This is a genomic window from Falsochrobactrum tianjinense, assembly GCF_019100495.1.
GTDB lineage: Bacteria > Pseudomonadota > Alphaproteobacteria > Rhizobiales > Rhizobiaceae > Brucella > Brucella tianjinense.
Genome location: NZ_JAHRVA010000002.1, coordinates 230,687 through 288,357 on the forward strand (window position 1 = coordinate 230,687; position 57,671 = coordinate 288,357).

Here is a 57,671-nt window from a genome sequence, read left to right on the forward strand (position 1 = left end):
GTCTATCTGCGTCCGCGCGATATATCCGTCATGCCTGACGAGAGCGCCACCCGGCATTGCCTGTGCGGGCGTATCGAAAGCCGCACTTATCTGGGAGAAGCTGAAGAACTGGCGCTGCGCGTGGAAAATATGCCTTTCTGCTTGCGGGTGCGGACGGAGCAATATTTTCCGCAGGCGATAAACCGCGTTGCGGTAGAGATCGACTGGAGCAAAGCCTTGATTTTTACTAAATAATGAGTAATGTACTCATGTTTTATGAGGTGCAAGATTGTACAGTGAAGAATCGCTTTTCAATGTCTGCTTGCGCTGCCTGTCGTTTCAAACAAACCTGATTCCGCTGGAGGTACAATGCCCAAGCTCGCGCGTGTCGCACTTGCTCTTATGGCCGCTTCTTTTCTTTCAGGCACAGCCAATGCCAATGAGGTGAATATTTATACGACGCGTGAACCCGGCCTGATCCAACCTTTGCTGGATGCCTACAAGGAAAAAACGGGTACCACCGTCAATACCGTTTTCCTCAAGGATGGGCTAGCTGAACGCGTCGCATCTGAAGACGAAAAATCCCCTGCCGACATTCTGATGGCCGTCGATGTAGGCAATCTCGTCGATCTCGTTGAGAAAGGCGTGACCCAGCCTATCGATTCTCCGGTATTGAAGGATGCCGTGCCAGAACAGCTTCGCGACGCCGATGGTCACTGGTATGCCCTCTCGATGCGTGCACGCGTCGTCTATGCCGCTAAGGATCTTGATCTCAACCAGATCACCTACGAAGATCTGTCCGATCCGAAATGGAAGGGCAAGATCTGCATTCGCGCAGGCCAGCATCCCTATAATACCGCTCTTTTTGCCGATTATATCGCTCATTATGGCGTGGAGAAAACCGAAGAGTGGCTGACTGGCCTCAAGGCCAACCTGGCCCGGAAGGCCGCCGGTGGCGACCGCGACGGAGCCAAGGACATTGTCGGCGGCATTTGTGATATTGCGATTGCAAATTCCTACTATATCGGTCTGATGCGTTCGGGCGATAGCGGAGACGAGCAGAAGAGCTGGGGCGACGGCATCAAGGTCATTCTGCCGACCTTCAAGGATGGCGGAACGCAGGTGAATATCAGCGGTGCAGCCGTTGCCAAGAATGCGCCGAACAAGGCAGAAGCGGTCAAGCTTCTTGAATATCTCGTTTCGGATGAAGCCCAGAAGCTCTATGCCAAGGCCAATTACGAATATCCGGTAAAGCCGGGCGCACCGCTTGATCCGATTGTCGAATCCTTTGGCGAGTTGAAGATTGATCCCGTTCCATTGTCGGAAATCGTCCGCCATCGCAAACAGGCGAGCGAACTGGTCGACAAGGTCGGTTTCGACAACTAAACTTGAAATAATACGTCTTATAACGCCGGTGCAAAATCTTTGCGCCGGCGTTGCGATATGAGGGAAGCATGCCCGCAACTCTTCCAGTTTCGTCCAGAACAAAACCGTACCGTATTCGGGCGGGCTTGAACTGGTTATGGCTGTCCGGACTTGTGGCGCTACTTGTCTCTTTGCCGGTGCTTGCTCTCTGTCTTGAAGCGTTGCAAGGCTCATCTGGCCTCTGGAACCATCTTTTTTCTACTATTCTGACCACGGCGTTTATAGATACGATCATTCTGCTTGCAGGCGTCGGAATCATCACGGGACTGGTTGGCACGTCGACCGCATGGCTGGTGACGGCTTACGATTTCCGTGGGCGCGCGGCGCTGGAATGGGCGCTGCTTTTGCCGCTTGCCGTACCCACCTATATCGTCGCCTATGCGTACCTCGATATTCTGCATCCGATTGGTCCGGTGCAAGGCGCGGTTCGCTTTTTGCTAGGCTATGACAGTCCTCGTCAGTTCCGCTTGCCGGACATAAGATCAATGACGGGCTGCATCATATTGCTTGGCTTTGTTCTTTATCCCTATGTCTATATTCCGACACGAGCCATGTTCCTCACCCAGTCAGCCAGCCTGATCGAGGCAGCACGCACGCTTGGCGTTAGCCGCAGGGGTGTTTTCTGGCGCGTGGCATTGCCTCTGGCACGCCCCGCCGTCGCGGTAGGCATCAGTCTTGCCCTGATGGAAACGCTCAATGATATAGGTGCTGCGGAATTTCTCGGTGTACGGACACTAACTGTATCGATTTATACAACATGGATCACGCGATCCGATTTGCCGGGCGCCGCACAACTGGCTCTGGCTCTCCTTCTGCTCGTTGTCGCTCTCATCTCAATCGAGCGCTGGGCACGCCGCAAGCAGCGTTTTTCCTCCAACATTCGCCGGTCGCGCGGTTTTGACCCGCTCAAGGTTCGCGGTCTTAAAGGCATATGGTTGTTTATGCTCTGCACCGTGCCGATTATCATCGGTTTTATAATGCCGGCAGCCTACCTGGTGACTGAAGCGGTCAAGCGCATGCGCTTTGCCGGCATATCGCCGCGCCTTGCCGGCGAAGCATTCAACACAATCGTGCTTTCGTCTGTCGCCACGGCGCTGGTTCTTCTCTGCGGAATTTTGGTTGCCTATGCGGTACGGCTCTTTCCGGGCGCTGCATCCCGCTGGTTCTACCGCATCTCCACCATGGGCTATGCAGCGCCCGGAACAGTGATCGCCATCGGCATCATGGTGGTCGCGGGCGGGTTTGATCGCTTGTTTGGTCAGGCCATGTCCTATCTGTTTGGCTGGTCTACCGGTCTCGTACTGATCGGCTCAGGTGCTGCCCTTGTCTATGCTTATGTGGTGCGTTTTCTGGCTATCTCGGCAGGTGGGATTGATGCCGGGCTCGAGCGTATTCCCCAATCGCTGGATCATGCCTCGCGCACATTGGGCCGGGGGGTCACGGCCACATTCCGTTCGGTGCATTTGCCACTCTCCAGAACCGCGATTATTGCGGCGGGCCTGCTCGTATTCGTGGATTGCGTGAAGGAACTGCCAGCGACGCTTTTGCTGCGCCCACTCAATGTCGAGACATTTGCAACGCATCTTTATGGCGAGGCGGCGCGCGGCACCTATGAAGAGGCGTCAGTTGCGGCCCTTGCAATTGTAATTGTCGGTATTCTGCCTGTCATTCTGCTAGCGCGGGTAGGACGCCGTTTGCATGCAAGACACCCGTCGGCGTAAGAACTATTCAATATCAAATTGTTACAACCACGTTACCGAGCGCGATCCAAGCAAGATGGTCATACGCGCCCACAATGCCCCATAGAGTTGAAAAGCCTAAGCCTATCAAGGGATTTGATGGTTAAGGCAGTGCAGATAAATCAATGATTTCAACACGATATTTCGCGTGATCGCAATAATATGTGACTGTATTATGAAGCTTTTTCCATGCTTCTAACACGTTGCAGCCATAAAGCGAAAGCTCAATAGGCGCAATCGAAACAACGTCGCGAGTTTGGATACCATATGGCCTGAGGGTGATCCTGAGGGCCGGCCTCACAAATCGCGGAATGGTCTGGATGATGGAAACAATGCTGAACACGCAACAATGGCTCCCGGTCGAGTTGCTCAATATTGGCCTGGCGGCGGCGGTTTTCTTTGCCTGCCTGGTGCTTTCCTTATGGAAGGCGGTCTTCGATGAACTAAACCCGGTGTTCTGGCGGCGCACGGCGGCACTTCTTTGGGCCGGTGTTCTGGTCGTCGCCTTGAGCAGCGGTATCGAAACGTTTAATTGGCCGCAAATAGTTGGTTGGCTGATGGTAGGAGGTGGCGTCGCTGCCACCATCATCCGCACGGGCTTGAGCTATTACCGGCAGTATACAGCGCATAATGCCCACTTGCGTCATGTTCCTGCACACCGGACCAAATATTCCGGCCCAAAATTCTCGGGGCGATGACAGCTATGTTTGCAAAGACTATCGATATGCCTTCACGACTTCACCGCCCGCACAGTCTACGCTCGTTCTTCATCCGCGCTTTTGCTGCTGCACGATACCGTAAATATTCGTAGAGCGCGTACCCGAGCGGCAATAAGCCAGAACCGGTCCTTCGGCCTCGGCAAGGGCTGAAGCCATCGCATCTACGTCGTCCTGTGTTAGCTGGCCCCCGACCACTGGAATATAATAGGTCCTGATGCCCGCCTTTTCGGCAACCTTGGTAATTTCCGCAAAATCGGCTTGATCAGCGCCGCCCTCGCCATCGGGGCGGTTGCAAATGATCGTCCCAAATCCTTCCGCCGCAATATCCCGCACATCGTCGGGCGCAATTTGCCCGGTGACGGAGTAATTATCGTCGACCTGACGAATATCCATGTCTTCCTCGCTTGACGCTGACGCGCTTTATTCTATTCACAGGCACCTTACATAAAACAGCTTTTCATGCCACATGAAACTGACCCGATGAATGCTGGAGGCCGTCATGACGGGCAGAGGAAAAGTATGGTGATGCAAAAAACCAGCCGGGTTGCGCCGCATCTGGTACACCGCGGGGCCGGTTTTCAGGATGATCAGCGAAATGTGCCCGAAGAAGTGGCCGTGGCCATGAGTTATAATGGCACCACGCATGCAGTCATGATGGCCACCCCTGCCGATCTGGAAGATTTCGGCGTCGGTTTCAGTCTCACGGAAGGCATTATTACCAATGTTTCCGAAATTGAAGAGCTTAATATCGAGGCTTATGAAAAAGGTATCGACGTGCAGATCCGGCTTGCGGAGCAGCCCAATGAGAGGTTGGCGGCGCGACGCAGGTTCATGGCCGGGCCGGTGGGGTGTGGCTTGTGTGGTATAGATTCGATAGATCAGGCATTGCGCCCCCTTACAGCTTTGGCAATGGATGCTGTCAGCTTCGATGCACGCTCAATTGTTGCGGCTATGGATGCGCTTGGCAAAGCGCAGCAGTTAAACTCGCAGACGCGCGCGGTCCACGGGGCCGGGTTCTATGTATCTGGTGAGGGGCTTTTTGCCGCTCGCGAAGATGTCGGGCGGCACAATGCGCTTGACAAGCTTATCGGAGCGCTCGCGCGCGCCGATATGTCGGCAGAAGACGGCCTGGTTACAATCACCAGCCGCGTATCCGTTGAAATGGTGCAAAAGGCGGTGATTCTGGGGGTGCCGGTATTGGCGGCTATTTCCGCCCCGACCGCGCTCGCCATCCGCACGGCGGAAGAAGCAAATCTGACGCTTGTGGCGCTCGTGCGCGGTGATGAGTTCAATATTTATACGCATCCTGAGCGGATCATGGAAAACGACCGGGCTTCCTGAAAGCAAGCCCGGCTCGTCTGCTTACACCGTCGCTGCGATACGGCTGCGCTCACTGACGATTTGCAGCGCCGCATGGGCCGCTTCCACGCCCTTGACCTTGAAATGAGCGAAAAAGAAGTCGTGATGCTCCTTGCAGTCGTGGAAATGATGCGGGGTCAGCACGACGCTTAGTACCGGAATTTCGGTTTCAAGCTGGACCTGCATCATGCCGCTGATGACGGCCGTCGCTACGAAGTCATGGCGATAAATGCCCCCATCGATCACAAAGCCTGCACCGACGATGACCGCATACTGGCCCGTTTTTGCAAGCGTCTTGGCATGTAGTGGAATTTCATAAGCGCCGGGCACGTCGAAAACCTCGACTTCCACATTGCTGCCTGTCTGCACGTCAAGTTCGGCAATAAAGCTCTTGCGCGCTTCATCGACAATATCCGCATGCCAGCGAGCCTGAATAAATGCAATTTTGAAGGATGTCTTGTTCGGATAGCTCTGGTTCATAGATTCCTCACGAAACTAGAATCAGGGCGCACAAAAGAACGTCAGGCAGTGCTTGATACGCAGCCATATGTTCATTCGCTCTCTTCCATCCGGACTTTAACCGTCGGCCCCGGTATCTCACCGGATCTGCTGACCCTGAAATAAAGAGGCGAATCGACCTCTCTGTTCAGGCGCTCGCGGGCTCGAAGATCACTCTTCATACCGCCGGTGGGGAGTTTCACCCCGCCCCGAGAACAAGCCCGCACACCATTGTGCAAGCTCGTGGAAATTAGGTATTCCCGCGTCATTTGTCCAGTTAAAATAAAGGGATGAAAGCAATCATAACAGGGCGTAATGGAGGTGGCATGCACAATCGAAGCAGCATCAGGCCTTGCCATTTTAAATACAGTATATGCTTTAATATAATGATTTTAAAAGATAATATTTGATTGTTAGTGAGTGTTTTCTGCTGGCCGCGCAAATATCTTCATCTTTCTCGTGCAACCCATATTGACACCTATCCCATATTTAGGCCTATCCTAAGGACACGCCTTGCCTTTGAGGTAGTTTTCACTCTCAAAAGACAACGCTGTCAATTCGGGGTAGAGTTAAGGCGGGATGGAGGTTTTGGACTAAGATCGCTTGGGTGGATTTTCAGGAAAGCGAACAGGATTGCCGCAGGAGCAGAAGCTTTAGCAAGCGAGTGCGGCGAGGAATATAGTGGATTTGGGCGGCGACGCCGTTGCTCCGGTCCGGGCGTGAAAGCGCAGATGAATTTTTTTGGGCAGGCCGGAATTTGCGGCGACCAGCCGCTATCAAGGCACCCAATCATATTTAGTTTTGTTTGGTTCTATGGGAGGTAGACATGCATAAGTTTTTCAAAATGGCGGCAATGGGTACTGCTGCCTGTGCCATGCTTGCCGTAATGGCGCCTGTTGCGAACGCGCAGGAAAACCAGAATGTCGAGGTTCTGCATTGGTGGACTTCCGGCGGCGAGGCTGCGGCACTCGATGTCCTGAAGAAAGACCTCGAATCAAAAGGCATCAGCTGGACCGACATGCCGGTTGCAGGCGGCGGCGGTACGGAAGCCATGACAGTGCTTCGCGCCCGCGTCACTGCTGGCAATGCGCCAACCGCCGTGCAGATGCTCGGTTTCGATATTCGCGATTGGGCGGAGCAGGGTGTGCTCGGCAATCTCGATGAAGTGGCCAACAAGGAAGGCTGGGACAAGGTAATTCCTGGTCCCTTGCAAGAGTTTGCCAAATATGATGGCCACTGGATCGCTGCTCCTGTGAATATTCATACCACCAACTGGATGTGGATCAACAAGGCAGCGCTTGACAAGGCGGGCGGCAAAGAGCCCACCAACTGGGACGAGCTGATCGCCATGCTCGATAATTTCAAAGAGCAGGGCATCACGCCGATCGCGCATGGCGGCCAGCCCTGGCAGGATGCAACGATTTTTGATGCAGTCGTCCTTTCCTTCGGCACGGATTTCTACAAGAAGGCCTTTATCGATCTCGATCCGGAAACTCTGGGTAGCGACACGATGAAGGAGGCTTTTGATCGCATGACCAAGCTGCGCTCCTATGTTGATGACAATTTCTCCGGTCGGGACTGGAATCTGGCGTCGGCCATGGTCATCGAAGACAAGGCTGGCGTTCAGTTCATGGGCGACTGGGCGAAGGGCGAATTCCTGAAGGCTGGCGAGAAGCCGGGCGAGGATTTCGTCTGCATGCGCTATCCCGGCACCCAGGGCGCTGTGACCTTCAACTCGGACGTGTTTGCGATGTTCAAGGTTTCCGAGGACAAGCTTCCCGCACAGCTTGAAATGGCCTCGGCCATTGAAAGCCCGACATTCCAGTCCGCTTTCAACGTAGTCAAGGGATCGGCTCCCGCGCGCACGGACGTGCCGGACACCGATTTCGATGCTTGCGGCAAGAAGGCTATCGCGGACGTCAAGGAAGCGAACGAAAAAGGCACGATGCTCGGCTCCATGGCGCATGGTTATGCCAATCCGGCATCTGTCAAAAATGCGATTTATGACGTCGTGACACGTCAATTCAACGGCCAGCTTTCTTCGGAAGATGCCGTCAAGGAACTGGTTTCCGCTGTCGCAGCTGCACAATAAAGATATTGAGCGTTCGGGATTTCCCGGACGCTCTTCCCTCCATGCATTCAGAATGCGCGGCAGGGAATTGAAAATAAAGGCGAATTATCGCCAACATGTAATATTCATTGCGGTATGCAGCTTGCAACTCATCCATTGGGCAAGCGTCAAAGGCTCATCGGAAACAGGCACCATGTGGCCGAGTCCATTCGGCACGACATGAATACCGCCGAAACAATTGCCAAAATATCCGCCCCGAAAACTCTGGGGGCGCGGAACTGGTGGCGTAAACAGGGTGGCGCAAATTATGCATCGTAACAGCCGACTACAGGAACTGGTGCCCAAGCTGGTTCTGGGGCCGAGTTTTCTGATCGTGCTCGTCTTCGTATATGGGTTTATTATCTATACGGGCGTTCTTTCTCTCACCAATAGTCGCATGTTGCCGTCCTACGGCTTCGTTGGCCTGACGAATTACGAAAAGCTCTGGGCCTTGCCGCATTGGTGGCGCGCGATCACCAATCTTGCCATTTTTGCGTCGCTTTACATCATCGTCTGTTCGGTTATCGGCCTGTTTCTGGCGATCCTGCTTGACCAGAAAATCCGTGGTGAGGGCATATTGCGTCCCATCTATCTCTATCCGATGGCGTTGTCCTTCATCGTTACAGGTACGGCATGGAAGTGGTTTCTTGATCCAGGCATCGGGCTTGAACACACCATGCATGTGTGGGGATGGGAAGGCTTCACTTTCAACTGGATCAAGAGCAACACGATGGCAATCTATTGCCTCGTGATCGCCGCCGTCTGGCAGTCGTCCGGTTTCGTGATGGCCATGTTCCTCGCGGGCCTGCGTGGCGTCGATAACGAGATTATCAAGGCAGCCCAGATTGATGGCGCATCGACCGCGACCATCTATCGCCGCATCGTCATCCCCCTGATGCGCCCGGTTTTCCTGTCGGCCTTCGTGGTGCTCGCGCATCTTGCGATCAAGGCTTACGATCTTGTCATCGCCCTGACCGGCGGCGGGCCGGGACAGGCGACGGAATTGCCTGCGACCTTCATGTATTCCTATACATTCACCCGTAACCAGATGGGCATTGGTGCATCATCGGCCATAATCATGCTGGCGATGATTTTCTCGATCATCGTTCCCTATCTCTATTCCGAACTTCGCGGAGGGCCACGCTCATGAGTGCCCAGACCCAGGAGAACGCCATCAATAGCGGCAAGCTTACCCGTGCCTTGATCTATTCGGCGCTGCTACTGTTTGCATTCTACTACCTGCTGCCGCTCTATGTGATGGCGGTGAATTCGTTCAAGCCGCTTGAAGAGATACGGCAGGGCGGTATGCTCAACCTGCCGCAACAATGGACGATTGCGCCCTGGCTTTCGGCGTGGTCAACCGCGCAGATCGGCGTGCAGCCAACCGGCCTCAAGCCGTTCTTCATCAACTCCATCCTGATGGTCGTTCCGGCTGTTGCGATTTCCACGATCCTCGGCGCGCTGAACGGCTATGTGCTGACCAAGTGGCGCTTTCGCGGTTCTAACATCTTTTTCGGTCTGCTGCTGCTTTCGTGTTTTATTCCCTTCCAGATCGTGCTGATCCCCATGGCGCGCGTGTTGGGCTTTCTGGGAATTGCGGGAACGATCTGGGGTCTGATCCTCGTTCATGTGGTTTACGGTATCGGCTTTACGACTTTGTATTTCCGCAATTATTACGAGGCTTTTCCGACTGAACTGGTGCGGGCGGCCCAGATCGACGGCGCAGGTTTCTTCCAGATATTCTGGCGTATTCTTCTGCCGTCCTCCGGCCCGATCATCGTCGTGTCGGTGATCTGGCAGTTCACCAATATCTGGAATGATTTCCTGTTCGGTGCTTCCTTCTCCGGCGCACATTCGACGCCGATGACGGTCGCACTCAACAATCTCGTTTCCTCCTCCACCGGCGTCAAGGAATATAACGTCCATTTTGCGGGCGCCATTCTGGCCGCCTTGCCAACATTGATCGTCTATATCGTTTCCGGGCGCTACTTTGTGCGCGGTCTGATGTCGGGTGCCGTCAAGGGATAAATTTAAAATGTCATTTCTGAAAATCACCGACCTTTACAAGTCCTACGGCAGCGTTTCGGTTCTCAAGGACATCAATCTTGAAATCGAAGAGGGGGGCTTTCTGGTTCTCGTCGGCCCGTCCGGTTGCGGCAAATCCACGCTTCTCAATACGATTGCCGGGCTGGAGCCGATCACTTCCGGCGATATCGCCATCAAGGGTAAATCGGTCGCCAGCCTGCATCCTTCGCAGCGCGACATCGCAATGGTGTTTCAGTCCTACGCGCTTTATCCCAATATGACGGTGGCCGGGAATATCGCTTTCGGCATGGAAATCCGCAAAGTTCCGAAAGCCGAGCGCGAAAAGGCCATTCATGAAGTGGCCGATATGCTCCAGATCGGGCATCTTCTGGACCGCAAGCCGAGCCAGCTTTCGGGCGGGCAGCGCCAGCGTGTCGCCATGGGACGTGCGTTGGTGCGCAATCCGCAAGTCTTTCTTTTTGATGAGCCGCTTTCAAACCTCGATGCCAAGCTGCGTGTCGATATGCGCACCGAAATCAAGCGTCTGCATAACCGTATGCAGACCACCATCGTCTATGTGACGCACGACCAGATCGAGGCGATGACGCTGGCCACCAAGATCGCGGTTCTCAAAGACGGTATCTTGCAGCAGTTCGGCACGCCTGCCGAAATCTACAACAATCCGGCAAATATATTCGTGGCCGATTTCATGGGTTCGCCCGCGATGAACCTGCTCAATGCTGGCGTTGAGAAAAATGGGTCAGATGTGGCGATCGTCCTCGACCGGGGCGAGAGCGAGCCGCTGAAGCTGCCTTTCAAATCGGCACCGGCGGGACTTTCTGATTATGTGGGCCAGCAGGTTATTTTCGGAATCCGGCCAGAGGCGCTGACTGATCCGGACGGAGCCGACCGCAATGCGAGTTCCGTGGTGGAAGGCGACTGTATGATCGATGTTGTCGAGCCTGCGGGTTCGGATACATTTGCAGTAACTCGCCTTGGCGGAAAGCATGTGGTTGCCCGCCTGAGAGCGGATGCCCGCATCACCGCTGGCCATGCTGCCCGGCTGGCTTTCAACCTGGACAAGTCGGTTTTCTTCGATCCGCAGAGCCAGGGTCGCATCCTTTAAGGGAGCCTTGGCCCGCCCGCTACCGAATTGCAGGCTATTGTTTGGAATAGCAATGGGCCGGGACAATGCTAATCTTTAGCGCATGAAAATCGAACAGAGATGGATGATGCGCTGGGATACTGGACTTGCATTCATGACGATAATTATGGGGGCAACGGGAGTGGCTCAGGCGCAAGATATGAGCCAGTTTGAACGACTCAAACACCATTTGCTGGCAGGGAACCGGACGATATCTCTTTTATATGCCAGCAAATGCGAGCAGGTAGCGGGCGATAAACATAAATCTCCCGATATTATTGGGGGCCATGTCATTGGCTCATTCATGAATGTTAAGGCCCCCAAGGAAACAATCATGTTTTCCGAATCGCATTTCACGGTGCGTCCCGATGATACGCCCACTGTCGAATTCGTCCGTTACGAGGTGACGCCGGATGAGATGGCGACGATAACTGTCAAAATGCTCTCGCCTAAAACATATGACCCGGTTGCGCAAACACAGACCTTCCATTGCAAACTGGGAGATGGTCTGAGGTTTGCATACGATTCTTGGAAATAGCGCTGCGCATAGAGACAGATTGCTGAAAAGAAAAGAGTGCTCCCGCTATGACCGGGAGCGCTCTTTTTCATGCTGCCTGGAGGGCAAAATTAACTGTGTGGATGCCGCAATTAATGCAGGAAGTCCAAGCCAAGAAGACCGATTGCCAGTGCGGTATTCAGCGAAATGATCATCATGCCGTAGATGATCGCTGTTCTTGTGATATCGCTCATTTTCTACCTCCTTGAACCGCGACGCCTCCACATCGGATTCCAAAGTTCTAGAACTGTAACGAAATGTAACAGGCTGTTACCGGAAGCGCAACCGGTTTTATACAATTGTGAACGAGCGTAATCTGGCGTGAAGACGAGCAACGCATCTTCGTCGTCTGTCCGCCGATTCTGAATGCGGGATTAACCCTTGAAGTCGCGTGCGAGCAGATAAAGCTCGACGGATTCAGCACGTGATGCTGGCGGCTTGACGTGATGAACGGAGCGAAATTTCTGCTTCAGCAGGGCCAGTAGCTCATTTTCCGCCCCGCCCTGAAAGGTTTTGGTGAGAAAATGCCCGCCTGGTTTGAGCACGGAAATGGCAAAATCGGCAGCAACTTCGCATAGATAGACCGTACGAAGATGGTCGGTGCGACGATGCCCGGTGGTCGGTGCGGCCATATCTGAAATGACCAGATCCGGCTTGTCGCCGCCAAGCGCATCCATCAGCTTTTGCGGTGCTTCATCGTCCAGAAAATCCATTTCCAGCAGAATGACACCGGGCAGGGGGTCGACATGAAGATAGTCAATTCCCACCACCTGCGGCTTCTCGTCGGTGGAGCCGACAATTTTGGCAGCGATTTGCGACCAGCCGCCCGGTGCAGCGCCCAGATCGATGATTTTCTGGCCTTTTTTCAAAAGATCATAGCGATCATTGATTTCTACCAGCTTATAGGCTGCGCGGGAACGATAGCCGTCGGCCCTGGATTTATGCACGTAAGGATCATTCAGATGACGCTCCAGCCAGCGGCGTGAGGATTCCTTGATCGTGCCGGCCTTCTTCTTCACGCGTACATGAAGATTGCTGCTGCCAGCCCCGCCGCGACCGCCGGTCGTCCGTCCGCCGCCTTTGTTTCCGCCTGCCTTGCTCATTGTCAGTGCCTGTTTCTCATGTCGGTTTTGGCACCAGTTTTGGCACCTTGCGCGCGATTGTGCCGCCAGGCACCGTCACGCGACATCAGTTCAGTTAATATGCCCTCGCGCAAGCCGCGATCGGCAACGAGAAGTTTCTCGCTTGGCCAGACAATACGTATGGCATCGAGAATAGCGCAGCCTGCCAGAACCAGATCGGCACGATCCGCACCGATGCAGGGATTTGCGACACGCGCTTCAAAGTCCCAGGACAATAGACGGGTCGTCATCTGCGTTACCTCGTCGGACCCCATCCACATGCCGTCAACCCGACGGCGATCATAACGTTCAAGCCCTAGATGAATGCCCGCAAGTGTCGTCACAGTTCCCGATGTTCCCAGCAGGTGAAAGCGGGAACCGGCGGTTAGCGTACCCAGACAATGGCGCTCGGCGAATCCTGAAAGCAACTCGGTCACATGACAGACCATGGACTCGTAGTTTTCCGGCGTAACATTGCGCCCGCCGAAACGCTCTGCCAGCGTAACAACGCCAACGGGCAGCGACGTCCATGCCGTAATATGTTCGGCAAGGCGAGGGGAGCGGCGCTGAGACACGTCGATCAAGGCAATTTCCGATGAGCCGCCGCCAATATCGAAGAGCACCACCGCATCCGTGTCGCGCGCAACCAGCGTGCCACAACCGGAAACGGCAAGCCGCGCTTCGGTCTGGCGGTCAACGATTTCAAGCTCAAGCCCGGTTTCCTCGCGAACGCGGGTAAGAAATTCCTCGCCATTTGCGGCCGAGCGGCAGGCTTCGGTCGCAATCAGCCGCGCGCGCCTGATCTTGCGCGCGACGAGCTTATCGGCACAGATTTTCAGCGCATCGATAGCGCGCTGCATCGCCTGATCGCTGAGTCGTCCCGTGGCGCTCAGACCTTCACCAAGTCGAACGATGCGCGAGAATGCATCCACGACGCGAAACTGTCCCGGCCTGGTCGGGGTAGCAATCAGCAGACGGCAATTATTGGTGCCCAGATCGAGTGCGGCATAAAGCGGTACTTCACGATGGCCATGGCGTGTCGGATGTGCCGAACCAGGAATCCGCTTGTTCTGCTGGGGCTGCGCGTGCTGGCTGTCTGGTTTGGCGACAACGCTCTGCTGCATGGCCGTATTATCCGCCAGAGTGGCGGCGTCATTTTGCTGGCGAGCCTGTTTCTTCTTGCGGGCGCGGCGGCGGCGATTCGATATTTTTCCAGAAGGCTTCACGTCCGCCAGTTTCATGTCGGCGACTGACGCTTCTGCCACGATTGGCTTTTGCACAACACCATCCGCTGCGCGGGCCGTTTTCCCGCGATGGCGGCGGCGGGCGCGCTTGCGCTGGCTTTGTGAGCCCTTGCTTTCCGTCTCCGGGCGTCCTGAATCGGATGCGTCAGGCGCATTGCCGACTTCTGAAGCGGCTTCCTTGCGCGGTTGGCGCTGGCCGTTCTCGAACGGATTCCGAGCCTGAATTTTGCCCGACCGTCCGTTGGACGCCCCTTGATGCGCCATAGCTGCGTGGCGCTCCTCGGGGTTTTTCAAGGTTCATGTCCTTATGGCGCCGCGCGAACCGATGAGGACGCAAGCAAGGCGCTTTTAATTTTACGTTGCCCTTAATGTAACAGCGCTTGGGAGATTTACCAAGGGGCAGACCGCGAAGGTCGAGAGAAAGTTTTCAAATGACGAATTTTGCGGAACCGAAAAGCGCTCTCGGTATGATTTAAGAACGCAAACCCCTTTCTGTTTCAATGGCTTCAGATATCATAACTATGAGCGGCGTTGATCGTGGCCACGAATTGTTTGGTCCGTTCGCGGGAAGGGCGCGAGAAAACATCCTGCGCCGACCCGGTTTCGACCACATTGCCAGACTCGAGGAAGACCACATTCTTCGCAATCTTCGAGGCGAGGCGCAGGTCATGCGTGGCAATGACCATGGTGGTGCCTTCTTGCGCGAGCTTGCTCAGAACATCCACGACTTCCGAAGCCAGTTCCGGGTCCAGCGCCGAGGTTGGTTCGTCGCACAAAAGCACGCGCGGAGAGGGCGCGAGCGCCCGAGCAATGGCGATGCGCTGCTGCTGCCCGCCGGAAAGCGTGGAGGGCCAGGCATCCGCCTTGTGCGCCATGCCGACTTTCGTCAGCAACTCCATTGCGCGGGTCGTGGCCTTTTCCTTCGGCCATTTGAGAACCGTGACAAGGCCCTCCATGACATTCTGAATGGCTGTCTGGTGCGGAAAAAGCTGGAAGTTCTGGAATACCATGCCGGTCTGGCGGCGAATGGACTGGATCGCCTGCCAGCTTGGCTTGCGGTCCGGCTCGAATGACAGGCTTTGCCCGCCGAGCACCAGCGTACCGGATGTCGGCACTTCCAGCAGGTTTATGCAGCGCAGCAGCGTGCTTTTGCCGCCGCCCGAAGGGCCTACAAGCGCCGTGACAGTGCCTTCGGCAATCTTGACGTTGATATCGTTGAGAATCACCGCGTCATCGAAACGCTTTACGATATGTTGAAGCTCAATCATGCGTTCGTCTCCAGCGTTCCGCCATAGCGCCCGAAGCGTCGTTCCAGCCGCACCTGAAGCTGCGACAGGATCGTGCTCAGTGCCAGATAGATGAGTGCTGCTTCGATATAGAGGATCAGCGGTTCATAGGTGGTGGCCACGATACGTTGCGCCGACTGGAAAAGCTCCGGCACGGTGATCGCGGCTGCAAGCGAGGTGTCTTTCACCAGTGATATGAACGTGTTTGAAAGTGGCGGTACGGCGGTTCGGCTGGCCTGCGGCAGAACCGTGCGCCTGAGTGCCTGCGACCAGCTCATGCCGATGGAATAAGCCGCTTCCCATTGCCCCTTGGGTACCGATGAGATGACCGCACGAATGACTTCCGAACTATAGGCGCCGACATTCAGCGAAAAGCCAATGACGGCAGCGGAGAATGCGTCGAGATAAATGCCGGCACTGGGTAGTCCGTAAAAGATGACGAACAGCTGTACGAGCATCGGCGTACCGCGAAAAATCCAGACATAGAACCGGGCGATGGACGAGACCCAGATCGGTGCGAACAAGCGCACCAATGCCGTGATTAGACCCAGCGTCAATCCAAAGATGAAGGACAGAATGGTCAGGGGAATGGTGAATATCAATCCGGCCCATAGCAGGGTCGGCAGAGATTCTGCCATAAGTTGAAGCCAGTTGGGCACGTATCCGGTTCCTTTGCTCGGAAATTCGTGAAGCTACACGCGTGAAATAAGTTCATATAGCCACAAGATAAGGAAGCCGGAAACAGAGTTCCGGCTTCGCTTCGCATTCTCCGGTAATCGGAAATTACCTGGAAACGTCCTGACCAAAATATTTCTGCGAAATCTTGTCATAGGTGCCATCGGTCTTGATTTCGTCAAGCGCCTTGTTGAGGGCTGCGACCAGATCATCATCGCCCTTGCGCACGATAATGCCAGATGCGTCTGCATTTTCCTTTTCCGCTACGACTTTTACCGGAGCGTCCGGCTGCTGTTTCTTGAAGTCAAGATAAGAGAGGCTGTCGTTGAGCGTCGCATCCGCACGACCGGTCAGGACAAGCTGGATGGACTGGTCGAAGCCATCGGTGGCGACCAGTTCGGCACCGGATTCCTTGGCTAGCTTGCCATAATTGCTCGTCAGCGACTGTGCCGCCTTCTTGCCCTTGAGGTCTGCGAAATTCTTGATGGTGTCGTTCTTGTCATTGACGATAAGGACGACCTTGGAAACGATATAGGGATTGGAGAAATTGAATTTTTTCTGGCGTTCTTCGGTGATGCCGACCTGATTGATCACGGCATCATAACGTTTGGAGTCGAGACCGGCGATCAGCCCGTCCCACTTGCCTTCAACGAATTGAGGCTTCACGCCGAGCTTAGCAGCCACGGCTTCGCCGATTTCCACATCGAAGCCGACAAGCTTGTTGTCCTTGTCATGATAGGTGAACGGTGCATAGGTGCCTTCCGTCCCGATCTTGAGCACGCCAGCGGCCTTGATGGCGTCGAGATTTTCACCCGCCAGCGCAGCGGAAAGAAATGCGGTCTGAAGGATGCCGACCGTGGCGAGGACTTGAACGAGTTTCATTTTGGCTACCTGTAAAAATATTCGATTGAAAGCAAAATACAGGAATTTCATTCTAATGGAGCGTTCAAAAATACCACGATTGAGTACGAAAGAGAATTTCTTTTTAGAAACTATCTTTTATCTGCAATAAAATTTCGCGCAGGCTTTTGAGGTATTGTCGGAACTTTTGAGATATTGGAATATGCAATGAAAACGCCGCCTCGCGGCGGCGTTTTGCTGGTTGTTTATTCGGGCTTGCCGTATCCGCCGCCTGTCGGCGTGATGACGGTGAAGGCTTCTCCGGCTTCCAGAACAGTCTGGTCACAATTGCCGAGCACTTCCACTGAGCCATCCTTGCGGCGCACTTCATTGCGTCCGGTCTGGCCCGGTTCGCCGCCTTCAAGACCGAAAGGCGCGACGCGGCGATGCCCCGAAAGAATAGCGAAGTCGAGCGGTTCCAATGCGCGAATCGTGCGTTTGGTCCCGTTGCCCGCATGCCATTTTCCCTTGCCGCCCGAATCCTCCCTTATATGGAAGTCTTCAAGCAGAACCGGGAAGCGCGTTTCAAGAATCTCCGGATCGGTGAGGCGCGAATTGGTCATATGGGTGTGAACGGCATCGGCCCCGTTGAAGCCCGGACCGGCAGGCGCACCGGAACAGATGGTTTCATAATATTGATATTCGTCATTGCCGAAGGTCAGATTGTTCATCGTGCCTTGTGCCGCAGCCATGGCGCGGGTTGCGCCAAACAGGCAGTTGGTGACAGCCTGGCTGACTTCCACATTGCCCGCGACAACCGCCGCGGGATAATGCGGCGACAGCATCGAACCTTCCGGGACGATGATCCTGATCGGACGCAGACAACCCGCATTCATCGGAATATCGCCTTCGACCAGCACGCGGAAGACATAGAGGACTGCCGCGCGGGTGACGGGTTCCGGCGCGTTGAAATTATCGCCGCGCTGTTCGGACGTCCCGGTGAAGTCGACGGTCGCCTCGCGTCTGGCCTTGTCGATAGTGACGCGCACCTCGATCCGGCATCCCTGATCCATTTCATAAGTGAAATGGCCGTCCGGCAGCTTGTCGAGAACACGACGCACGCTTTCGGCGGCGTTGTCCTGCACATGGCTCATATAGGCTTTCACGACATCTTCGCCGAAATGGACAATCATCTTTTTCAGTTCGGCAACGCCCTTTTCATTGGCGGCGATCTGCGCCTTGAGGTCGTTGACGTTCTGGGTGAGATTTCGGACCGGATATTTCGCGCCAGTGAGAAGCTCGCCCAGAGCCTCTTCGCGGAATGTGCCGCGATCCATAAGCTTGAAATTGTCGATATAGACGCCTTCCTGCTCGATATTGACCGCGAGCGGAGACATGGAGCCGGGGGCTATGCCGCCAATGTCGGCGTGGTGGCCGCGGCTTGCAACCCAGAAGCGGATTTCGCGATTTTGATCGTCGAAGACCGGCGTACAGACCGTGAGGTCGGGCAGGTGGGTGCCGCCATTATAAGGCGCATTGATAAGGAATACATCGCCCGGCTGAATGTCTGGATTTTCGCGTATCGCAGTGGCGACAGAGGCATCCATCGAGCCCAGATGCACCGGCATATGCGGGGCATTGGCCACCAGATTTCCCTGCGCATCGAAGACCGCACAGGAGAAATCCAGACGCTCCTTGATATTGACCGAATAGGCAGTGTTCTGAAGCGTTACGCCCATCTGCTCGGCAATGGACATGAAGAGATTGTTGAAAATCTCCAGCATGACCGGATCGGCTTCCGTGCCGATGGCCGTACGTGCGGGCAGAGCCTTGATACGCGTCAGCACAATATGGTCGTGCGCGGTCAGGCGTGCCTGCCAGCCATCTTCGATCACGATGGTCTGGTTTTCTTCGATGATAATCGCGGGGCCGGTTACGGTCTGGCCGCGCTTAATCTGCTCGCGCATGACGACAGCCGCATCGTGGAACTCGCCCTGCGAGAAGAAACGCGCACGCTTGTCAGCCTGTGCTTCCTTGTCGTTTTCCATCGATTGGGCGCTCTCGGTTTCGCCAGCGCCGCCGCCGACAGCCTCGACTTCCACAGCATCAATCACCAGTGCCTTGTTTTCGGCAATGAAGCCGAAGCGGCGCTTGTGGGCTGCTTCAAACTCGGCACGAAGGCGCTCGGCATTGTCTTCATCCGGGAAGGTCGCCTCGATGGAAAGAACCGTATCAGTACCGGCATAGCGGATATGCGCACGCAAATATTGATGGATCACATTGGTATCGATGCCCTGCGCGGTGAGTTCTGCCATGCATTCGGTTGCCAGTTCTTCGCCAAGTTCCTTCAGAGCAGCGGGAGCGGCGGCATCGAGGGTGACGCCCAGAGCTTTCTGGCGGGTGGCGCGAATATCGGCCAGACCCATCCCATAAGCGGAAAGCAGGCCCGACATGGGATGGAGGAGAATATTTTTCATGCCGAGCGCGTCGGCCACGAGGCAGGCATGCTGTCCGCCCGCGCCGCCGAAACAGTTGAGCGCATAGCGCGTGACGTCATAGCCGCGCTGCACCGAGATTTTTTTGATCGCCTCGACCATATTGGCCACAGCAATGCGGATGAAGCCGTCTGCGACGGCCTCCGGCGATCGTCCGTCACCGATTTCACCGGCAAGTCCGGTGAAGAGTTCGCGCACGCGCTCGACATCGAGCGGCTGGTTCTGTTCAGGACCGAAGATCGCCGGGAAATAATCGGCCACCAGCTTGCCAAGCATGACATTGGCATCGGTGACGGCAAGCGGTCCGCCATTGCGATAGCAGGCCGGGCCGGGATTGGCGCCTGCCGAATCGGGACCAACCCGGAACCGTCCGGCATCGTAATGCAGGATCGAGCCACCGCCTGCGGCAACCGTATGGATGAGCATCATGGGCGCACGGACGCGCACGCCGGCCACTTCCGTCTCGAAAGCGCGCTCATATTCTCCATCGAAATGGGCGACGTCGGTGGAGGTGCCGCCCATGTCGAAGCCGATGACCTGTCCGAAACCAGCTGTCTCGCCGGTGCGTGCAAGGCCGACAACGCCGCCTGCCGGGCCGGAGAGAATCGCATCCTTGCCCTGAAACAGATCGGCAGCGGTCAGGCCGCCTGACGACATCATGAACATGACGCGCGCGCCGGTGCGTTCAACGTCGAGTTCATTGGAAACCTGCGCCACATAACGGCGCAGGACTGGCGACAGATAGGCATCGACAACCGTCGTATCACCGCGCCCAACCAGCTTGATGAGCGGGGAAACCTCATGGCTGACGGAGACCTGCTCGAAGCCTATATCGCGGGCTATGTGAGCGATTTCAGCCTCATGCGCTGGAAACTTGTAAGCATGCATGAGGGCGATGGCGACTGCAGTATAGCCCTCTTCCCTGAGAGCGCGGAGCGCTGATTTAGCTTCGCCGGGGTCGAGGGGTTTTTCCACCGTGCCATCGGCGCGGATACGTTCGTCGATTTCTGTCACACTGTCATAAAGTGCTTCAGGCTTGATGATTTCGGTCGCAAAAATATGCTTGCGTTCCTGATAGCCGATGCGCAGGGCGTCGCGGAAACCCTTGGTGGTGACAAGTGCCAGCCGCTCGCCCTTGCGCTCCAGAAGTGCATTCGTGGCAACTGTCGTGCCCATGCGCACTTCACCGATCAGCCCGGCCGGAACCGGCTCGCCGGATTTCAGGCCAAGGTGCAAACGGATGCCGTGAACGGCGGCATCCTTGTAGGCTGACGGGTTTTCCGAGAGAACCTTGCGCGCATGGAGATTGCCCTCTGGATCGCGTCCGATAACGTCGGTAAATGTGCCGCCGCGATCGATCCAGAAGTCCCATACTCTCCTTGCCGTTTCGCTCATTCCTGGCTCCTGATATAAAACAGATGGTGTCTTCTGAGAACTTTTCAGAATTTAATGGTCCCACTTTATTGACAAAATGTCGATAAGATGGTGACATAAAATACACAAAATTACAGGTGCAGCAAGAATGGGGAATATGAGAAAGGCAGAAAAAATGGTGCAATCATCAGCAGAGCCGCAGGGGACGGACTTTGATGAGGTCACGCTGCCCAAGCATCTGCGTTCGGTTGTGTCGCTCGGCCCCATTGTTTCTTCCGCCCATCTTGCCGATGGCGGCTCGCCTGCCATGTCTGAGATCGAATATGGCCTCATTCTCGCCTCGCACGCGTTTTCGCGCTGGATGGTGCGCTGTATGGCAGCGGCGGGCGTGCCGGGGCTTTCGCCTGTAGAAGTGTTGATTCTGCATTCCATCCGGCACCGTGGACGTGAGAAAAAGCTTGCAGATATCTGTCTCGTATTAGATATCGAAGATACGCATATTGCCACCTATGCCATTCGCAAGCTTGAAAAGGCGGGCTTGCTGACAACGGGCAAGGCGGCGAAGGAAAAGACGGTGAAAATCACTGCAAAGGGTGCGGAAGCCTGTACGCGTTATGGTCAAATCCGCGAACGTTTGCTGGTCGATTCCACTGCCAATGCACGGCCTTCCGAAGAAACGCTTTCAGAAGTCGCAGCTCTTTTGCGTTTCATGTCCGGTGCATTCAATCAGGCCACGCGGTCTGCCATTACGTTATAGAATTTTAAAATTGAATGGAGCCGAGTTGAGCGAAGCTGTGTCGAAGCCTCTTTTGACCGTTGATGGACTGAGCGTCGAATTCGGCGCCAGTCGCGTGGTTGACGATCTGAGTTTTTCTGTTGCCCCCGGCCGCACTTTGGCGGTTGTCGGTGAATCGGGGTCTGGCAAGTCGATCACCTCGCTTTCCATCATGCGGCTTGCCGATATGAGCGGCGCGAAGTTCCCAGCCGGACGCATTCTGTTTGGCGGCCCCAGCGGTGAGCGCGATCTTCTGAAAGCCGACCAAAACACTATGCGCAGCATTCGCGGCAAGGAGATCGCAATGATCTTCCAGGAGCCGATGACATCGCTCAATCCGGTATTCACCATCGGCAACCAGATTGCGGAAGTGCTGATGCTGCATGAGGGTATGACCAAGCGCGCGGCCCTTGCGGAAGGCAAACGCCTTCTCGAAATGGTACGCCTGCCGGATGCCGAAGGGCTGCTCAAGCGCTATCCGCACCAGCTTTCCGGCGGCATGCGCCAGCGCGTAATGATCGCCATGGCGCTGGCCTGCCGCCCCAAGCTGCTGATCGCGGACGAGCCGACCACGGCGCTCGACGTAACCATTCAGGCCCAGATACTGCATATTATCAAGGATTTGCAGCAAGAGCTTGAAATGGCAGTTATTTTTATCACCCACGATATGGGTGTGGTGGCAGAGATGGCTGATGATGTTGTCGTGATGTGGAAGGGCAGGAAGGTCGAGGAAGGTCCGGTCGGACGCATCTTCGAAGCTCCTCAGCATCCCTATACGCAGACGCTTCTTTCGGCTGTGCCGAAGCTGGGCAGCATGACGGGACAGGCCTATCCCAAGCGTATGCCGGTGATGGTCATGCGTGACGGCGTTCCGGTTCTTTCCGGCGAAGAGCGTATTCAGGACACGGCGCGTTATGGGATCAAACCGGTGCTGGCCGTGGATGACCTTTATGTTCGTTTCCCGATCAGGAAGAATATTTTCGGCAGGACGACGCATGTCTGCAATGCCGTCTCCAAAGTGGCCTTCGATATTTATCCGGGCGAGACGCTGGCGCTTGTTGGTGAGTCCGGCTCGGGAAAATCGACCATCGGGCGCACGATCCAGCAATTGCAGGATCCGCTTGCAGGCGACATCCGCTTCAATGGGAAAGCCTATTCGCAGATGAGTTCGGCCGAACGCTATGCCATGCGCCGCGAAGTGCAATATATCTTTCAGGACCCGTTCGCCTCGCTCGACCCACGCAAGACGGTCGGCTTTTCCATTGCCGAGCCTATCCGCACCCATGGGCTTCTCGATAGCGACAAGGCGATCAATGCCCGCGTTGCCGAATTGCTCGAACGCGTCGGTCTGGGGCCGGAACATGCCGGGCGCTATCCGCATGAGTTTTCCGGCGGCCAGCGCCAGCGCGTCTGCATCGCCCGCGCACTGGCGTCAAAGCCGAAGCTCATCATTGCCGATGAAGCATTGTCGGCGCTGGATGTTTCCATTCAGGCGCAGGTCATCAACCTGTTCATGGATCTTCAGAAAGAGCATGAACTGGCCTATCTCTTTATCAGCCATGATATGGCAGTCGTTGAGAAAATGAGCCATCGCGTGGCCGTTCTCTATCTGGGACAGATCATGGAACTGGGCTCGCGTGCCCAGGTATTCGAAACTCCATCGCATCCCTATACGAAGCGGCTTCTCTCCGCGGTGCCCGTTGCCGATCCTTCGGCGCGCGCTGCGCGCCCGATGCTGGAAGGCGAAATTCCGAGCACCACGCGCCGGATTGAGGATGAACCGATCATTTATAATCATCGCGAGATCGTCTCCGGCCATTTCGTGGCGACAGGCGGCTGAGACATAAGTTCAATCGAACCCAAAGGGGAAAACTAATGATAAGGAAAACCTTGAAAGCCGTTCTTCTGGCTTCTGCTGTTTCAGCGGCAATGCTGGCTTCCGCTCCGGCGTTTGCTGCCGGCAAGCTGACTGTCTCATCGCCGCAGGATCCAGGCAGCTGGGATCCCATCGATACGTTCCTGGTGAACTGGGCTTCGGTTGCGACCAACATTTTCGATGGTCTTGTCTATCGTGGCCCGGATTTGAAAATCGTGCCAGCCCTTGCCACTTCGTGGGAAGAACTGGACGAGGGCAAGCGGATCCGTTTTCATCTGCGCGAAAACGTGAAATTCCATAATGGCGAGCCGTTCAATGCGGAAGCCGTCAAGTTCACTTTTGATCGCCTGCTCGGTGATGAAGGCGCGAAAGGCCCGCAGCGCTCCAACTATATCGCCATCGAGAAGGTCGAGGTCATCGACGAAAAGACGGTTGATTTCCATCTTACAGAACCCGATCCGGTTCTCATCACCAAGCTTGCCGCCTATGGCGGCATGATCGTTCCGCCCAAATATATCGCGGAAAAAGGTGACGATCATTTCAACATGAATCCGGTCGGCACCGGTCCGTTCAAATTCGTTTCCTACCAGCCGAAAGTAAATATCAAGCTTGAGGCTTTTGCCGATCATTGGGGCGGCGCACCGAAGCTTTCGGAACTCGAATTTCGCTTCATCACCGAGCCCTCCACAGCGGTTGCCGAACTTCAGGCTGGTCGCGTCGATCTGGTCATTCCGCCCACCATTCCCATCGGCATGATCCCGACCATTGAAGGCGATCCCAACCTTGAACTGGTGACGACCTCCGGTCCGACCGTTTACGCCTTGCGTTTCAATACACGCGACGGCATTACCAAGGATGAGCGCGTTCGCAAGGCGCTGATCATGGCCGTTGACCGCGACGCGATCATCCAGTCGATCCTTGCCGGTCAGGCCGAACCGATCGCGAGCTTCCAGAGTGCGCTTTCCTTCGGCTACGATCCCGAACTCAAGCCGCTGCCTTACGATCCGGAGCAGGCGAAGAAGCTGCTTGAGGAAGCAGGCGTGCAGCCGGGAGCGACGGTACAGATCGATGTGCGCGGCAATGATGCAAGCTTCAACGAAGTGGCGCAGGCAGTGGCAAGCTTCCTGCAAATGGTCGGAATAAATGCCACCATCAAGCCCTATGATACCAATGTAATGCTCAACGACATCATCCCACAGGGTAAGACAGGCACCATGTTCCAGCAGAAATGGGGCGGCTGGACTCTCGATTATGACAACACCGCCTATGCGATGTATCATTCGGGCGAGAAGTGGAATCCTTACGATAAGGATGAAAAGCTCGACGAGATGCTGGAAGCACAGCGTTCTGTTCGTGACCGCGGCGAGCGTGAAAAGCTGCTTCAGCAGATTGCGCATTACGCAGCCGGTCGCGCGCTGGAAATGCCGCTCTATAACCTCAAGGAGATATTCGGCATTAACAAGCGCGTGAAGAATTTCGTGCCTGCACCGGATAGCCGCCTGCGTCTGACGGACGTGACTGTCGAATAATCAGCAATCAAACGGCAAGCCGATCAAGGCTTGCCGTCTATTTCGGAGACGCGGTCGTGGCCGGATTTCTCATAAAACGAATTTTGCAGGCGTTGTTCGTGCTTGTCGCGATGACGTTGCTGGTCGCTTTTGCGATCCGCCTGACCGGCGACCCGGCCCTGATGCTGACGCAAGGGGCGGGCAGCATCACCGAAGCTGATCTGGAACGCATCCGCGAGGGGCTTGGCCTTAACCAGCCATTTCTTGTGCAATATTGGCAGTTTTTCAAGGGCCTGTTCACATTCGATCTCGGACGCAGCTTCCTTGGCGGAACCTCGGTTTCGCTGCTTGTCGGAAATGCGCTTCCCGCGACATTGATGCTGGCCTTCGCCTCACTTTTCGTTTCCATCGTGATTTCCGTTCCGTTGGGCATCAAGGCTGCCGTCTCGCGCGGAAAATGGGCGGATCAGCTCATCCGTATCTGCTCGCTTGTTGGCCTGTCCTTCCCGAACTTCTGGCTTGCCACCATGCTGGTGCTGCTGTTTGGCATTTGGCTGCAATGGCTGCCGCCAAGTGGCATGAGCGGCATTGCAAGCTTCATCATGCCAGCCTTGACGATGGGCATCATTCTGACCGCCACCAATGTCCGCCTCGTACGCACGTCCATGCTGGAAACGCTGCAATCGCAATATATCATGGTGGCGCGCGCCAAGGGCCTGAGCGAAAATAAGGTTCTTTACAAGCACGCGCTGCGCAATTGCGCCATTCCGCTGATTACATATATCGGGCTTCAGTTTGGCGGTCTTCTCGGCGGTATCGTTGTGGTTGAGCGCGTGTTCAACTGGCCAGGCATGGGTACGCTTGCCTTTGATGCGGTTGCAAGCCGTGACTATCCGGTTCTGCAAGCCACGATCGCAATCCTGTCGATGCTCATCATCGGCGTCAATCTTCTCGTGGACATTGCCTATGGCCTTGTCGACCCGCGTATTCGCACGGAGTAGAGCCATGGCGACCAAAACTTCATCCATACTCTCTTCACGCTTCACGAGCTTCGAATTCATTTTTGGCGTCCTGCTGACGGGGGCTATCTGTCTGGCAGTGGTTTTCTCCGGCTATCTGTTTCCGGGCGGCGCCAACAAGATCGACCTTCTGGCGCGCCTGACACCGCCATTTGCCAATCCGGCACATATTTTCGGCACCGATCCGCTTGGCCGCGACGTGCTGGCCCGAGTCGTCACCGGCGGCAAGATTTCGCTGTTTGTGGGCTTTGTCTCGGTTATCGGGTCGGTCATCATCGGCACGATCATGGGACTTGTCGCAGGCTATTATCGCGGGTTCTGGGATATGGCGCTGATGCGTTTCGTCGATGTCCAACTCGCCATGCCCTTCATCCTGCTCGCCATTACTGTCATGGCGATCTTTGGCGCCGGACTGTTCAACACGATCCTTCTGCTGATTGTCTCGCAATGCGTGCAATATGCGCGTCTGGTGCGTGGTTCAGTATTATCACTGCGTGAGCGCGAGTTCATCCTTTCCGCGCGCGCCATCGGCGTTAAGGACTGGCGCATCATTTTCCAGCATCTGCTGCCCAATTTGCTTGGCCCCGTCATCGTTCTGATGACGCTCAATGTAGCCAACAATATCCTGCTCGAATCCAGCCTGACGTTCCTCGGCCTCGGCGTTGACCCGACGATCCCGAGCTGGGGCGGCATGCTGGCCGATGGGCGTACGTATCTACAGACTGCGTGGTGGGTGAGTGTATTCCCCGGCCTCGCCATTCTGTTCACCGTGCTTGGCCTCAATCTTCTTGGCGACTGGCTGCGCGACAGTCTCGATCCGACGGGCAGAACCCGATGAGCGTAATTCTTGAAAAGACCTATCCGCGCACCATTGATGCTTTGATCGCCCGCTTTTCCAGGCCGGAAATGCGGGGCGCAAAGGTCGATGCCTGGCTGTTCGATGATCAGCCGAGCCGTTTTTTGGCTGAAACGACGTTGCGTGAAGCGGGTGTAAGCGCAAGGCTGCGCTCAGCCTATAAGCCGCTTTTGCACTTCTTTCTCGAAGAAGTGGACGGCGCAGCGCTCAAATCGGCGCTGATCCGCTATCCGCGCCACAAGGCTTGCATCAAAAACCGCTTTTTGCTCGAAACCTATCCACTGTCCGCGCTTCTGCCTCATGCGGATATCAGTTTTGTGGCTTCGACCAAGGATGGTTTTTTCTATGAGGTCGAACTGACCTTCAAGAATGGCAGCGCTCAAAATCATCGGGTATTTGCGCCCAACCGGGTGCATGAGGATTTCATCGGCGAAACGCTTGTCTCTCCGACTGGCTGGCTGATTGTCGAGCACGGCGGCGCGACGGAAAACAGGCGTTATGAAACGGCCTATGAAAAGCTCTTTCATGAGACGGTTTCCGCAATTGCCAATCATGACTGGGGCAGGGGCGAGCCTTATTTTGATGAGTTGAACATTGCTGTGAGCCTGCCGGTTGCAGATCGTCGCCTGTCTTACGGCGAAGAGGCGCTGAGCCTCACTGAAGCCATGCATGAGGATATTTATTTCTCGTTGCTGGAGGTTTTTCAAAAGAAATCTGGTCGTCCAGTGGGTGATCGTGGGCTTCAGCCCGGCCAGATCGTGCCGGAAATCCGGTTTAGCGAGGCCGATCCAGCGGTGAAGGTCGAAACGCGCCCCCTTTCCACAATCGATATATTGACCGCCGAACAGGTGCTGGAAAAGGCACAGGCTCCGCTATCCGCCGATCAGATACGCCGTGAGATAGGCAAACTCGGCGGCGCAGCTTTTTATGCGACAACCCGTTCGGGGCGCACGGTTCGCGCCACCTATATCAAGGGCAGCGACGCGCCCATGATGATCAGCGGCGGACAGCACGCCAATGAAACGACCGGTGTCGTCGGTGCATTGCGTGCCGCTAACCGGCTTGCCGCGCGCGATGGCGCACATTTTACGATCTCGCCGCAGGAAAACCCGGACGGATACGAAATTCACAAGCGCCTTTGCAAGTTGCAGCCGCACCACATGCATCATGCGGCGCGCTATACAGCGTTGGGTGACGATCTCGAATATCGCAGCGGCGGGGGGCTTTACGAAAAAGCCATTCGCAGCGAGGCAGAAGCGCAAAGCAACTCTAAACTGCACGTCAATCTGCATGGTTATCCCTCGCATGAATGGACGCGCCCGCTATCGGGTTATGTGCCGCGCTCCTTCGCCATGTGGACGCTGCCCAAGGGGTTTTTCCTGATCATCCGCCATCATGCCTCATGGGAAAAAGAGGCAGAAGAACTGATCGATCGCGTGACGAAGCATCTGGCTGCAATCGACGGACTGGTCGATTACAATAATGCGCAGATTGCGCTATTCGAGCAACATGCAGGAGAAACGGGTTTCCGTATCATCAACGGTTTTCCATGCCTTGTCGGCATTGATGACCGGCATACGGTTCCGCTGACGCTGATTACCGAATATCCGGACGAAACAATCTATGGCGATGCCTTTGTGAAAGGGCACACGGCGCAGATGGAAACCGTGCTTGCTGCCTATGACGCGTTGCAGGTGCTTCTTCCCTCAAAGCCCATCGCGTAATCATAAATAATAGACGCCAATGCGTTTGCCGCCGATCATCTCGACAGCAATTTCCATGTGGTAGATATCCTGCAAGATTTCCGGGCGAATGAGTTCGTCCGGAGTACCCTGATGCACGACCTTGCCGTGACGCATCGCGACGATATGGTCGGAATAGCAGGATGCAAAATTGATGTCATGCAGCACCAGCACAACCGTCTTGCCCAGTTCGTCGGCAGCGCGCCGCAACAGCTTCATCATCGTTGCCGAATGTTTCATGTCGAGATTGTTGAGCGGCTCGTCCAGCAGCACATAATCGGTGTTCTGGCATAAAACCATGGCCACGAATGCCCGTTGGCGCTGTCCCCCAGAAAGCTCGTCCAGAAAGCGATCTTCCAGATCTTCAAGCTCCAGATAGCCTATGGCCTGCTCGACATGCTTGCGGTCTTCGCTGTTGGGGCGCCCTTTGGAATAGGGATAACGGCCAAAGGCGATCAGGTCGCGTACGGTCAGGCGCGAATTGATAGCATTTTCCTGCCGCAGGATGGAAAGGCGCTTCGCCAGCACATCGCCAGACGTCTTGGTGATATCGAGCCCATCCACGGTGACGCGACCCTTATCCATCGGCAAAAGCCTGCTGATCATGGAAAGAAGCGTGGATTTTCCCGCGCCGTTCGGCCCGATGATCGAGGTAATGCCGCATGCAGGCAATTTGAGCGATACATCATCGACGACAAGATTGGCACTGTAGGACTTGCTGACTTGGCTGATTTCGATCAACGTGCATTTCCCCTGACGAGAAGAATGATAAAGACAAGCCCGCCCAGGAACTCGATGATGACGCTGAGTGCCGTGTTGAAGGCAAACACCCGTTCCAGAACGGTCTGTCCCCCGACGATGCACAGGATCGCCAGAAGCACGGCCACCGGCAATACGACACGATGTTTCCCAGAGCCTGCGATCATATAGGCGAGATTGGCAACAAGGAGGCCAAAAAAAGTGATCGGGCCGACAAGGGCCGTGGATACGGAAACGAGTATCGTCACCATAAGCAGAATTTTATGGACCACCCGGCGATGCTCGACGCCAAGATTGATTGCCGGATCACGGCCAAGCGCGAGCACATCGAATACATGCATGAAGCGCAGGCCATACAGCGTGACAACTGCCACGATGATGGCCGCAAGCAGAAGAATATCGGCATTGACGCTATTGAAGCTCGCGAAGAACCTGTCTTGCAGGACCGCAAAAAGATTGGGGTCGAGCATACGCTGCATGAGATTCGAGAAACTGCGAAAGAAAACACCAAATACGATGCCTACAAGCATGACAAGATGGAGACTTCGGGCGGGACCTGAAAAGAGCCATGCATAAAGAAAACCAGCGAAAACCGTCATGATGGCCGCTTCAGCAAGAAAACGACTGTTGGGTCCGATGCCCTCGATATGAACCGCGCCGAAAACGAAGACTGCGAGTGTCTGAATGAGGATGTAAAGTGAATCGAAGCCCATGATCGAGGGTGTGAGAATACGATTATTGGTGATGGTCTGAAACAGCACTGTTGAAACGGCGATCGAATAGGCGACAAGCACCATTGCCGCGAGCTTCGTGCCGCGGAACGAGAGGATGAAAAACCAGTCCCCTTTCGCACCAATCGTCATGAACGCGGCACACGAAAGTGTGACAAGGGCTGAGAGAAAAATGACGATGGCCACCGGACGTTTAAGCAAGGTGCGAACCCCGCCGCAAGAGCAGATAAAGGAAGATCACGCTGCCCACGACACCCATCATTGTGCCGATAGGTATCTCGTAAGGAAAGCGGATCAACCGCCCGGCAATGTCGCAGGCGAGGACCAGCCCAGCGCCCAAAACCGCGACCCATGGCACGGCGCGGCGCATATTATCGCCGATGAACATGCTCACCACATTGGGTACGATGAGACCAAGAAAAGGAATCATGCCGACCGTCACCACGACCGACGCGCTCACCATTGAAACGATGACGAGGCCGAGGGTGACGACGCGGCGATAATTGAGACCGAGATTGGTGGTAAAATCCTCGCCAAGCCCTGCAACCGTGAAGCGGTCGGCGGCGATATAGGCAATCACTGTAAGAAAGAAGGAAAGCCATAAAAGCTCGTAACGCCCGCGCAATACGCCGGAAAAATCGCCCGTCGTCCAGGAATTGAGCGATTGCAGCAGATCAAAACGATAGGCGATAAAAGTCGTCACCGCACTGATGACCCCGCCAAGCATGATGCCGACGAGCGGGACCACCAGAATGGAGCGTAACGGAATGGCGCGCAGGATACGCAGGAAGAGTGCTGTGCCTGCAAGCGCGGTGAGGGACGCCACCAGCATCTTGCCGAAGACAGAAGTTTCGGGCGCGAGCAGGATCACGAAAAGGATGCCGAGGCTAGCCGATTCCACCGTCCCGGCAGTGGAAGGTTCAACGAAGCGGTTGCGGGTGAGCATCTGCATGATCATGCCTGCCACTGCCATCGACATTCCAGCAAGAATGATGGCCAACGTGCGCGGTATGCGGCTTATTAGCAGCACTTGTGTTGCGCGATCGGTGCTGCCTGCTCTGAAAAGCGTATCCAGCGACACATTGCTGACGCCGATAAACAGGCTGATGACAGCCAGCACGGCGACAACGAATGTGGCTGCTGCAAGTCCCTTCACGCTATGATCCTGTATCTTGCCTTGTCACGATAACGGGCCATCTGCTTTTGCGCATAAATGGCCCGCATGGACTGGGTCTGAATTTATTCTGCCTTCTCGAACGCCTGTGAAAGCTGCTCGATGGTGCCATGCAACGCGCCCAGGCCTCCGCCAACGAGATACCAGTTCTGCGAGTTCAGATAAACGATCTGATCTTTCTTCCAGGCATTGGTCTGGCGGACGAGATCATTGTCGAGAACCTGCTTGGCCGAATTGCCTTCACGGCCGATTGCTGCGTCACGATCAATCACGAACAGCCAATCGGGATTGGTTTCGAGAATGAATTCCGAGCTGATCGGCTGGCCATGACTGCCGATGGCAAGGTCAGGCGCTGCCGGTTCTACACCAAAGCTGTCATGAATGACGCCAAAACGGGAACCAGGACCATAGGCGCTCATCTTGCCGCCAGAAGTCAGTATCATCAGACCCTTGCCCTTGCCGACAGCCTTTTCCTTAAGCGCCGCAAGTGCCGCATCAAGCTTTTCGATTTCCGCCTTGGCTTCCGTTTCCTTGCCGAAAATCTGGCCGAGTTTTTCGACATTGGCTTCAGTGTCGGCGATGAAATTCTTTGCCGCAACAGTTACGTCGATGGTCGGTGCAATTTTTGCCAGTTCGCCATATTTCGCTGCCGAACGGCCGCCAACGATAATCAGTTCGGGTTCTACGGCATTCACTGCTTCATAATCAGGCTCAAAGAGCGTGCCAACCTTGGTGTAATCATCGCCCTCATACTTTTTCAGATAGTCCGGAAAAGGGATGTTGCCCGGAATGCCGATAATCTTGACGCCGAGACGGTTGAGATTGTCGAGGGTAGCAAAATCAAACACCACGATCTTTTCAGGATTGGCGGTGACGACCGTTTCACCCTGTGCATGCTTGACGGTGATGTCAGCCGCGCTGGTGGTCGAGGTGAGGGCGGCTGCAACAAGTGCCGCACCGCAAAGACGGACGAAATTCCGGCTGAGGTTCAACATGGCGTTCGATCCTTTCATCAATCCTGTGCTTTATAGTCTGGTTTTCTTCCAGTCAAAGCAGGAAGTTAAAAATTAATAGTTTTTTGGCCTGAATGGAGTGCCCGACAGTGAGAACATTTAATGAACCACGCCGTAAACAAGGGCGGGCGATTTAACTGGTCGCCCGCCCACCGATCAGCAATCTTTAATCAAAACTTGGATGTGAGGGAGATAAAGTAGCTTCTGCCGTTCTCCACGTAATTGGATTCTGTTTTTGGCTGCTTATCGAAAATATTGTTCACACCGAGGCGGAGGGTTACATATTCTGAAGGGTCATATTTGAAGGAAACATTGGCAACCGCGTAAGGTGATACATTCTGGGCGACAAGAGTTTCTGGCGACAGAACGTAATCAACCTGCTTGCCGTAATAATCGACCGATCCGGTAACACTGAAGTCTTCGCGCGCCTGCCATGTGACTTCCGAATGGACGGAGTACTCCGGGTCTGCGGAGAGTGGCAGTCCTGTTTCAAGGTTTTTGGATTCAAACAGGTATGTGAATGAGTTCGTCCAAGTCCAGTCTTGATGAGGATAGACCGTCAATCCACCTTCCAGCCCTTGTGTGCGAGCGCGATCGATGTTGACCTGCTGCACATATTTGGTACCCTCGCCAGTGATAAGCGACGCTTGGCGGGCCGAGGTGATCTTGTCGTCAATCTCATTATAGAAATAGGTCAGGTTGGCTTCCCATATGCCATTCTGGTAAACGCCGCCAAGCTCGAAGCTGTTGCTCGTTTCCGGCTTCAGGTCCGGATTGCCCACCATTTCGCAAGGGCCACCAACAGCACCGCAACCGCGGCCACGAGAAGTCTGCACCCAGTTCGGGTTTAGCTGGCGCATGTTTGGTGCCTTGAATGCCTGCGCCCACCCGGCTTTGAAAGTCAGATTGTCGCTGAAGTCATAATTGAGATAGACGCGAGGGCTTGCGTGGGTACCGAATTTCTCGTGCTGATCGATGCGAAGACCGGCAGTCAGCTTCAAATCTTCCCGAAGTCTGATCTGGTCCTCGACAAATACCGCCCCGGTCCACATACTCGTTTCAGTGGAGCCGGAAGTGCCAGTTACGGAATTTGCCTTGCCAAGATTTTCCGGGTCGCTCATTTCTTCGTAACGAAGCTCGCCGCCAATCGTCAAATCCTGTTCAAACCAGAAGTCCAAAGGCATGGAAAGTTTGCCATCGAGCGTATAGCTACGCACATTGATAGTGGTGTCGCCGGTTACAATGCCGCTGCGGTCAAGAGTATTATGATGGTTGTCGGCATTTTCGATAAATGCTGTGATTGTTGATGTGCCGAAGTCCCACTCGCCGACATGCCGGAGAGAACCAGTGGTGCGGCGGATGGATGTTTTACTCGTGTCAATCTCGCCATCGGCCAGATAAGGACGGTATTTCTCCTGCCCTGTGCTTCCTTCAATTTCAAACAACTGGTTGGAGGTAGGCGTCCAGGAGAATTTTGCAGTAATATCATAATCATCGACGCCGCGCGGCGTCTGGATGTCATCATGTTCTGTTGGATTAGAGGGTTTTTGTTTGCCAATGCTACCGTAAGCGGTGAAAGTCAATTCATCAGGTACAATAGGCCCGCTTACATATGCGCTTACTTTTTTGGTAGCACCCGTAGCCTTGCTTTCGGGCTGAATCCATTCAGTGGTAAGCGATCCAGTCCAGCTATCCCTGGATTTCTTGGTGATAATATTTACCACGCCGCCCAGCGCATCTGAACCATATAACGTGGACATTGGGCCGCGGACAATTTCAATGCGCTCGATCGCGTCCAAAGGAACCCAGTCAAGATCGCCATTATAATGGCGCAAGGTGGTAAGGCCAGCATTTACGCGCTTTCCATCAATAAGAATAAGCGTGTATCCGCTGCCCATGCCGCGCATACTAATACCACGCGTCCCATCGCTGCCAAAACCTACATTGACGCCCGGTACGGTTCGCAATGCTTCCGTTATATCGGGTGCTGCCCGTTGCTGAAGTTTTTCCTGGCTCAAAACAGAGATGCTTGCTGGCGCATCCTTCGCGGTCGTTGCGATTGAAGAGGCAGTAACAACAATCTGATCAAGTACGATCCCGCCGCCATTCTCGGTTGCCTGCGCAACTTCGTTACTCGTTTCGCCGGAACCTGGTGCGCTTTGTGCAAGAGCCATTGCGCTACCAAGAATGAGCGTCGTCGAAAGACATGTGCCCGCGAGGATCGCTTTTACGAAAAGCGACTTGCTGGCTAATTGCCTGCTCTGTGTGCTATTCGTCGCCCACAATCCCCGAAACAAGCTGGTCATTTTTGTCACCGTTAAAGTTGAGTTTCTTGCTCCTCTTAAGTATGGCAAGATGGTGACGTCAATCTTCATGTTTTATAAACGTTCCAAGTTGCAGAAAATGCAATTGAGTGGGTGCTATGGCGATGATGAGCAAACATAGAAAAACACAGGCAGATGCAGAGAATGCGAATGGTGAGACGTCACGCCTAGGTCAATTACGCCTGTTGATTGCACTTGATGCTCTTCTTGTGGAAGGAAGTGTTGGTGGAGCCGCAAAGCAGATGGGACTGAGCACGGCCGCCATGAGCCGCCTGCTTGGGCAGATTCGTGAAAAATTTGATGATCCCATTCTGGTGCGCTCTGGGCGCAGCATGGTTGCCACACCTAAAGCCGAGGCTTTGCGAGGCCGCCTTCGCCGCCTTGCCAACGAAGCCGAAGCTTTGATGAAACTCGATAACGGAGAGATCGCTGCTCCATCCGGCAAGGGGCACCAGAGTTGGAGATATACCAGTGCCATCACCATTCCGCCCCCGCTCAGCATCCGCAAGGTTCCAGAACTGGAAAATCACCCGACGCCAGAGCAGGTCGCAGCGCAGTTCGCCAATATTCAAAGCGAGAATGATCCTGTCCGGCGATTAGCGAAATATATTGCCATAACGGGCCGTAAGATCGGTCATGCGCGCCCGCTTGAAATCCATGAAGCGGAAGATGCATTCGCCACAATCCTTGCTGGTGAGGCTGACCCGATGCAGATCAGCGCCTTGCTACGTCTCATTCATTATCGAGGGGAAACCGCACCGGAACTTGCTGGCATGGCGCTCGCCGCTCACAAATATTGTTCCACAGCCACCGCTTTTCCAGCACCTGCCCTGGACTGGCCTGCGCATCTGTCGCCCAATTCCCAGCAATCGCCGTGGTTCATGCAGGCCGCATTACTGGTCGCGCGCGCGGGTTATCCAGTCGTACTGCATGGAAATTGCGGCACGGGCGAGTTTGCGGGTAAGCTGGAACTGGCAGCAGAAGCGGTCAACATACCTATTGCGACATCGCTGGCGCAGGCGAAAAGCTCAATTGCCGCCCATCATATCTGCTTTATGCCGCTGGCCGGATTTGCGCCGCAGATTCACGCACTGCTTGCGCTTTATCCGCTTTTTGAATCGCGCTCCCCAATCAACAGCTTGGTTCATCTTCTCAATCCCATGCAAATGCCTGCATCATTTCTCGGTGTTACACAGCCCGCCTATCGGGAGTTGCATCGCGATGCCGCAGGATTGCTGGGCTGGCATTCAGTCTCGGTCGTTTCGACTAGCCGCGATGTGGCGGAGCTCGTCCCGCATCGCCCGCACACCATCCATCGTCTGGTTGACGGCCAGAAGACCAATCTGATGTTGCCATCATTGTCGAAAGCCGTGTCAGACAAACACGCAAGCCTTAGCGCTTTTGAGTATTGGCATGCGATCTGGTCGGGGACGGCCGCCGACAAGCGGGCCACACACACGATCATCGCGACAGCCGCCATGGCTTTGATGACAGTGCTGGGAGCAGACGATGAGAGCTACGGACAATTCTACGCCAGGGCCGAGGAGTTGTGGTGCAGGCGCCATCAGCGCGCTGCTTGAGGCTTTTTTGCCATAAGCGCAGGAATGAGTTCAACCAAAAGAAGCAGTCAAATACGTAAGCCTGTTCCTTGACGATAAAGGCTGCTGCCCTGTGTTGCCGCCAAGGAACAGGTGGGGGTACGAATGTATTTTCCCCCGTTTTATCCGCCCGGCAAGCTGGCAATGCTGGCACAGGAATAAAAGCGCCGGGAAGCCGTTGTCTTCTATTCGTTATCGTAGGCTTCGGTATCGATACCGAGTGCGGCTAGCCCTTCCTCTATATAGTCGCCCAGAAGCGGCGTTCCGAGGAGGTATTTTGCCTCGCGCCCATTATGACGCTCACTCGCGGTATTCAATGCGTCTTGCCACTCATCGGCGCTGAAATCGCCGCGCCCGACCCACATCAATGCCAGAAGTTCGATTCTTTCGTCTTCATTGAGCGAACGGATCGCGGCAACCAGTTCCTTGCGGGTTGGATTGTCGGGTGAAGCGTCGAGAATGTCGACATCGCCGTCATCGGTTGAATTGGAGCCGGAGTTTTCGTCGACGGTCGGCACCTGCACATCATATTCCCGTGCCTTGGAGATGATATATTCGAGGTTTTCGATATTATTTGCCAACTCGACCATAATGCGCCTCCGTTGCTCCCCGCGCACAAAGTATGGTGACGGAGGCGGACAAGCTTGGCAAGCGGGAAATGATTTATCCAAGAAAAGGCAGAACCCAGTCGGCGATCAGCTTTATGGACAGGCCGAAAAGAGTGAGCTGAACCAGCAGGAAGAACGGGCCGGGCGGCATGATGCGGGTAAGCTTAGCGCCGACCAAAGTGCCGATGACCGCAGCGGGGATCAACCAGTAGCCCAGCGACCAGTCCAGATGCGAGAACTGCTGCAATTCCCAATAAGGCACAAGTTTGACCGCATTGACGACGGCGAAAAGTATGGTCGAAGTTCCGGCAAAAACCAGCTTTTCGAGATGCTGCGGGAGCACATACATCTGAAAAGGCGGCGCGCCGGAATGGGATACAAAGCTGGTCAGCCCCGTCAATATGCCCCAAAAAACTCCGCCGGGAATATCAGCCTTGCGCGCCTGCCTGCGATAGCGGGCGCCGATCCATGCATTGACGCAGAAGAAAATGCCGACCAGTCCGACCAGCATTCCGATGAATGTGCTCGAAAGATGCGAACTGAACATCCAGCCTACGCCAACACCAACTGTCGCCGCCGGTATGAGGATCGCAAGGTTTCGCGCGGAAAAATGGTGGCGATAGAGATAAAGGCCGAACATGTCGCTGATGACATAGATGGGCAGCAGAAGGGCTGCGGCCGTCACTGGCGATATGACCAGCGCCATCAGCGGCACAGCGAGGGTGCCAACAGAAGGAAGACCGCCTTTTGACAACCCTACCAGAAATGCCGCGCCGATCGCGATAGACAGAAAAAGAGGTGTATGCTCAAGCATGGGCGAGGCGCAATCGGCCGCTCATCCGTGCGCCCATTCCCAGTAAAGAGCCCGCGCGCGCTTCGTCATCGGTCCATATTCGAGCGTCTTCTGATCAAACCCGATGATCGGAACCACCTTGCTCATATTGCCGCTGGAGAAGATTTCGTCCGCTTCGCGGAAGTCCTCGATTGTGAGCGTCGTTTCATGGACACTCACACCCGCTTCGCGCAGAAGCCCGATGACGCGCTGACGCGTAATGCCATTGAGGAAGGTGCCGTTGGCCACCGGGGTGAAGACTTCGCTGCCGCGCACCATGAAAACGTTCGAGGTCGCGGTTTCAGCTACATTTCCCAGCACATCCGTCACAAGAGCGTTATGAAAACCTCTCGCTTTCGCCTCGCGCAGCATGCGCGCATTATTGGGGTAAAGGCAGGCCGCTTTAGCATTGACCGGCATGACTTCGAGATAGGGCCTGCGAAAAGAAGTCGTTGTAATAGTGAAGCCCTTGGGTTCCGCCATCGGAATGGCTTCAAGGCACAATGCGAAATCGGTGGATTCGGGCAGAGCGGCAACCGTGCTAGCATCGCCTTCCTCGGCCCAATACATGGGGCGGATATAAACATCCGTACCGGGCGCGAATTTCTTGAGCCCTTCGCGGGCGAGCGCTTCAATATCATTGGCCGAAAACATCGGTTCAAGCCCCAGCGCGCGAGCGGAATCGTTTGCACGGGCGCAGTGGCGGTCGAGATCGGGCGTGACGCCTTCAAACAGGCGCGCACCGTCAAATATGAGCGAGCCGAGCCATGTCGCGTGCGATGAGGCACCGAGGATACGCACATCGCCCTCACGCCACTCGCCCTTGTAATAGGTCCACATAGCACGGCTTCCGGTCATTGTTTTCATCCTTCGTCAGTCATATTCCCGCGCGCAGACCCGCAGCGGGCGTGCATATCTATATCATCTTGCCGGAAACTGAAAACCGGTTTCAGTTCTGCGTTTCATCCAACAGAACCGGGGTTGCTTCCGCCGATGCAACCGCCGGTGGTCCCTCGACACCGCGCTGGCGCTCGCGGATGAAGGTGAACAGACCGGATATGGTGATAAGCACGATGCCGATGAGCATCGGCATGTCGATCCGGTCATTGAAGATGAAATAGCCGAACAATATGGCCCACAGCATCTGGCTATATTGCGGAGACGCGATAGCGCTGGCGGGCGCATACTGGGCCGCAAGCATGAGCAGGATATTTGCAAGCGCCGCCAGAAGCCCATATCCGGCCAGATAGAGCCATTGTTGCGCGCCGGGCGTCTGATAGCCGGGGATCATCAACAGCCCGCATATAATGATTGGACCGATCAGGCCAGCGGTATAAAGGGATATGCGCTTTTCGCTTTTGCCCATCACGCGGAAAATCACGATGCTCATCGCCCCGCCAAAACCGCCGCCAAGAGCCCCCAGATGGCCGATGGAAAGCTCGCGAAATCCGGGGCGAAGCACAATCATAACGCCCAGAAAACCGATCGCAACCGCCGACCAGCGCCGCCAGCCGACCTGCTCCTTGAGAAAAAGCACCGACAATATGGTGACAAAGGCAGGCAGCAGGAAAATAAGCGCAAAAGCTTCGGCCATGGAAAGATGGGTGAAGGCGACGACACTGCCGATGACGCCCATTGTGGCAGTCACAGTCCGCAACAGCCACAATCTGATATTGGTGGTCCGAAACATATCGGACCATGCATCTTCGGGCTTCTTGGTGAAAGGGATCGCGAGTACACCCAGAACCGCGCCGTAGAAAGCGATTTCGTAAGGCGAAAGCGTGCCGTCGATAAACTTGACGCAGGCGTCGCTGACAGCGAATGCGGCGTAAGAGGCAAACGCCAGGAAAATACCGTAAAGCATGATGATTCCGAAAAATGGGAGGCGTTCTTCTCTATTCCGGCATTAATCGATCAGCAGTGATTTGGCAAAAGGCATTTTCTTGTCGAGTTAGGAAGATCAATATGCCGCAGTGCCTTATGGCATAGGCGATTACGGTCTTTTCAAGGTCGCGAGTTCCCGCGAAAATGCATGCCTCATTTGCAATCATATCCGTAGTGAAAATTCAGGCAAAAGCCTATCTACTGATCATCCAACGAGGAGAAAGCAAATGAACATTCGTCAGAAATTCAACCAGTATGTTTCCCGTCGTCGCGCTGTGCGTGAATTGGGTGCGATGGACGATTATCTTCTTGCCGATATCGGTGTGTCGCGTTCCCAGATTCAGAGCGCAGTTTTCGGTAAATAAGAACATATGGTGCGGCTTTTAAACCATCGCCCCATAGTTGAAACCAGACTAAAATAAAAAGCGTCGGCATCCAGTCCGGCGCTTTTTTTTTGACTGTTCTTTCCGCAGTGCCCATGTTGCCTTTCATAGTCCACATTACTTTCTTCAGGTATCAGGAATATTACCCAAAGGCATGATAAGGCTTGTATACTGGCCCGCTTCGCGGTTATGTGGCTACCCGATGCTGCAAGGACGCGAACATGCTCGATCTCATCATAAATGGAATTCTGATTGGGGCAGGCGCGACCATCGTCATGGACGTCTGGGCGCTCATTCTTGCGCAATTACCGGGGCAGGCGGCTCCCAATTGGGGCCCGGTCGGACGCTGGTTCTGGCATCTGCGCGATGGGCAGGTATTTCACGAGGATATTGCCGAATCCGAACCCTACAAATATGAAGTCGCGCTGGGCTGGATCGGCCATTATGTCGTCGGCATTGTTTATGGCATCGTCTTTGCTCTGTATGGCGGCGCGGAATGGTTCGCGAATCCAAGCTTTTTGCCCGCGTGGATATTCGGCATACTGACGGTCGCGGCTGGTTGGTTTTTGCTGCAACCGGGACTGGGAATCGGCTGGGCCGCATCGCGTCTGCCTCATGCCCGGCGCGTGCGTGTTCTCAATCTGGTTGCACATACATTTTTCGCATTGGGCATGTATGCAACCGCGCTTCTTATTAAAACCCCAATAGATTCAATAAATTAAAGAATCAATACTATTCATGTCTGCTTGCTTTTTTGAAGGTCTTTCAAAAAATTTACGTGAATGACTGGCTGGCATAATAGGCACTGGCGGTCCAGATTAAATCGTGTCAATAAATAGGCATTCTTGCGGCAGAACTGTGCTTTTCTGTGCAATGGGTGTATGGGGAACAATTCGTTCGCGCGTAATGCGCTTGCGATCAACAATACGGCAATCGCTTGAGGCTGCTCCAATCCGGTTTTGTGTCCGGCCATCTCGGCCGCGCAGTTGCGAAGCGGAGACCGGATAGCGAATTTTCTGCCCTGGAGGAACTATGCTGGAAAAGCTGTTCAAATTACAGGAACACGGCACGTCTGTAAGAACGGAAATAATCGCCGGTCTGACGACCTTCCTGACTATGTCTTACATCATCTTCGTCAATCCCGACATTCTGTCCACGACGGGTATGGACCGTAACGCGGTTTTCGTTGCGACCTGTCTTGCCGCAGCGCTCGGATCGTTCGTGATGGCCTTCGTCGCGAACTGGCCAATCGGCATGGCGCCTGGCATGGGGCTGAACGCCTTCTTTGCCTTCACGGTTGTCGGCGCCATGGGCTTTTCGTGGCAGCAGGCACTTGGAGCGGTTTTCATCTCCGGCGTCATCTTTCTGATTTTGACCGTGACAGGCATCCGCCGCTGGCTCGTCGATGGCATTCCTATTTCGCTGCGCAGCGCCATTGCCGCCGGTATTGGTATGTTCCTGGCGCTGATCGGATTGAAGAGCGCGGGCATCGTCGTCGGCAATGAGGCGACCCTTGTCGCGCTCGGCGACCTGACTCATGCTGGCACTCTGCTCGCGATAATCGGCTTCTTCATCATTGCCGCTCTCGATGCGCTCAAAATACGCGGCGCGATCCTGATCGGCGTTCTGGTCGTGACGGTCATCTCCATCGTTCTGGGGATCAGCCAGTTCGGCGGCGTCTTCTCTGCACCGCCCAGCCTCGCACCCACATTGCTGCAACTCGACATCATGGGTGCGCTGCATACCGGCATCATGCACGTCATTCTGGTATTCGTGCTGGTCGAGGTTTTCGATGCAACAGGCACCCTGATCGGTGTCGCAAAGCGCGGCAAGCTGATCGAGCCGGGCAAGCCCAACCGTCTGGGCCGTGCCCTGTTTGCCGACAGCACTGCGATCCTCGGCGGCTCGCTTCTGGGTACATCATCGACGACCGCCTATGCGGAAAGTGCGTCCGGCGTGCAAGCAGGCGGGCGCACGGGCCTGACGGCACTTGTCGTCGCCGTGATGTTTCTGGCAGCGCTCTTCATTTCGCCGCTGGCTGGTTCCGTACCCGCTTTTGCGACGGCCCCGGCACTGGTCTATGTCGCCTGTCTGATGATGCGCGAGCTGTCTGAAATCGAATGGGATGAAATCACCGACGCGGCTCCGGCAGCTCTGACGGCTCTGGCAATTCCGCTGACCTATTCGATCGCCAATGGCCTGGCGTTCGGCTTCATCAGCTATGTCGTATTGAAAACCGTGACCGGCAAGGTGCGCGAAGTGCACCCGGCGACGTGGGTTGTAGCGGCTCTGTTTGTGATCCGCTTTGCTTTCTTCCCTGAAGGGTAAAGCAGGAGACAATGCTGAGTATCAAAACAAAATACCGCATATCCTTGAGGGATATGCGGTATTGTTTTAATCTATCTCTTTAATCTACTGACTTAGATATTATCGAGCAGATTACGCTTTTGCAGATTCTGGATCAGCGCGCGGATGCCAAAGGTCCATTCTGGACATTTATCAGTGCGCTCCACCCAGTTGATAAGACTTCCGAGTTTCGGGGTCGAGATTTCCACCCGATCGCCGATTTCATGAGTAAAGCCCTGTCCTGCGCCACGGCGATCCTTGACCGGGGCGAACATGGTTCCGAGGAAGAGAACGGCACCATCGGGATATTGATGATTGCGGTTCATCATCTGGCCTGCCAGATCTTCCGGGTCGCGGCTGATTGCTTCCATCGGACTTTCACCGGTCATCTCGAAACCGTCTTCACCCTGAACCTTCAGCGAAAGCTTGAGCTTGCGCAAAACATCCATGGTGAAATCGCCATCGAACAGGCGGATGAACGGCCCAACTGCGCAGGAGGCATTATTGTCCTTTGCCTTGCCGAGCAGCAATGCAGAACGGCCTTCGACGTCACGCAAATTGACGTCATTGCCAAGCGTCGCGCCGACGATACGGCCGTCCGAGGCCACGGCCAGAACGACTTCCGGTTCCGGATTGTTCCACTCGGAAATCGGCAGAATACCTACCGTTGCTCCACAACCGACAGCCGACATGGGCTGCGATTTCGTGAAAATTTCGGCATCAGGCCCGATACCGACTTCCAGATATTGCGACCAGAGGTCCATTTCCTGCAACAGGGTCTTGACCTGAGCAGCCTTCTCGGAACCTGCCACGACGCCGCGCAGATTATCACCGATGACGGGAGCCAGACGCTCGCGAATTTCACGAGCGCGGGTGGGGTCGCCCTTGGCCTGTTCCTCGATGACGCGTTCCAGCATACTGTCGGCGAACGTTACACCTGCCGCCTTGATCGCCTGAAGATCGACGGGGGCGAGCAATTCGCCTTTCTCGCCGGACAGGAAATCATCCAGCTTGCCCAGATCGTTGAAACGGCTCGTGTCTTTCAGTTCGCCCACGAGGGTTTTACGCTCCAGCAGGCCGGAGGCAGTCGCCGACAGGCTGGAAAGGTCATGCACACGGCCATTCGACACAAGGACGGGGCAGGGGCCATTCTCGGCTTTGGACCAGACGCGCCCGATCAGCAGCGCCGAAGAACTGTCTTCAGGCAGGATCAGGGTCGAGCTCAAAACAGGCTTGTCTTGCACGGATATATCTCCCGGTTTGGTTATTAAAGCGAAGGGGTTTCTCGATGTGAAGGACTCATGGCTTCTCCCACCTTTTTGGCCCGATAACGGTTCACACATTCGGGCCGATGCATAAGCCTTCCAAAAACCATTTGTAAGGTTGTCTGATAACTATATATTCAGCGCTTGGAAACCGTTTTCTGTGTGAAGCGGCAATATTGGGTCGAAAAAGGCGGACTGGGGAATAAACCCATCCACGAGACACGGAGTGAGTCACGTGAGAAAGGCTGGCATGTTTGTCGAAATCAAGCGCAATAAGCAACTTCCAGCCCGTATCGCGACACAGATCCTGCATGAGATAAACGAAGGTAACTGGCAGCCGGGCCATAAATTGCCCACCGAGCATAGTCTGGCGCAGAGTTTCGGCGTCAGCCGTTCGGTGATCCGCGAGGCTATCGCGCAATTGCGCAATGAAGGACTGATCGAAACCCGACAGGGTGTCGGTGCCTTCGTGACTGAGCCGGACCGGCGGCAAGCCATCCGCATAGAACCGGAAACGCTGGCTGACCTTGACCATTTCCGCAGCCTGTTCCAGTTACGCATGGCGCTTGAAATCGAAGCGGCAGGGCTTGCAGCCGTGCATTACGAGGCGGAAGACCTGCACAAGCTGGACGAGACGCTTGCGCAGATGAGTGGAGCGCAGAAATGGACCGATGAGGGCATTGTGGCTGATCTTGCCTTTCATCGCGCTATCGCAGCCGCAACCCACAACGAATATTTCTCGCTGGTGCTCGGTTTCATCACCGAGCGTATCAATCAAGCGATCAGGGCAGCGCGTGCGCGTGCAGTTCTGGAAGAGATCGTTGATATTACCATTGCCGAGCACGAACGTATTCGCGATGCGATCGCCATGCGCGATCCGCTACAGGCGCGTGCCCTGATGCGCCACCATATTGTGGAAGCCGCAGGCCGGGTCAATCTCACGCTGGAAACATTCTGACTACAGCGCCGTGTGGTTTTTCTGTCTTGTTAATAGCCGGAATTTGCCTATTGATGCCGCGACAAAGCGAGAGCGTGTGAGGATATCGATGTTGCGTATGATAGTGATGGGCGTTTCCGGTTCCGGAAAATCAACCGTGGGCGAGAAGTTGGCCGAAGCCCTTGAACTGCCTTTTCTGGAAGGCGATTCACTGCACCCCAAAGCAAATGTCGACAAGATGTCCTCGGGCATTCCCTTGCAGGACGAAGACCGCTGGCCATGGCTGGATAAGATCGGCGAGCGTTTGACATCGGCAGAAAACGGCATCATCATTTCCTGCTCTGCGCTCAAAAAAAGCTATCGCGATCATCTGCGCGCGGCTTCCAGAGAAGCGCTTATATTCATCTTCCTTGATGGTAGCTTTGAGGTGCTGCACGAGCATATGGGACACCGCACCGGCCATTTCATGCCGGTTTCGATGCTGGAAAGCCAGCTTGCGACTTTGGAAAGCCCGGTCGGCGAGCCGCTCGTTTTCCGGGCTGATGTGGCCGACCCGATCATGGCCATTGTTTCTCAAAGCCTTGAGTGGATTCGTTCCATCCGAAAATAAATTCGGCCCTACTGTAGCGGCCAGAAATACATCAGCGTAGGAACAGCAACCAGGGCGATAAGAATTGAAAGCGGCAGGCCCAGACGCGGATAATCACTGAATTTGTATCCGCCCGGCCCCATAACCAATGTATTGCACTGATGGCCTATGGGGGTGAGAAAATCGCAGCCTGCACCAATCGCGACCGCCATCAGGAAAGCCTCCGGCTTGAAACTAAGTCCGGATGCGAAGCTGGTCGCAATCGGGGCCATAACCAGCACGGTGGCGGCGTTATTGAGAAATGGCGTAACGATCATTGCGGTCACGAGAATAAGCGCCAAAGCCCCTGCAGACGGCAATTGATGGCCAATACTGGCCAGTCCTTCCGCAATCAGATCCGTGCCGCCTGTGGTCCGCAAGGCATCAGAGACAGGAATGAGAGCGGCGAGCATGACCAGAATCGGGCCATCGATTTCGTCATAGACCTCGTTGAGAGGAATGACCTTGAATACGAGCATGGCCACGGCTGCGGCAAAGAATGCGATTGCCACTGGAACAATGCTGGAAGCGGTCGCAGCAACAGCAGCAATCAGGATTGCCAACGGAATTAACCCGCGTCTTACGCTGCCAAGCATCAGCTTGCGGCGAGCAAGTGGCAGCAGCTCGAATTCGGGAAGGTAGTTCGAAAGCTTGGCTTGCCGTCCCTGCAACACGATCACATCACCAAACCGCAAGACCACTTCGCTAGGCCGTTCGGTAATGCGCTCTCCGGGGCGGCTTACGGCCAGAAGATTGACATCATAACGGGCATAAAGCTCAAGCTTTTGCGCCGTCAGGCCGACGAGTCGCGAGTTTTTTCCGATCACGGCCTCCACGACTTCTATATCTGTCGAGCCGCTCGTATCCGAAGGATTACGATTCTCATTCAGCGTCAGCTTTCCTGAGCTAACGACAAGATCAAGCGCTTTGGGGTCGCCTTCAAGCAGCACCACGTCGCCCTCCGAAAGCACTGTATCGGGAAGGGGCGTCATGCGCTGTTTCTTGCGGATGATCGCCGTCACCATCGCTTCACCCTCGGCGGGCTTGATAAGATCGGTGACACGCTTTCCGATGAGCGACGAACCTTTGGGGACACGGGCTTCAGAAGCATAGTTCTTGATCTTGATCGCATCGTTCAGCGATACGTTTCCCCGGCTGCGCTGCGGCACGAGCCAGTAAAACAGAACCAGATAAATCAGACCAACAACAGATAAGACAGCAGCCACTGGCGTGAAATCGAACATGGTGAAAGGTTCTCCCACCATTTCGCCGCGAATACGTGAAACAACTATATTGGGCGAGGTCCCCACTTGGGTCATCAACCCGCCTAACAGCGCGCCGAAGGCCATCGGCATCAGGAAAGTTGACGGCGAAACATTGGAACGGCGCGCAAACTGGAAGGCGACCGGTATCATGATCGCCAATGCGCCGACATTTTTCACGAAGGCAGAGAGAACGGTGACGATTGCGACAAGCACTGCAAGCTGTAACCGGACACTGTTGATTTCCGGCAGAAAGCGCTGCACCGCTTCCTGCATCAGGCCCGAGCGGGCGACACCTGCGCTGACGACGAGCGCGCTCCCCACAATAATGACGATATCGTCGCTGAAGCCCGTGAAAGCCTGATCGAAAGGTACGACGCCCACCGCAACGGCGAGAAGGAGCGCGCAAAGTGCGACCACGTCATAGCGAAACCTGCCCCAGATAAACGCCCCCATCATGAGAATGATTACCGCAAAGGACAATATCTGCTGATGGGTCATGAAACGCGGGTTCCCCAGAAGAGAAATTATGGAGAGAATTATTCCACGTTTGTGTAGCGCATAAACTTTAAAACGGAAAACGTTTATTCAAGCGCATATCCATATGCCGCACAGGGCAGAAGGGGAAGGGCGCTTTGCGTCCGCTGCAAGACGCAAAGCTTTCTGAAATCAATCGATAGCGCGCCGTCCGTTCGCATCGAAAATATGAATATTGCGCGCCGATGCACCGATTCTAACCACCTCATCGACAGTGTGACCGGAACGGCCCGCAATACGAAAGATCAATGGTTTGCCATCAGGCAATGCGCTGTGAATATAGCTCTCCGCCCCGATAAGCTCGATAGCGTCGATCCGGGCCTTCGCATTAAAGCCGTCTGCGGCAGGATCGCCTTCTTCAAGAATGTGAATATCTTCCGGGCGTATGCCAAGGGTAAATTTATCCGTAGGCAGCGTGACCGCTTCCCCTGGCTGCCAAGTTATAGATTCGCTGCGTTCAAACAAGTTCATCGAAGGCGAGCCGATGAAAGTTGCGACGAAAGTCGTGGCCGGTTTTTCATAGAGCTCTATCGGCGTTCCGACCTGTTCGATATTGCCTGCATTGAGCACTACCAGTCGGTCCGCCATGGTCATGGCTTCCATCTGGTCGTGGGTTACATAAACGCTCGTCGTGTCCAGCGATCGTTGCAGGCGTTTGATTTCGACACGCATCTGCACTCGCAATTTAGCGTCGAGATTGGAAAGGGGCTCGTCGAAAAGGAAAACCGCAGGTTCGCGCACGATGGCGCGCCCCATCGCAACGCGCTGCCGCTGTCCGCCGGACAATTGCCGAGGCTTGCGTTCCAGAAACTGCTCTATTTCAAGCGCAGTTGCTGCCTTTGTAATGCGGCGCTCGATTTCGTCTTTCGGTGTTCTGCGGTTTTTCAGCCCATAGGCGAGATTGTCGCGAACGGACATATGCGGATAAAGTGCGTAATTCTGGAAAACCATGGCGATGTCGCGCTGAGCCGGTTCCACATCGTTTACGATGCGCTCGCCAATGGCGATCGTACCCCCGCTGATACCTTCAAGCCCCGCGATCATGCGTAGAAGCGTGGACTTGCCGCAACCGGAAGGGCCGACAAGGACGACGAATTCACCGTCCTGAATTTCCAGAGAAACGCCTTTAATGACGTCAACATTGCCGCCATAGCTCTTGCGGACATTATCAAGAACGATCTTGCTCATTATTTTTCCGTTTCAACGAGACCTTTGACGAACCAGCGCTGCATCAGCACAACTACCAGGATCGGCGGCAGGATGGCCAGAATGGCTGTTACCATGACGTAGTTCCATGGGGTGGATGCATCAGCGAAATCCACCATGCGGCGCAGGCCGATAATGATAGTGTTCATCTTCGCGTCATTGGTGACGAGCAGCGGCCACAGATATTGGGTCCAGCCATAGATGAAGAGAATGACAAAAAGTGCTGCGATATTCGTCTTCGACAGCGGCAGCAAAATATCGCGCATGAAGCGCAAGGGACCGGCATTGTCCATGCGCGCCGCCTCGACCAGTTCGCCGGGAATAGTGAGGAAAAACTGCCGGAATAAAAAGGTAGCTGTGGCGGAAGCGATAAGCGGCAGCGTCAATCCCGCATAGGTGTCGATCATTCCAAGATCGACGATAACCTTGTAGGTCGGCAATATGCGCACTTCCACCGGCAGCATAAGCGTCACGAAGATCATCCAGAAGAAGAACATGCGGAAGGGAAAGCGAAAGAAGACAATCGCAAATGCTGACATGAAGGAAATGATGATTTTGCCAACCGCAATCACCATGGCCACAACGAAGGAATTCCATAACAGCCGCTCGAGGCTGACGCCGACAACGCGCTCGACGCCGCCGAAAATTGCCTCATTGTAATTCTCGAGCATGTGCCCGCCAGGCAGCAGCGAGATTGGCGGGCGGAGAATATCGCCCGAAGTTATGGTCGAAGCGACATAGGTGTAATAAATCGGAAAGGCTACAATTATGACCCCGATAATGAGGACCAGATGGCTGATCAGATTTGAGACTGGACGTTTTTCGATCATGCTCGCCTCATTATGAATAGTGTACCCGCTTCTCGATGAAGCGGAACTGGAATGCGGTCAGGGCAATCACGATAATCATCAGAATGACCGACTGGGCAGAAGACGAACCAAGGTTGAGGTTGACGAAACCATCATTATAAACCTTGTAGACCAGAGTTTCGGTCGCTCTGGCTGGACCGCCGCCAGTCACTGCATGGATGATGCCGAAAGTGTCGAAGAATGCGTAAACCGTATTGACCACCAGAAGAAAGAATGTCGTCGGCGCAAGCAGCGGAAACACGATGGTCCAGAAGCGCCGCGCACCGCGTGCGCCATCAATGGCCGCAGCTTCAATCAGAGATTTAGGAATTGCCTGTAAGCCCGCAACAAAAAACAGAAAATTATAGGAAATCTGTTTCCATGCAGCTGCAACCACAACCAGTCCCATGGCCTGATTGCCATTGAGCAACGGATCCCAATCAAAACCATTGCGGCGCAGGATATAAGCCAATGTACCCATCGCCGGATTGAACATGAACAGCCACAGCATACCCGCGACAGCGGGCGCGACGGCATAGGGCCAGATCAGAAGCGTACGGTAGAAGGTCTTGCCGCGTATGACCCGGTCGGCAGATGTGGCGAGCAGCAACGCCGCGCCCATGGCAAGAAGCGCGGTCAAAAGATTGAAGACAATCGTTATCTTGATGGAATGCATATAGCTGGGGTCGGTCAGCACGGTCGTGAAGTTGGCAAACCCGATAAAGGTGGACTTCAGCCCGAAAGGATCCTCCCGCATGAATGACTGATAGATGGCCTGACTTGCCGGCCAGAAAAAGAAAATCACCGTGAGGATGATCTGCGGAGCAAGCAGGAAATAGGGCAATATCTTGTTTGGAAACGTGACTTTCTGCACGGGCAGTTTCCTCGCGGACAGCAAAGCCGCCTGACTTTTCGGAGCCAGGCGGCGTACTTCAATTCATTCCGTTACTGTGCGGCTGCGATCGCTTCGTTAGCGCGCTTGACGGCATTGTCCAGCGCGGTTTTCGCATCCTGCTTGCCTCCGAGCATAGCCTCGAATTCCTCATTGAGAATATCGCGCACCTGCGGCAGATTGACGAGGCGCACGCCCTTGGAATTTTCGGTCGGCTCCTTGCCCATCATCTGAAGGATCGGCGTTTCGCGGCCCGGATTCTTTTCATAGAAATCCGACTTCTTCGTTTCTTCATAGGCGGCCATCGTCACTGGAAGATAGCCTGATTTTTCATGCAGCTTGACCTGTATCTTGGTTTGCGACAGGAAATTAAAGAACTCAGCGATGCCCTTGTACTGTTCGTCACCCAAGCCCGCAAAGACCCAGAGGCTCGCGCCGCCCGGAATGGTATTCTGAGGGCCATGGCCCTCATAGTAGGGCAACTGGCCGATACCATAATTGATGCCGGATTTCACCACGTCACCGAGGCCGCCGGAAGATTCGGTCAGCATGGCGCATTCACCCGACGTGAAGAGCTGCTTGGCTTCGGACGTGCGTCCGCCATAACGGAAGATGTCGTCCTTGGCGAGATCAGCAATAGCCTGAAAATGTTCAACATAAAGCGGCGAATTGATTTCAAGCTTTACGTCCGTGCCGCCAAGGCCATTTTCATTCGTGCCGTAAGGAACATTGTTCCAGGCGGCGAAGTTTTCGGTCTGAATCCAAGTAAGCCAGGTCGATGTGAAGCCGCATTTCGACGCGCCGCTGGCCTTGATTTTCTTCGCAGCTTCAAAAACCTCCGGCCAGGTTTTTGGCGGGGTATTTTCGTCAAGCCCGGCCTTCTTGAAAGTATCCTTATTGTAATAAAGGATCGGCGAAGAAGAATTGTAAGGGAAAGACAGCATTGTGCCGTCAGGCTTGGAATAATAAGCCACAATACCAGGGAGATATTGTGACTTGTCGAATTTATAGCCACCCTTCTCGAGAACTTCGGCGGCAGGAACAACCGCGCCTTCGGCAGCCATCATCACGCCGCTACCGGCATCGAATACCTGAATGATCGCCGGCGGCTGCTTTGAACGGAATGCGGCAATACCGGCATTGAGCGTTTCCGGGTAGCTGCCCTTATATACCGGTACGATCTTGTATTCGCTCTGGCTTTCATTGAACTCACTGGAGAGTTCGTTGATCATTTCGTTATTGGCGCCGGTCATGGCGTGCCACCATGCCAGTTCCGTCTGGGCGAAAGCCTGCGAACCGATGGTGAAGGCAAGTGCGCCCGCAAGCGCCGAAGTCGTAATCAGACGGGTAAGCATGTTTCCTCCTCGGAGATGAGATTGCTTGAACATCAAGAACAGCTTGCGCTGCTCTCAGGTCCGGAACCTGCATTATCGTTATTGCACTTATATGAATGCAATTTTTGACGAAGTATCAACCTTCTATTTCTTCAATGGCAGAATAAATACGAAAGCGGTAGCGGTCAAAGTGAAAAAAAGCGAAAAAGAATCGATAATAATGAAGATAATCCGTGGATAGATTTGAATCACCGGCGGTAAGCTTGGTCAGGCAACAGGTTTTAAAGGAGATGGATTGACCCATCGACGTGTCTGCACTGTTATATATGCGCCCGAATCTGTCCCAACCGATTTCGGGGTATCTTCAGAAAGCCGGTTCTTGGTTGCCCGGTGAGAAGCAATATGACGGGCAGGAATATGAGCACTCACGATCACAGGAAAAGCCGGATTACATTACTGGATGTGGCGCGCCATGCGAATGTGTCGCGGGCCACGGCGTCACTTGTCATACGCAAAAGTCCGCTCGTGGGGGCGGCGACGCGCGAGAAGGTCGAACAGGCGCTCAAGGAACTTGGCTATGTCTATAATATGGGGGCGGCCAGCCTGCGTGCCGAGCGCTCCAATACGATTGGAGTGATCGTTCCGACCCTCGGCAATCCTTTTTATGGCGAGCTTCTCTCCGGCATAGACAATATTGTCGGCGAAGCAGAAATGGTGGTCATTCTTGCCAATAGCGGTGAACAATTTTCGCGCCAGAGCTTGTTGTTGCAGCGTATGCGCGAACACGGGGTCGATGGGGTGATCGCCTCTTTGACTGCGGAAACACAACCCGATTGCATCGAGCAGATCGCGGATTGGGGGCTTCCGGTTGTACAGGTTCTGCGCCATGTAACCGGCAAGCTGGACTATGCGGGCGTGGACTATGCAGGTGGTATGCAGCAGGCGGTGGATTACCTTGCATCCCTTGGTCATGAGGACATTGCCTTTGCAGTGCATGGACCTGTTCATTCCGCCTACCGCCACCGTGTGGACGGTTTTCGAGGTGCGATGCTGGAGCGCGGACTCGATCCGGAACTGATTGTACGCGTCCCCATGACCATGCCGCAAATTGCCCAAGCGGCACCGCTTTTGTTCGAGCAGGAACGCCAACCCACTGCTGCGATCTGCTTCAACGATGTGATCGCATTGGGGCTTGCAGCGGGGCTTTACGATTGCGGGCGCACGGTAGGTCATGATTTTTCACTGGTCGGTTTTGACGATGTTGCCGATGCGGAAGCGACCCGACCAAGACTGACTTCCGTCTCAAGCACGCCCGTCACTGTCGGGCAGAACGCTGCGCGCCTGTTGTTGGAGCGCATAGCGGAACCTCACAGGGCACCCCAGCAAATCGTCAGCAAAACATATCTGAAAATCCGCCAGTCCTGTGGACCTGCCAAGGCTTTTGCTATCTAATCCTTAAACACTGATTAATGATTGACTGCCTGCTACAATAGATTTAGATCGATCTAAATCTATTGTAGCAGGAGACGGATCAGGCCGGTTCCATGCTGGGAGGCACACCACTTGTATAATTTTAATTTTGCACCGGTGTTTGCATCAATGGACAAGTTGCTTGTCGGTGCTTGGCAGACAATCCAGCTATCCTGCATCGCGATGTTGCTCGGATTAATCGTCTCGATCATTTGCGCATGGGGCAAAACGTCTGGACCCAGACCCGTACGGTTCGTCATTGACGCTTATGTCGAGATCATCCGCAACACACCCTTTCTGGTCCAGATTTTCTTCATCTTCTTCGGCTTGCCAGCAATCGGCCTGCGGCTTTCGCCCAATAGTGCGGCATTGCTTGCGCTTGTTGTGAATTTCGGGGCTTACGGCACGGAAATCATCCGCGCAGGTATCGAATCTATTCACCGGGGACAGATGGAGGCAGGCACGGCACTCGGCCTCTCGAAATTGCAGGTCTTTCGCTATATCGTCATGAAGCCTGCACTACGGACGGTCTATCCTTCGCTGACCAGCCAGTTTATCTATCTGATGCTGACATCGAGTGTGGTTTCGGTGATTTCCGCCAGCGAGCTTGCTGCGGCGGGCAATGACCTGCAATCGGCGACCTTCGCCAGCTTTGAAGTCTATATCGTCATCACGTTCCTTTATTTCGTGCTGTCTATCGGCTTTTCAACGATCTTCTCGATCATCGAAAAGATGGCATTCAAATACCCCCTGAGCCGATAGGAGCGGACCATGATCAGACCTTTTGGCTTTAATGAATTTCTCATCATCGTCTATGCGGCCCAATGGACGATCGCGCTTTCGGCGCTTGCTTTTGTCGGTGGGGGCTTGGGTGGAATTCTCGTCGCACTCATGCGCGTAGCAGACGCGCGAGTGCCGCGCTTCTTCGCGCTCGGTTTCATCCGGATATTTCAAGGAACGCCGCTTTTGATGCAGCTTTTCCTGGTGTTTTTCGGCCTCAACATTTTCGGCTTCGGTATCAATCCATGGGTCGCCGCCTCCATTGCGCTTACGTTGCATGCGAGTGCGTTTCTGGGTGAAATCTGGCGTGGTTGTATCAACGCCGTGCCGCCGGGCCAGCGGGAGGCAGCTACTGCGCTTGGGCTGCGTTATTTCAACCGCATGCGTTATGTGATTCTGCCGCAGGCAAGCCGCATCGCCGTTGCGCCCACCGTTGGTTTTCTGGTGCAGCTCATCAAGGGTACGTCACTGGCCGCGATCATCGGTTTCACCGAACTGACCCGGCAAGGGCAGATCATTAATAATGCGACATTCAGCCCCTTTCTGGTGTTCGGCACCGTGGCGGCCATTTATTTCATCCTGTGCTGGCCGCTTTCGATCCTCGCGCGCCGCATGGAATCAAGGTTCTCTCGTGCAACAGCTCGTTAATCGGGAGCTTTGACGGGACTTAATGCCGGCGAGGAGACCGGCCAACTCAGGGAAGGAAATAATATGAACGTTACCAGACGTATGGCCCTTATCGGGGCAGGAGCTCTTATCGGGGCGGGTACGCTCGCCACCACTTTTGCGCCTGCCGCTTTTGCGCAGACAGTCGAAGGCATCAAATCCGCCGGAGAGATCAAAATCGGTATGCTCGTCGATTTCCCGCCTTTCGGCATCATGAACACAAGCAACGAGCCTGATGGCTATGATGCGGATGTGGCGAAGCTTCTTGCCAAGGAACTGGGCGTCGAAGCCAAAATCGTTCCGGTAACCGGCCCCAACCGCATTCCGTATCTGCAAAGCGGACAGGTCGATGTTCTGGTCGCCTCGCTGGGAATTACCGAAGAGCGCGCCAAAAATGTCGATTTCTCGCAGCCTTATGCGGGTATTTCGATCGGCATTGTGGGGCCGAAAGATACGGCAGCCTCCAAACCTGAAGATCTTTCCGGCAAGAGCATCGGCGTAGCGCGCGCCAGCACGCAGGATACGGCTGTGACCAAGGTTGCGCCAAAGGATGCCACAATCCGCCGCTTCGACGATGACGCCAGCGCTGTGCAGGCCCTGCTGTCGGGACAAGTCGATCTGATAGGCCTTTCCAATGTGGTTGCAGCGGAAATCGAAAAGGCGGCTCCCGGCCGTTACGAGCAGAAAATTCAGCTCAGCCAGCAGGTTCAGGGCATTGCCGTGAAGAAAGGCTCTACGGAAATGCTCGAATTCGTTAACAAGTTCCTCGAAAAAGTGAAGGGCGATGGTGAGTTGAACAAGATTCATGAAAAGTGGCTTGGTTCGCCGCTGCCCGATTTCGTGACAGACGCAAAGTAAGATCAAAATTTCCATGTCCGGGATTACCCGGGCATGGGCTCAATTTGAAATGATGGAAGGACGTTTCTCATCATGAACCAGACGGCTCAGAACAAAGCGCAACGGGGAGAGACTTCCGGTCCCGCAGTGCTGATGGAAGATGTCAACAAATGGTATGGCACCTATCACGCACTGCGCGACATCGAACTCACCGTCGAGAGTGGCGAACGCATCGTCGTTTGCGGGCCTTCCGGCTCTGGTAAATCGACGCTTATTCGCTGTATCAACCAGCTTGAGACCATCCAGAAGGGTCGTATCGTTGTCGATGGCCTCGACCTGACGGCAGGCGGCAGAAATGTCGATATCGTGCGACAGGAAACCGGCATGGTTTTCCAGCAATTCAATCTGTTCCCTCATATGACAGTTCTGGAAAACTGCACGCTTGCACCCATGAAGGTGCGCGGCGTTTCCAAGGTCGAGGCCGAAAAGACCGCGCGCAAATATCTTGAGCGCGTTCGCATTCCCGAACAGGCAGATAAATATCCGGCGCAGCTTTCCGGTGGCCAGCAGCAGCGTGTGGCGATTGCCCGCGCACTGTGTATGAACCCCAAGATCATGCTGTTTGACGAGCCAACCTCGGCCCTTGATCCGGAAATGGTCAAGGAAGTGCTCGATACCATGATCGATTTGGCCAAAGAAGGCATGACTATGCTTTGCGTGACCCATGAAATGGGTTTTGCGCGGCAAGTGGCCGATCGGGTGATCTTCATGGATCAGGGTGCAATTCTCGAAATGGCCCCGCCCGATGAGTTCTTCGACAATCCAAGGCATGAGAGAACCCGCGCCTTTATCGGCCAGATTTCCTGATATAAGCCAATAGCTTGGCGATGGAGCTTGAAGTGACGCACGAAATTCTGCTCGTGGAACCTATGATGCCGTTGATCGAAGAGGAGCTTGATGCTGCCTATAAGGTATATCGGCTCTATAAAGCGGGTGAAAAAGCAGCGATCGAGGCAGCTCTTAGCACGATCCGTGCGGTTATTACTGGCGGTGGAGCGGGCCTTTCCAATGAGTGGATCGAACGCCTGCCAGCGCTCGGCCTGATCGCGATCAACGGGGTTGGTACGGATAAGGTCGATCTCGACTTTGCGCGCAGCCGGAATATTCATGTCAGCACCACACCGGGCGTTCTCACCGACGATGTTGCTGATATCGGCATTGCGCTGATGCTGGCGGTGCTGCGCCACCTTCCTCAGGGGGACCAATTCGTGCGTAATGGCGATTGGATGCAGCGCAAGGCATTTCCGCTGGGAACCAGCCCCAAGGGCAAGCGTATCGGCATTCTCGGCCTGGGGCAGATCGGCAAAGCGGTGGCGAAACGTGCCGAAGCCTTTGGCATGAATGTTCATTACTGGAACCGTTCCCTGGTTTCGGACACGCCTTGGACCGCACATCCTTCTCCGGTCGAACTAGCGCGCAATAGCGATGTGCTCGTCGTTTGCGTTGCGGCCAATGCGGAAACGCAAAATATCGTCAATGTGGATGTGCTGACGGCCCTCGGCGGCAATGGCGTTATCGTTAATGTCGCGCGCGGCAGTGTGATTGATGAGGACGCATTGCTGGCGGCCCTCGAGAAAGGCGTGATCGCGGGAGCAGGCCTTGATGTTTTCGTCAACGAACCGGCAATTCGCGGGGGATTCTTTACCGCACCCCATACGGTTCTGATGCCTCATCAGGGCAGCGCCACATTTGAAACGCGCATGGGCATGGGTGCGCTCGTTCTGTCCAATCTGAAGGCATATTTTGCGGGCGATGTCCCGCCCACCAAAGTCAATTGAGTTTCGATGATCGTCAGGCAAGCGTTTTGAAGGCCGTATCCACCATCGCGCTCTAACGCGTGATTGTGATAGTTTCAGCCAATCGATTCTGGACAGGGCATTTCCAACAAAAGTGTAAAGCGGTTTTGTGCCCGGAAATGCGTAAAGCGAAAACACGTTGATGGCGGAGCAGACAGATGCTGGAACGGATGATCGATCAGGGTGCGGGTCGCGAGCCTGCCGATATCGTGCTCAAGGGCGGTCGCTTTTTTGATCTGGTGAGCGGTGAGCTGATCGAGAGCGATATCGCCATCAGCGGCGACCGGATCGTCGGTACTTTCGGCACTTATGAAGGCACGCGCGAAATCGATATTTCCGGCCGCATCGTCGTGCCAGGTTTCATCGACACGCATCTGCATATCGAATCCTCCAACGTCACACCGCATGAGTTTGACCGCTGTGTTCTGCCACAAGGCGTCACAACTGTTATCTGCGACCCGCATGAGATCGCCAATGTGCTTGGTGCCGAAGGAATCCAATACTTCCTCGACAGCACGCTTGAAACCATCATGGATATTCGCGTGCAGCTTTCAAGCTGTGTACCGGCCACCCATATGGAAACCTCGGGCGCGGAATTGCTGGTCGACAATCTTCTGCCTTTTGCCGGCCATCCCAAGGTGATCGGGCTGGCGGAATTCATGAATTTTCCGGGTGTTCTCGCTAAAGACCCTGAATGCATGGCGAAGCTGAAGGCATTTCAGGGACGCCATATTGATGGACATGCGCCGCTTCTGCGCGGGTTTGATCTCAACGGCTATATTTCGGCAGGCATACGCACCGAGCACGAAGCGACGAGCGCCGAAGAAGCACTCGAAAAAATGCGCAAAGGAATGCATGTTCTGGTGCGCGAAGGCTCCGTCTCGAAAGATCTGGCAGCGTTAATGCCGATCATCACCGAGCGGCACGCACAGTTTCTTGCGCTCTGCACCGATGATCGCAACCCGCTTGATATCGCCGATCAGGGCCATCTCGATTATCTGATCCGCACTGCGATTGCGGGCGGGGTGGAACCGATTGCCATCTATCGTGCGGCCAGCATTTCGGCGGCTCGGGCTTTCGGCCTGTTTGACCGCGGCCTCGTCGCTCCCGGCCAGCGCGCCGACCTCGTCGTCATC

At 54.9% G+C, this 57,671-nt stretch carries 52 protein-coding genes and 1 riboswitch (2 of these 53 running past the window's edge); of the genes, 29 read left to right on the plus strand and 23 right to left on the minus strand.

What is annotated here, in order from left to right:
• From KUG47_RS06690 to KUG47_RS06705, 4 genes are all read left to right on the plus strand, one after another.
• Window positions 1-234 carry the end of an ABC transporter ATP-binding protein gene (locus tag KUG47_RS06690; protein WP_217677174.1) on the plus strand. It extends 858 nt beyond the left edge of the window, so only the last 234 of its 1,092 coding nucleotides appear in the window; the start codon falls outside the window, past its left edge; it ends in the stop codon at window positions 232-234.
• Between the two features lie 114 nt (window positions 235-348).
• Window positions 349-1,365 (plus strand): Fe(3+) ABC transporter substrate-binding protein, encoded by a 1,017-nt coding sequence (locus KUG47_RS06695; RefSeq protein ID WP_217677175.1) that lies wholly within the window; start codon window positions 349-351, stop codon window positions 1,363-1,365.
• Window positions 1,366-1,433: 68 nt separating this feature from the next.
• Window positions 1,434-3,125 carry an ABC transporter permease gene (locus KUG47_RS06700; RefSeq protein WP_217677176.1) on the plus strand — a complete coding sequence of 564 codons (1,692 nt, stop codon included), beginning with the start codon at window positions 1,434-1,436 and terminating at the stop codon, window positions 3,123-3,125.
• Between the two features lie 302 nt (window positions 3,126-3,427).
• Window positions 3,428-3,841: a hypothetical protein gene (locus tag KUG47_RS06705; RefSeq protein ID WP_422718065.1), complete on the plus strand. Its 414-nt coding sequence runs from the start codon at window positions 3,428-3,430 to the stop codon at window positions 3,839-3,841.
• A gap of 69 nt (window positions 3,842-3,910) precedes the next feature.
• On the opposite strand, the gene KUG47_RS06710 is transcribed toward KUG47_RS06705, so the two are convergent.
• Window positions 3,911-4,255 (minus strand): protein tyrosine phosphatase family protein, encoded by a 345-nt coding sequence (locus KUG47_RS06710; RefSeq protein ID WP_217677177.1) that lies wholly within the window; start codon window positions 4,253-4,255, stop codon window positions 3,911-3,913.
• A 126-nt stretch (window positions 4,256-4,381) separates the two neighbouring features.
• Between KUG47_RS06710 and fdhD the strand changes: the two genes are divergently transcribed.
• Window positions 4,382-5,203 (plus strand): formate dehydrogenase accessory sulfurtransferase FdhD, encoded by an 822-nt coding sequence (fdhD, locus tag KUG47_RS06715; RefSeq protein ID WP_217677178.1) that lies wholly within the window; start codon window positions 4,382-4,384, stop codon window positions 5,201-5,203.
• A 21-nt stretch (window positions 5,204-5,224) separates the two neighbouring features.
• Here the strand turns inward: fdhD and KUG47_RS06720 are convergent, their stop codons facing one another.
• Window positions 5,225-5,701 carry a 6,7-dimethyl-8-ribityllumazine synthase gene (locus KUG47_RS06720; protein WP_217677179.1) on the minus strand — a complete coding sequence of 159 codons (477 nt, stop codon included), beginning with the start codon at window positions 5,699-5,701 and terminating at the stop codon, window positions 5,225-5,227.
• A gap of 73 nt (window positions 5,702-5,774) precedes the next feature.
• A riboswitch (FMN riboswitch) is annotated at window positions 5,775-5,940 on the minus strand.
• A gap of 605 nt (window positions 5,941-6,545) precedes the next feature.
• Between KUG47_RS06720 and KUG47_RS06725 the strand changes: the two genes are divergently transcribed.
• From KUG47_RS06725 to KUG47_RS06745, 5 genes are all read left to right on the plus strand, one after another.
• Window positions 6,546-7,811: an ABC transporter substrate-binding protein gene (locus tag KUG47_RS06725; RefSeq protein ID WP_217677180.1), complete on the plus strand. Its 1,266-nt coding sequence runs from the start codon at window positions 6,546-6,548 to the stop codon at window positions 7,809-7,811.
• A 286-nt stretch (window positions 7,812-8,097) separates the two neighbouring features.
• Window positions 8,098-8,979 (plus strand): carbohydrate ABC transporter permease, encoded by an 882-nt coding sequence (locus tag KUG47_RS06730; protein ID WP_217677181.1) that lies wholly within the window; start codon window positions 8,098-8,100, stop codon window positions 8,977-8,979.
• Window positions 8,976-9,857, plus strand: coding sequence for a carbohydrate ABC transporter permease (locus KUG47_RS06735; RefSeq protein ID WP_217677182.1), 882 nt, complete (start codon window positions 8,976-8,978; stop codon window positions 9,855-9,857). The genes KUG47_RS06730 and KUG47_RS06735 overlap by 4 nt, the downstream gene beginning before the upstream one ends.
• Window positions 9,858-9,864: 7 nt before the next feature.
• Window positions 9,865-10,980, plus strand: a complete 1,116-nt coding sequence (locus tag KUG47_RS06740) for an ABC transporter ATP-binding protein (RefSeq protein WP_217677183.1) — start codon at window positions 9,865-9,867, stop codon at window positions 10,978-10,980.
• Between the two features lie 82 nt (window positions 10,981-11,062).
• Entirely contained in the window at window positions 11,063-11,536 is a 474-nt protein-coding gene (locus KUG47_RS06745) for a VirK family protein (RefSeq protein ID WP_217677184.1), read from the plus strand.
• Between the two features lie 392 nt (window positions 11,537-11,928).
• Here the strand turns inward: KUG47_RS06745 and KUG47_RS06750 are convergent, their stop codons facing one another.
• From KUG47_RS06750 to KUG47_RS06775, 6 genes are all read right to left on the minus strand, one after another.
• On the minus strand, window positions 11,929-12,657 hold the full coding sequence (locus tag KUG47_RS06750; RefSeq protein ID WP_217677185.1) for an RlmE family RNA methyltransferase: 729 nt from the start codon (window positions 12,655-12,657) through the stop codon (window positions 11,929-11,931).
• Between the two features lie 2 nt (window positions 12,658-12,659).
• The gene (locus tag KUG47_RS06755; RefSeq protein WP_254799345.1) at window positions 12,660-14,213 is read right to left on the minus strand and encodes a Ppx/GppA phosphatase family protein; all 1,554 of its coding nucleotides are present in this window, start codon (window positions 14,211-14,213) and stop codon (window positions 12,660-12,662) included.
• 212 nt (window positions 14,214-14,425) lie between these two features.
• Window positions 14,426-15,187 carry an amino acid ABC transporter ATP-binding protein gene (locus tag KUG47_RS06760; RefSeq protein WP_217677186.1) on the minus strand — a complete coding sequence of 254 codons (762 nt, stop codon included), beginning with the start codon at window positions 15,185-15,187 and terminating at the stop codon, window positions 14,426-14,428.
• A complete protein-coding gene (locus KUG47_RS06765) occupies window positions 15,184-15,864 on the minus strand; it encodes an amino acid ABC transporter permease (RefSeq protein ID WP_217677187.1) in 681 nt (226 codons plus the stop codon). Before KUG47_RS06765 ends, KUG47_RS06760 begins: the two co-directional genes overlap by 4 nt.
• A 124-nt stretch (window positions 15,865-15,988) precedes the next feature.
• A complete protein-coding gene (locus tag KUG47_RS06770) occupies window positions 15,989-16,762 on the minus strand; it encodes an amino acid ABC transporter substrate-binding protein (RefSeq protein ID WP_217677188.1) in 774 nt (257 codons plus the stop codon).
• Window positions 16,763-16,986: 224 nt separating this feature from the next.
• Complete coding sequence (locus KUG47_RS06775; RefSeq protein WP_217677189.1) at window positions 16,987-20,610, minus strand: hydantoinase B/oxoprolinase family protein; 3,624 nt, start codon at window positions 20,608-20,610, stop codon at window positions 16,987-16,989.
• Between the two features lie 127 nt (window positions 20,611-20,737).
• On the opposite strand from KUG47_RS06775, the gene KUG47_RS06780 reads away from it, so the two are divergent.
• The 6 genes from KUG47_RS06780 (at window position 20,738) to KUG47_RS06805 (ending at window position 28,347) form a co-directional block, all read left to right on the plus strand.
• Window positions 20,738-21,346, plus strand: coding sequence for a winged helix DNA-binding protein (locus KUG47_RS06780; protein WP_422718062.1), 609 nt, complete (start codon window positions 20,738-20,740; stop codon window positions 21,344-21,346).
• Window positions 21,347-21,356: 10 nt separating this feature from the next.
• Window positions 21,357-23,204 carry an ABC transporter ATP-binding protein gene (locus tag KUG47_RS06785; RefSeq protein ID WP_217677191.1) on the plus strand — a complete coding sequence of 616 codons (1,848 nt, stop codon included), beginning with the start codon at window positions 21,357-21,359 and terminating at the stop codon, window positions 23,202-23,204.
• An 89-nt stretch (window positions 23,205-23,293) separates the two neighbouring features.
• Entirely contained in the window at window positions 23,294-24,769 is a 1,476-nt protein-coding gene (locus KUG47_RS06790) for an ABC transporter substrate-binding protein (protein ID WP_422718066.1), read from the plus strand.
• A 56-nt stretch (window positions 24,770-24,825) separates the two neighbouring features.
• A complete protein-coding gene (locus tag KUG47_RS06795) occupies window positions 24,826-25,749 on the plus strand; it encodes an ABC transporter permease (protein ID WP_217677193.1) in 924 nt (307 codons plus the stop codon).
• Window positions 25,750-25,753: 4 nt separating this feature from the next.
• Complete coding sequence (locus tag KUG47_RS06800; RefSeq protein ID WP_217677194.1) at window positions 25,754-26,605, plus strand: ABC transporter permease; 852 nt, start codon at window positions 25,754-25,756, stop codon at window positions 26,603-26,605.
• The gene (locus KUG47_RS06805; protein ID WP_217677195.1) at window positions 26,602-28,347 is read left to right on the plus strand and encodes a M14 family metallopeptidase; all 1,746 of its coding nucleotides are present in this window, start codon (window positions 26,602-26,604) and stop codon (window positions 28,345-28,347) included. The genes KUG47_RS06800 and KUG47_RS06805 overlap by 4 nt, the downstream gene beginning before the upstream one ends.
• Here the strand turns inward: KUG47_RS06805 and KUG47_RS06810 are convergent, their stop codons facing one another.
• The 5 genes from KUG47_RS06810 to KUG47_RS06830 form a co-directional block, all read right to left on the minus strand.
• Window positions 28,348-29,106, minus strand: coding sequence for an iron ABC transporter ATP-binding protein (locus KUG47_RS06810; RefSeq protein ID WP_217677196.1), 759 nt, complete (start codon window positions 29,104-29,106; stop codon window positions 28,348-28,350).
• Complete coding sequence (locus tag KUG47_RS06815) at window positions 29,103-30,056, minus strand: iron chelate uptake ABC transporter family permease subunit (protein WP_217677197.1); 954 nt, start codon at window positions 30,054-30,056, stop codon at window positions 29,103-29,105. The genes KUG47_RS06810 and KUG47_RS06815 overlap by 4 nt, the downstream gene beginning before the upstream one ends.
• Window positions 30,049-31,011, minus strand: a complete 963-nt coding sequence (locus tag KUG47_RS06820; RefSeq protein ID WP_217677198.1) for an ABC transporter permease — start codon at window positions 31,009-31,011, stop codon at window positions 30,049-30,051. Before KUG47_RS06820 ends, KUG47_RS06815 begins: the two co-directional genes overlap by 8 nt.
• A gap of 83 nt (window positions 31,012-31,094) precedes the next feature.
• Window positions 31,095-32,042 (minus strand): siderophore ABC transporter substrate-binding protein, encoded by a 948-nt coding sequence (locus KUG47_RS06825; RefSeq protein WP_217677199.1) that lies wholly within the window; start codon window positions 32,040-32,042, stop codon window positions 31,095-31,097.
• A 170-nt stretch (window positions 32,043-32,212) separates the two neighbouring features.
• Window positions 32,213-34,348, minus strand: coding sequence for a TonB-dependent receptor domain-containing protein (locus tag KUG47_RS06830; protein ID WP_217677200.1), 2,136 nt, complete (start codon window positions 34,346-34,348; stop codon window positions 32,213-32,215).
• Between the two features lie 122 nt (window positions 34,349-34,470).
• On the opposite strand from KUG47_RS06830, the gene KUG47_RS06835 reads away from it, so the two are divergent.
• Complete coding sequence (locus tag KUG47_RS06835) at window positions 34,471-35,946, plus strand: glycosyl transferase family protein (protein ID WP_217677201.1); 1,476 nt, start codon at window positions 34,471-34,473, stop codon at window positions 35,944-35,946.
• Between the two features lie 203 nt (window positions 35,947-36,149).
• On the opposite strand, the gene KUG47_RS06840 is transcribed toward KUG47_RS06835, so the two are convergent.
• The 4 genes from KUG47_RS06840 to KUG47_RS06855 all read right to left on the minus strand — a co-directional run bounded on the left by KUG47_RS06840 (window position 36,150) and on the right by KUG47_RS06855 (window position 39,268).
• Window positions 36,150-36,554: a DUF3775 domain-containing protein gene (locus KUG47_RS06840; RefSeq protein ID WP_217677202.1), complete on the minus strand. Its 405-nt coding sequence runs from the start codon at window positions 36,552-36,554 to the stop codon at window positions 36,150-36,152.
• Between the two features lie 73 nt (window positions 36,555-36,627).
• Complete coding sequence (locus KUG47_RS06845; RefSeq protein WP_217677203.1) at window positions 36,628-37,386, minus strand: sulfite exporter TauE/SafE family protein; 759 nt, start codon at window positions 37,384-37,386, stop codon at window positions 36,628-36,630.
• A 21-nt stretch (window positions 37,387-37,407) separates the two neighbouring features.
• Window positions 37,408-38,262 carry a branched-chain amino acid aminotransferase gene (locus KUG47_RS06850; RefSeq protein WP_217677204.1) on the minus strand — a complete coding sequence of 285 codons (855 nt, stop codon included), beginning with the start codon at window positions 38,260-38,262 and terminating at the stop codon, window positions 37,408-37,410.
• A gap of 91 nt (window positions 38,263-38,353) precedes the next feature.
• Window positions 38,354-39,268 carry a DMT family transporter gene (locus tag KUG47_RS06855; RefSeq protein WP_217677205.1) on the minus strand — a complete coding sequence of 305 codons (915 nt, stop codon included), beginning with the start codon at window positions 39,266-39,268 and terminating at the stop codon, window positions 38,354-38,356.
• Window positions 39,269-39,515: 247 nt separating this feature from the next.
• Between KUG47_RS06855 and KUG47_RS06860 the strand changes: the two genes are divergently transcribed.
• The 3 genes from KUG47_RS06860 to KUG47_RS06870 all read left to right on the plus strand — a co-directional run bounded on the left by KUG47_RS06860 (window position 39,516) and on the right by KUG47_RS06870 (window position 41,999).
• Window positions 39,516-39,653 (plus strand): DUF1127 domain-containing protein, encoded by a 138-nt coding sequence (locus KUG47_RS06860; RefSeq protein ID WP_217677206.1) that lies wholly within the window; start codon window positions 39,516-39,518, stop codon window positions 39,651-39,653.
• 239 nt (window positions 39,654-39,892) lie between these two features.
• Complete coding sequence (locus tag KUG47_RS06865) at window positions 39,893-40,393, plus strand: DUF2938 domain-containing protein (RefSeq protein WP_217677207.1); 501 nt, start codon at window positions 39,893-39,895, stop codon at window positions 40,391-40,393.
• A 310-nt stretch (window positions 40,394-40,703) separates the two neighbouring features.
• Window positions 40,704-41,999, plus strand: a complete 1,296-nt coding sequence (locus KUG47_RS06870; protein ID WP_217677208.1) for an NCS2 family permease — start codon at window positions 40,704-40,706, stop codon at window positions 41,997-41,999.
• A 92-nt stretch (window positions 42,000-42,091) separates the two neighbouring features.
• Here the strand turns inward: KUG47_RS06870 and KUG47_RS06875 are convergent, their stop codons facing one another.
• Window positions 42,092-43,261, minus strand: coding sequence for a fumarylacetoacetate hydrolase family protein (locus KUG47_RS06875; protein ID WP_340162789.1), 1,170 nt, complete (start codon window positions 43,259-43,261; stop codon window positions 42,092-42,094).
• Window positions 43,262-43,532: 271 nt separating this feature from the next.
• On the opposite strand from KUG47_RS06875, the gene KUG47_RS06880 reads away from it, so the two are divergent.
• Together KUG47_RS06880 and KUG47_RS06885 are read left to right on the plus strand one after the other, a co-directional pair.
• Entirely contained in the window at window positions 43,533-44,240 is a 708-nt protein-coding gene (locus KUG47_RS06880) for a FadR/GntR family transcriptional regulator (RefSeq protein WP_217677397.1), read from the plus strand.
• An 88-nt stretch (window positions 44,241-44,328) separates the two neighbouring features.
• Window positions 44,329-44,829, plus strand: a complete 501-nt coding sequence (locus KUG47_RS06885; protein ID WP_217677210.1) for a gluconokinase — start codon at window positions 44,329-44,331, stop codon at window positions 44,827-44,829.
• Window positions 44,830-44,837: 8 nt separating this feature from the next.
• Here KUG47_RS06885 and KUG47_RS06890 read toward each other — a convergent pair whose 3' ends face one another.
• The 5 genes from KUG47_RS06890 to ugpB form a co-directional block, all read right to left on the minus strand.
• Window positions 44,838-46,649 carry an SLC13 family permease gene (locus tag KUG47_RS06890; RefSeq protein WP_422718067.1) on the minus strand — a complete coding sequence of 604 codons (1,812 nt, stop codon included), beginning with the start codon at window positions 46,647-46,649 and terminating at the stop codon, window positions 44,838-44,840.
• 129 nt (window positions 46,650-46,778) lie between these two features.
• Window positions 46,779-47,834, minus strand: a complete 1,056-nt coding sequence (locus KUG47_RS06895) for a sn-glycerol-3-phosphate import ATP-binding protein UgpC (RefSeq protein WP_217677212.1) — start codon at window positions 47,832-47,834, stop codon at window positions 46,779-46,781.
• The gene (ugpE, locus tag KUG47_RS06900; protein WP_217677213.1) at window positions 47,834-48,682 is read right to left on the minus strand and encodes a sn-glycerol-3-phosphate ABC transporter permease UgpE; all 849 of its coding nucleotides are present in this window, start codon (window positions 48,680-48,682) and stop codon (window positions 47,834-47,836) included. The genes KUG47_RS06895 and ugpE overlap by 1 nt, the downstream gene beginning before the upstream one ends.
• A 10-nt stretch (window positions 48,683-48,692) precedes the next feature.
• Complete coding sequence (gene ugpA / locus KUG47_RS06905; RefSeq protein WP_217677214.1) at window positions 48,693-49,574, minus strand: sn-glycerol-3-phosphate ABC transporter permease UgpA; 882 nt, start codon at window positions 49,572-49,574, stop codon at window positions 48,693-48,695.
• A gap of 71 nt (window positions 49,575-49,645) precedes the next feature.
• A complete protein-coding gene (gene ugpB / locus KUG47_RS06910; RefSeq protein WP_217677215.1) occupies window positions 49,646-50,947 on the minus strand; it encodes a sn-glycerol-3-phosphate ABC transporter substrate-binding protein UgpB in 1,302 nt (433 codons plus the stop codon).
• Window positions 50,948-51,343: 396 nt separating this feature from the next.
• On the opposite strand from ugpB, the gene KUG47_RS06915 reads away from it, so the two are divergent.
• The 7 genes from KUG47_RS06915 to ade all read left to right on the plus strand — a co-directional run.
• The gene (locus tag KUG47_RS06915; RefSeq protein ID WP_217677216.1) at window positions 51,344-52,378 is read left to right on the plus strand and encodes a LacI family DNA-binding transcriptional regulator; all 1,035 of its coding nucleotides are present in this window, start codon (window positions 51,344-51,346) and stop codon (window positions 52,376-52,378) included.
• 111 nt (window positions 52,379-52,489) lie between these two features.
• Complete coding sequence (locus KUG47_RS06920) at window positions 52,490-53,158, plus strand: amino acid ABC transporter permease (RefSeq protein ID WP_217677217.1); 669 nt, start codon at window positions 52,490-52,492, stop codon at window positions 53,156-53,158.
• A 9-nt stretch (window positions 53,159-53,167) separates the two neighbouring features.
• Window positions 53,168-53,824, plus strand: a complete 657-nt coding sequence (locus KUG47_RS06925; RefSeq protein ID WP_217677218.1) for an amino acid ABC transporter permease — start codon at window positions 53,168-53,170, stop codon at window positions 53,822-53,824.
• A 63-nt stretch (window positions 53,825-53,887) separates the two neighbouring features.
• The gene (locus KUG47_RS06930; protein ID WP_217677219.1) at window positions 53,888-54,700 is read left to right on the plus strand and encodes a transporter substrate-binding domain-containing protein; all 813 of its coding nucleotides are present in this window, start codon (window positions 53,888-53,890) and stop codon (window positions 54,698-54,700) included.
• A gap of 132 nt (window positions 54,701-54,832) precedes the next feature.
• Entirely contained in the window at window positions 54,833-55,546 is a 714-nt protein-coding gene (locus KUG47_RS06935; RefSeq protein ID WP_217677398.1) for an amino acid ABC transporter ATP-binding protein, read from the plus strand.
• 20 nt (window positions 55,547-55,566) lie between these two features.
• Entirely contained in the window at window positions 55,567-56,517 is a 951-nt protein-coding gene (locus KUG47_RS06940; protein WP_256448755.1) for a 2-hydroxyacid dehydrogenase, read from the plus strand.
• A 176-nt stretch (window positions 56,518-56,693) separates the two neighbouring features.
• Window positions 56,694-57,671: the 5' portion of an adenine deaminase gene (gene ade, locus KUG47_RS06945; RefSeq protein WP_217677220.1), read on the plus strand. Its footprint extends 714 nt past the window's final position; 978 of the gene's 1,692 nt are visible here — the first part of the coding sequence; it begins with the start codon at window positions 56,694-56,696; the stop codon falls past the right edge of the window.

Coding starts and splice junctions, on each gene's coding strand:
- KUG47_RS06800 (WP_217677194.1), top strand. CDS start 25,754: ATGGCGACCAAAACTTCATCCATACTCTCTTCACGCTTCACGAGCTTC.
- KUG47_RS06825 (WP_217677199.1), bottom strand. CDS start 32,042: ATGAAAGGATCGAACGCCATGTTGAACCTCAGCCGGAATTTCGTCCGT.
- KUG47_RS06805 (WP_217677195.1), top strand. CDS start 26,602: ATGAGCGTAATTCTTGAAAAGACCTATCCGCGCACCATTGATGCTTTG.
- KUG47_RS06860 (WP_217677206.1), top strand. CDS start 39,516: ATGAACATTCGTCAGAAATTCAACCAGTATGTTTCCCGTCGTCGCGCT.
- KUG47_RS06710 (WP_217677177.1), bottom strand. CDS start 4,255: ATGGATATTCGTCAGGTCGACGATAATTACTCCGTCACCGGGCAAATT.
- KUG47_RS06735 (WP_217677182.1), top strand. CDS start 8,976: ATGAGTGCCCAGACCCAGGAGAACGCCATCAATAGCGGCAAGCTTACC.
- KUG47_RS06745 (WP_217677184.1), top strand. CDS start 11,063: ATGAAAATCGAACAGAGATGGATGATGCGCTGGGATACTGGACTTGCA.
- KUG47_RS06935 (WP_217677398.1), top strand. CDS start 54,833: ATGGAAGATGTCAACAAATGGTATGGCACCTATCACGCACTGCGCGAC.
- fdhD (WP_217677178.1), top strand. CDS start 4,382: ATGGTGATGCAAAAAACCAGCCGGGTTGCGCCGCATCTGGTACACCGC.
- KUG47_RS06720 (WP_217677179.1), bottom strand. CDS start 5,701: ATGAACCAGAGCTATCCGAACAAGACATCCTTCAAAATTGCATTTATT.
- KUG47_RS06730 (WP_217677181.1), top strand. CDS start 8,098: ATGCATCGTAACAGCCGACTACAGGAACTGGTGCCCAAGCTGGTTCTG.
- ugpB (WP_217677215.1), bottom strand. CDS start 50,947: ATGCTTACCCGTCTGATTACGACTTCGGCGCTTGCGGGCGCACTTGCC.
- KUG47_RS06740 (WP_217677183.1), top strand. CDS start 9,865: ATGTCATTTCTGAAAATCACCGACCTTTACAAGTCCTACGGCAGCGTT.
- KUG47_RS06790 (WP_422718066.1), top strand. CDS start 23,294: ATGCTGGCTTCCGCTCCGGCGTTTGCTGCCGGCAAGCTGACTGTCTCA.
- KUG47_RS06850 (WP_217677204.1), bottom strand. CDS start 38,262: ATGACCGGAAGCCGTGCTATGTGGACCTATTACAAGGGCGAGTGGCGT.
- KUG47_RS06760 (WP_217677186.1), bottom strand. CDS start 15,187: ATGATTGAGCTTCAACATATCGTAAAGCGTTTCGATGACGCGGTGATT.
- KUG47_RS06870 (WP_217677208.1), top strand. CDS start 40,704: ATGCTGGAAAAGCTGTTCAAATTACAGGAACACGGCACGTCTGTAAGA.
- KUG47_RS06770 (WP_217677188.1), bottom strand. CDS start 16,762: ATGAAACTCGTTCAAGTCCTCGCCACGGTCGGCATCCTTCAGACCGCA.
- KUG47_RS06775 (WP_217677189.1), bottom strand. CDS start 20,610: ATGAGCGAAACGGCAAGGAGAGTATGGGACTTCTGGATCGATCGCGGC.
- KUG47_RS06695 (WP_217677175.1), top strand. CDS start 349: ATGCCCAAGCTCGCGCGTGTCGCACTTGCTCTTATGGCCGCTTCTTTT.
- KUG47_RS06830 (WP_217677200.1), bottom strand. CDS start 34,348: ATGACCAGCTTGTTTCGGGGATTGTGGGCGACGAATAGCACACAGAGC.
- KUG47_RS06940 (WP_256448755.1), top strand. CDS start 55,567: ATGGAGCTTGAAGTGACGCACGAAATTCTGCTCGTGGAACCTATGATG.
- KUG47_RS06915 (WP_217677216.1), top strand. CDS start 51,344: ATGAGCACTCACGATCACAGGAAAAGCCGGATTACATTACTGGATGTG.
- KUG47_RS06725 (WP_217677180.1), top strand. CDS start 6,546: ATGCATAAGTTTTTCAAAATGGCGGCAATGGGTACTGCTGCCTGTGCC.
- KUG47_RS06750 (WP_217677185.1), bottom strand. CDS start 12,657: ATGAGCAAGGCAGGCGGAAACAAAGGCGGCGGACGGACGACCGGCGGT.
- KUG47_RS06855 (WP_217677205.1), bottom strand. CDS start 39,268: ATGCTTTACGGTATTTTCCTGGCGTTTGCCTCTTACGCCGCATTCGCT.
- KUG47_RS06700 (WP_217677176.1), top strand. CDS start 1,434: ATGCCCGCAACTCTTCCAGTTTCGTCCAGAACAAAACCGTACCGTATT.
- KUG47_RS06845 (WP_217677203.1), bottom strand. CDS start 37,386: ATGCTTGAGCATACACCTCTTTTTCTGTCTATCGCGATCGGCGCGGCA.
- KUG47_RS06865 (WP_217677207.1), top strand. CDS start 39,893: ATGCTCGATCTCATCATAAATGGAATTCTGATTGGGGCAGGCGCGACC.
- KUG47_RS06780 (WP_422718062.1), top strand. CDS start 20,738: ATGGGGAATATGAGAAAGGCAGAAAAAATGGTGCAATCATCAGCAGAG.
- KUG47_RS06925 (WP_217677218.1), top strand. CDS start 53,168: ATGATCAGACCTTTTGGCTTTAATGAATTTCTCATCATCGTCTATGCG.
- KUG47_RS06840 (WP_217677202.1), bottom strand. CDS start 36,554: ATGGTCGAGTTGGCAAATAATATCGAAAACCTCGAATATATCATCTCC.
- KUG47_RS06930 (WP_217677219.1), top strand. CDS start 53,888: ATGAACGTTACCAGACGTATGGCCCTTATCGGGGCAGGAGCTCTTATC.
- KUG47_RS06835 (WP_217677201.1), top strand. CDS start 34,471: ATGATGAGCAAACATAGAAAAACACAGGCAGATGCAGAGAATGCGAAT.
- KUG47_RS06885 (WP_217677210.1), top strand. CDS start 44,329: ATGTTGCGTATGATAGTGATGGGCGTTTCCGGTTCCGGAAAATCAACC.
- KUG47_RS06880 (WP_217677397.1), top strand. CDS start 43,533: ATGTTTGTCGAAATCAAGCGCAATAAGCAACTTCCAGCCCGTATCGCG.
- ugpE (WP_217677213.1), bottom strand. CDS start 48,682: ATGATCGAAAAACGTCCAGTCTCAAATCTGATCAGCCATCTGGTCCTC.
- KUG47_RS06895 (WP_217677212.1), bottom strand. CDS start 47,834: ATGAGCAAGATCGTTCTTGATAATGTCCGCAAGAGCTATGGCGGCAAT.